Annotated in this window: 52 protein-coding genes and 2 pseudogenes (1 of these 54 running past the window's edge); 30 read left to right on the forward strand and 24 right to left on the reverse strand. The window is 41.3% G+C overall.

Going from position 1 to position 57,671, the window contains the following annotated elements:
* Window positions 1-162: 162 nt before the first annotated feature.
* From UYK_RS0109370 to UYK_RS27205, 5 genes are all read right to left on the reverse strand, one after another.
* Complete coding sequence (locus UYK_RS0109370; protein ID WP_009455968.1) at window positions 163-783, reverse strand: DUF4340 domain-containing protein; 621 nt, start codon at window positions 781-783, stop codon at window positions 163-165.
* A 60-nt stretch (window positions 784-843) separates the two neighbouring features.
* The gene (locus tag UYK_RS0109375) at window positions 844-2,409 is read right to left on the reverse strand and encodes a GldG family protein (protein WP_016871311.1); all 1,566 of its coding nucleotides are present in this window, start codon (window positions 2,407-2,409) and stop codon (window positions 844-846) included.
* A 123-nt stretch (window positions 2,410-2,532) separates the two neighbouring features.
* Window positions 2,533-3,345, reverse strand: a complete 813-nt coding sequence (locus UYK_RS0109380) for an ABC transporter permease (protein ID WP_009455965.1) — start codon at window positions 3,343-3,345, stop codon at window positions 2,533-2,535.
* The gene (locus UYK_RS0109385; protein WP_026086418.1) at window positions 3,346-4,353 is read right to left on the reverse strand and encodes an ABC transporter ATP-binding protein; all 1,008 of its coding nucleotides are present in this window, start codon (window positions 4,351-4,353) and stop codon (window positions 3,346-3,348) included.
* Between the two features lie 216 nt (window positions 4,354-4,569).
* Window positions 4,570-4,731, reverse strand: a complete 162-nt coding sequence (locus tag UYK_RS27205; RefSeq protein WP_235182316.1) for a hypothetical protein — start codon at window positions 4,729-4,731, stop codon at window positions 4,570-4,572.
* Window positions 4,732-5,047: 316 nt separating this feature from the next.
* Between UYK_RS27205 and UYK_RS0109395 the strand changes: the two genes are divergently transcribed.
* The 3 genes from UYK_RS0109395 to ftsH3 all read left to right on the forward strand — a co-directional run bounded on the left by UYK_RS0109395 (window position 5,048) and on the right by ftsH3 (window position 8,871).
* Window positions 5,048-5,836: a hypothetical protein gene (locus UYK_RS0109395; protein ID WP_016871313.1), complete on the forward strand. Its 789-nt coding sequence runs from the start codon at window positions 5,048-5,050 to the stop codon at window positions 5,834-5,836.
* A gap of 132 nt (window positions 5,837-5,968) precedes the next feature.
* Window positions 5,969-6,775, forward strand: coding sequence for an aminotransferase class IV (locus UYK_RS0109400; protein WP_016871314.1), 807 nt, complete (start codon window positions 5,969-5,971; stop codon window positions 6,773-6,775).
* Window positions 6,776-7,026: 251 nt separating this feature from the next.
* The gene (ftsH3, locus tag UYK_RS0109405; RefSeq protein WP_009455956.1) at window positions 7,027-8,871 is read left to right on the forward strand and encodes an ATP-dependent zinc metalloprotease FtsH3; all 1,845 of its coding nucleotides are present in this window, start codon (window positions 7,027-7,029) and stop codon (window positions 8,869-8,871) included.
* A gap of 344 nt (window positions 8,872-9,215) precedes the next feature.
* On the opposite strand, the gene UYK_RS0109410 is transcribed toward ftsH3, so the two are convergent.
* Window positions 9,216-10,712, reverse strand: coding sequence for a hypothetical protein (locus tag UYK_RS0109410; protein WP_009455955.1), 1,497 nt, complete (start codon window positions 10,710-10,712; stop codon window positions 9,216-9,218).
* Window positions 10,713-11,125: 413 nt separating this feature from the next.
* Here UYK_RS0109410 and UYK_RS0109415 point away from each other — a divergent pair, with 413 nt between their 5' ends.
* Window positions 11,126-11,482, forward strand: coding sequence for a Spx/MgsR family RNA polymerase-binding regulatory protein (locus UYK_RS0109415; RefSeq protein WP_009455954.1), 357 nt, complete (start codon window positions 11,126-11,128; stop codon window positions 11,480-11,482).
* Between the two features lie 175 nt (window positions 11,483-11,657).
* Here UYK_RS0109415 and UYK_RS0109420 read toward each other — a convergent pair whose 3' ends face one another.
* On the reverse strand, window positions 11,658-12,497 hold the full coding sequence (locus UYK_RS0109420) for a DUF2382 domain-containing protein (protein WP_009455953.1): 840 nt from the start codon (window positions 12,495-12,497) through the stop codon (window positions 11,658-11,660).
* Window positions 12,498-12,766: 269 nt separating this feature from the next.
* Between UYK_RS0109420 and UYK_RS0109425 the strand changes: the two genes are divergently transcribed.
* The 3 genes from UYK_RS0109425 (at window position 12,767) to UYK_RS0109435 (ending at window position 15,066) form a co-directional block, all read left to right on the forward strand.
* Window positions 12,767-13,420 (forward strand): bifunctional 4-hydroxy-2-oxoglutarate aldolase/2-dehydro-3-deoxy-phosphogluconate aldolase, encoded by a 654-nt coding sequence (locus UYK_RS0109425; protein ID WP_009455952.1) that lies wholly within the window; start codon window positions 12,767-12,769, stop codon window positions 13,418-13,420.
* Between the two features lie 345 nt (window positions 13,421-13,765).
* Entirely contained in the window at window positions 13,766-14,278 is a 513-nt protein-coding gene (locus tag UYK_RS0109430; RefSeq protein ID WP_009455951.1) for a L,D-transpeptidase, read from the forward strand.
* 254 nt (window positions 14,279-14,532) lie between these two features.
* Window positions 14,533-15,066 carry a L,D-transpeptidase gene (locus tag UYK_RS0109435; RefSeq protein WP_009455949.1) on the forward strand — a complete coding sequence of 178 codons (534 nt, stop codon included), beginning with the start codon at window positions 14,533-14,535 and terminating at the stop codon, window positions 15,064-15,066.
* Window positions 15,067-15,236: 170 nt separating this feature from the next.
* On the opposite strand, the gene UYK_RS0109440 is transcribed toward UYK_RS0109435, so the two are convergent.
* Window positions 15,237-15,989, reverse strand: coding sequence for a DUF1995 family protein (locus tag UYK_RS0109440; RefSeq protein WP_016871315.1), 753 nt, complete (start codon window positions 15,987-15,989; stop codon window positions 15,237-15,239).
* A 79-nt stretch (window positions 15,990-16,068) separates the two neighbouring features.
* A complete protein-coding gene (locus UYK_RS0109445; RefSeq protein ID WP_009455941.1) occupies window positions 16,069-17,235 on the reverse strand; it encodes a cysteine desulfurase family protein in 1,167 nt (388 codons plus the stop codon).
* Between the two features lie 172 nt (window positions 17,236-17,407).
* On the opposite strand from UYK_RS0109445, the gene UYK_RS0109450 reads away from it, so the two are divergent.
* The 4 genes from UYK_RS0109450 to UYK_RS0109470 all read left to right on the forward strand — a co-directional run bounded on the left by UYK_RS0109450 (window position 17,408) and on the right by UYK_RS0109470 (window position 22,251).
* Window positions 17,408-18,817 (forward strand): phospholipase D-like domain-containing protein, encoded by a 1,410-nt coding sequence (locus UYK_RS0109450; RefSeq protein WP_009455920.1) that lies wholly within the window; start codon window positions 17,408-17,410, stop codon window positions 18,815-18,817.
* 698 nt (window positions 18,818-19,515) lie between these two features.
* Entirely contained in the window at window positions 19,516-19,830 is a 315-nt protein-coding gene (locus UYK_RS0109460; RefSeq protein WP_009455916.1) for a ChaB family protein, read from the forward strand.
* 217 nt (window positions 19,831-20,047) lie between these two features.
* Complete coding sequence (locus UYK_RS0109465) at window positions 20,048-21,241, forward strand: NAD(P)/FAD-dependent oxidoreductase (RefSeq protein ID WP_016871316.1); 1,194 nt, start codon at window positions 20,048-20,050, stop codon at window positions 21,239-21,241.
* A gap of 362 nt (window positions 21,242-21,603) precedes the next feature.
* Entirely contained in the window at window positions 21,604-22,251 is a 648-nt protein-coding gene (locus tag UYK_RS0109470) for an HAD-IA family hydrolase (RefSeq protein WP_009455912.1), read from the forward strand.
* Window positions 22,252-22,330: 79 nt separating this feature from the next.
* On the opposite strand, the gene pirA is transcribed toward UYK_RS0109470, so the two are convergent.
* Window positions 22,331-22,729: an arginine synthesis PII-interacting regulator PirA gene (pirA, locus tag UYK_RS0109475; protein ID WP_009455910.1), complete on the reverse strand. Its 399-nt coding sequence runs from the start codon at window positions 22,727-22,729 to the stop codon at window positions 22,331-22,333.
* A gap of 498 nt (window positions 22,730-23,227) precedes the next feature.
* Between pirA and UYK_RS0109480 the strand changes: the two genes are divergently transcribed.
* A complete protein-coding gene (locus UYK_RS0109480; RefSeq protein WP_009455908.1) occupies window positions 23,228-24,301 on the forward strand; it encodes a tetratricopeptide repeat protein in 1,074 nt (357 codons plus the stop codon).
* Window positions 24,302-24,376: 75 nt separating this feature from the next.
* Here the strand turns inward: UYK_RS0109480 and UYK_RS0109485 are convergent, their stop codons facing one another.
* Window positions 24,377-25,072 (reverse strand): potassium channel family protein, encoded by a 696-nt coding sequence (locus UYK_RS0109485; protein ID WP_009455907.1) that lies wholly within the window; start codon window positions 25,070-25,072, stop codon window positions 24,377-24,379.
* A gap of 87 nt (window positions 25,073-25,159) precedes the next feature.
* A complete protein-coding gene (locus UYK_RS0109490) occupies window positions 25,160-26,494 on the reverse strand; it encodes a TrkH family potassium uptake protein (protein WP_009455905.1) in 1,335 nt (444 codons plus the stop codon).
* Window positions 26,495-26,759: 265 nt separating this feature from the next.
* Between UYK_RS0109490 and UYK_RS0109495 the strand changes: the two genes are divergently transcribed.
* From UYK_RS0109495 to UYK_RS0109515, 5 genes are all read left to right on the forward strand, one after another.
* A complete protein-coding gene (locus UYK_RS0109495) occupies window positions 26,760-27,623 on the forward strand; it encodes a methyltransferase domain-containing protein (RefSeq protein ID WP_016871317.1) in 864 nt (287 codons plus the stop codon).
* 147 nt (window positions 27,624-27,770) lie between these two features.
* Window positions 27,771-28,703, forward strand: coding sequence for a homogentisate phytyltransferase (locus UYK_RS0109500; RefSeq protein ID WP_009455902.1), 933 nt, complete (start codon window positions 27,771-27,773; stop codon window positions 28,701-28,703).
* 145 nt (window positions 28,704-28,848) lie between these two features.
* Entirely contained in the window at window positions 28,849-30,756 is a 1,908-nt protein-coding gene (locus UYK_RS0109505; protein ID WP_009455901.1) for an ATP-binding protein, read from the forward strand.
* A gap of 30 nt (window positions 30,757-30,786) precedes the next feature.
* Window positions 30,787-32,064, forward strand: coding sequence for a sensor histidine kinase (locus tag UYK_RS0109510; RefSeq protein WP_009455900.1), 1,278 nt, complete (start codon window positions 30,787-30,789; stop codon window positions 32,062-32,064).
* A 51-nt stretch (window positions 32,065-32,115) separates the two neighbouring features.
* A complete protein-coding gene (locus tag UYK_RS0109515) occupies window positions 32,116-32,586 on the forward strand; it encodes a tetratricopeptide repeat protein (RefSeq protein WP_009455899.1) in 471 nt (156 codons plus the stop codon).
* 314 nt (window positions 32,587-32,900) lie between these two features.
* Here the strand turns inward: UYK_RS0109515 and UYK_RS0109520 are convergent, their stop codons facing one another.
* Complete coding sequence (locus tag UYK_RS0109520; protein ID WP_009455898.1) at window positions 32,901-33,140, reverse strand: hypothetical protein; 240 nt, start codon at window positions 33,138-33,140, stop codon at window positions 32,901-32,903.
* Between the two features lie 37 nt (window positions 33,141-33,177).
* Window positions 33,178-33,390 carry a high light inducible protein gene (locus tag UYK_RS0109525; protein WP_085948455.1) on the reverse strand — a complete coding sequence of 71 codons (213 nt, stop codon included), beginning with the start codon at window positions 33,388-33,390 and terminating at the stop codon, window positions 33,178-33,180.
* A gap of 124 nt (window positions 33,391-33,514) precedes the next feature.
* Between UYK_RS0109525 and cobA the strand changes: the two are divergent.
* From cobA to UYK_RS0109560, 5 genes and pseudogenes are all read left to right on the forward strand, one after another.
* Window positions 33,515-35,133, forward strand: a pseudogene (gene cobA, locus UYK_RS27765) (uroporphyrinogen-III C-methyltransferase).
* A 32-nt stretch (window positions 35,134-35,165) separates the two neighbouring features.
* The gene (gene coaE / locus UYK_RS0109540; protein ID WP_009455888.1) at window positions 35,166-35,753 is read left to right on the forward strand and encodes a dephospho-CoA kinase; all 588 of its coding nucleotides are present in this window, start codon (window positions 35,166-35,168) and stop codon (window positions 35,751-35,753) included.
* Window positions 35,754-35,782: 29 nt separating this feature from the next.
* Window positions 35,783-36,688, forward strand: a complete 906-nt coding sequence (locus tag UYK_RS0109545) for a LysR family transcriptional regulator (RefSeq protein WP_009455886.1) — start codon at window positions 35,783-35,785, stop codon at window positions 36,686-36,688.
* A gap of 37 nt (window positions 36,689-36,725) precedes the next feature.
* The gene (speB, locus tag UYK_RS0109550; protein WP_009455878.1) at window positions 36,726-37,763 is read left to right on the forward strand and encodes an agmatinase SpeB; all 1,038 of its coding nucleotides are present in this window, start codon (window positions 36,726-36,728) and stop codon (window positions 37,761-37,763) included.
* A gap of 179 nt (window positions 37,764-37,942) precedes the next feature.
* Window positions 37,943-38,341 (forward strand): nuclear transport factor 2 family protein, encoded by a 399-nt coding sequence (locus UYK_RS0109560; RefSeq protein WP_009455877.1) that lies wholly within the window; start codon window positions 37,943-37,945, stop codon window positions 38,339-38,341.
* Window positions 38,342-38,390: 49 nt separating this feature from the next.
* Here the strand turns inward: UYK_RS0109560 and UYK_RS24930 are convergent, their stop codons facing one another.
* The 6 genes and pseudogenes from UYK_RS24930 to UYK_RS27770 all read right to left on the reverse strand — a co-directional run bounded on the left by UYK_RS24930 (window position 38,391) and on the right by UYK_RS27770 (window position 43,002).
* Window positions 38,391-38,534 (reverse strand): hypothetical protein, encoded by a 144-nt coding sequence (locus tag UYK_RS24930; protein WP_009455875.1) that lies wholly within the window; start codon window positions 38,532-38,534, stop codon window positions 38,391-38,393.
* A gap of 648 nt (window positions 38,535-39,182) precedes the next feature.
* Window positions 39,183-39,323 carry a hypothetical protein gene (locus UYK_RS26715; RefSeq protein ID WP_009455873.1) on the reverse strand — a complete coding sequence of 47 codons (141 nt, stop codon included), beginning with the start codon at window positions 39,321-39,323 and terminating at the stop codon, window positions 39,183-39,185.
* 173 nt (window positions 39,324-39,496) lie between these two features.
* Window positions 39,497-40,354 (reverse strand): SGNH/GDSL hydrolase family protein, encoded by an 858-nt coding sequence (locus UYK_RS0109575; protein ID WP_026086422.1) that lies wholly within the window; start codon window positions 40,352-40,354, stop codon window positions 39,497-39,499.
* A gap of 503 nt (window positions 40,355-40,857) precedes the next feature.
* Window positions 40,858-41,298 (reverse strand): annotated as a pseudogene (locus UYK_RS0109590) (SDR family oxidoreductase); the annotation flags it as partial.
* Window positions 41,299-41,321: 23 nt separating this feature from the next.
* The gene (locus UYK_RS0109595) at window positions 41,322-42,530 is read right to left on the reverse strand and encodes a bifunctional cobalt-precorrin-7 (C(5))-methyltransferase/cobalt-precorrin-6B (C(15))-methyltransferase (protein WP_009455866.1); all 1,209 of its coding nucleotides are present in this window, start codon (window positions 42,528-42,530) and stop codon (window positions 41,322-41,324) included.
* A 292-nt stretch (window positions 42,531-42,822) separates the two neighbouring features.
* On the reverse strand, window positions 42,823-43,002 hold the full coding sequence (locus UYK_RS27770; protein WP_162138637.1) for a hypothetical protein: 180 nt from the start codon (window positions 43,000-43,002) through the stop codon (window positions 42,823-42,825).
* Between UYK_RS27770 and cobG the strand changes: the two genes are divergently transcribed.
* From cobG to cobJ, 4 genes are all read left to right on the forward strand, one after another.
* Window positions 42,987-44,483: a precorrin-3B synthase gene (cobG, locus tag UYK_RS0109600; protein ID WP_009455864.1), complete on the forward strand. Its 1,497-nt coding sequence runs from the start codon at window positions 42,987-42,989 to the stop codon at window positions 44,481-44,483. The two genes, UYK_RS27770 and cobG, sit on opposite strands and share 16 nt — an antisense overlap.
* Before the next feature lie 157 nt (window positions 44,484-44,640).
* Window positions 44,641-45,270 carry a precorrin-8X methylmutase gene (locus UYK_RS0109605; RefSeq protein ID WP_009455863.1) on the forward strand — a complete coding sequence of 210 codons (630 nt, stop codon included), beginning with the start codon at window positions 44,641-44,643 and terminating at the stop codon, window positions 45,268-45,270.
* Window positions 45,270-45,968, forward strand: a complete 699-nt coding sequence (locus UYK_RS0109610) for a precorrin-2 C(20)-methyltransferase (protein WP_009455862.1) — start codon at window positions 45,270-45,272, stop codon at window positions 45,966-45,968. The genes UYK_RS0109605 and UYK_RS0109610 overlap by 1 nt, the downstream gene beginning before the upstream one ends.
* Before the next feature lie 292 nt (window positions 45,969-46,260).
* Window positions 46,261-48,021 (forward strand): precorrin-3B C(17)-methyltransferase, encoded by a 1,761-nt coding sequence (cobJ, locus tag UYK_RS0109615; protein ID WP_009455861.1) that lies wholly within the window; start codon window positions 46,261-46,263, stop codon window positions 48,019-48,021.
* Between the two features lie 44 nt (window positions 48,022-48,065).
* Here cobJ and UYK_RS0109620 read toward each other — a convergent pair whose 3' ends face one another.
* Window positions 48,066-48,539, reverse strand: coding sequence for a hydrogenase maturation protease (locus UYK_RS0109620; RefSeq protein ID WP_009455859.1), 474 nt, complete (start codon window positions 48,537-48,539; stop codon window positions 48,066-48,068).
* Between the two features lie 513 nt (window positions 48,540-49,052).
* On the opposite strand from UYK_RS0109620, the gene UYK_RS0109625 reads away from it, so the two are divergent.
* The 3 genes from UYK_RS0109625 to UYK_RS0109635 all read left to right on the forward strand — a co-directional run bounded on the left by UYK_RS0109625 (window position 49,053) and on the right by UYK_RS0109635 (window position 54,031).
* Entirely contained in the window at window positions 49,053-50,660 is a 1,608-nt protein-coding gene (locus UYK_RS0109625) for an adenylate/guanylate cyclase domain-containing protein (protein WP_009455858.1), read from the forward strand.
* 258 nt (window positions 50,661-50,918) lie between these two features.
* Window positions 50,919-52,286, forward strand: a complete 1,368-nt coding sequence (locus UYK_RS0109630) for an NAD-dependent succinate-semialdehyde dehydrogenase (protein ID WP_016871325.1) — start codon at window positions 50,919-50,921, stop codon at window positions 52,284-52,286.
* 101 nt (window positions 52,287-52,387) lie between these two features.
* Window positions 52,388-54,031, forward strand: a complete 1,644-nt coding sequence (locus UYK_RS0109635; RefSeq protein ID WP_009455855.1) for an acetolactate synthase large subunit — start codon at window positions 52,388-52,390, stop codon at window positions 54,029-54,031.
* Between the two features lie 82 nt (window positions 54,032-54,113).
* Here UYK_RS0109635 and UYK_RS0109640 read toward each other — a convergent pair whose 3' ends face one another.
* On the reverse strand, window positions 54,114-55,229 hold the full coding sequence (locus UYK_RS0109640; RefSeq protein ID WP_009455853.1) for an ATP-dependent 6-phosphofructokinase: 1,116 nt from the start codon (window positions 55,227-55,229) through the stop codon (window positions 54,114-54,116).
* A gap of 563 nt (window positions 55,230-55,792) precedes the next feature.
* On the opposite strand from UYK_RS0109640, the gene UYK_RS0109645 reads away from it, so the two are divergent.
* Window positions 55,793-56,701 carry a carbohydrate ABC transporter permease gene (locus UYK_RS0109645; protein WP_009455851.1) on the forward strand — a complete coding sequence of 303 codons (909 nt, stop codon included), beginning with the start codon at window positions 55,793-55,795 and terminating at the stop codon, window positions 56,699-56,701.
* Window positions 56,702-56,892: 191 nt separating this feature from the next.
* Here UYK_RS0109645 and UYK_RS0109650 read toward each other — a convergent pair whose 3' ends face one another.
* Window positions 56,893-57,414, reverse strand: a complete 522-nt coding sequence (locus tag UYK_RS0109650; protein ID WP_009455849.1) for a thermonuclease family protein — start codon at window positions 57,412-57,414, stop codon at window positions 56,893-56,895.
* 136 nt (window positions 57,415-57,550) lie between these two features.
* Window positions 57,551-57,671, reverse strand: partial view of a 2Fe-2S iron-sulfur cluster-binding protein gene (locus UYK_RS0109655; protein WP_009455847.1) — the end only. 248 nt of this gene lie beyond the right edge of the window; only the last 121 of its 369 coding nucleotides appear in the window; its start codon lies beyond the right edge, outside the window — the gene reads right to left on this strand; it ends in the stop codon at window positions 57,551-57,553.

Here is a 57,671-nt window from a genome sequence, read left to right on the forward strand (position 1 = left end):
TCTCTCAAATTGTTATTCCTCGGTTGACTTTAGTTTTGAAAAATCGAACACTGATGAACACAGATGAACACGGATAATCTATCGGTGTGTATCGGTGTGTATCTGTGTTCGTTTACCTCAAAATACGAGGTTTAGGTAGAGTATTTCTCAAATTTTAAATTTTCACTTCTTTGGCGGTGTGGGTAAATTTAAACTTGGCAACGGTGTACTTTCACTCTTATTTGGAATTTCTTTCCATTCTGATAATTCTCGATTCACTGCATTTTCAAAATCTGTAGATACCAGTAGCACAGTTACATTACCATTTGGTTGAGAATTTGGATCGGTTTGAGCATATAAAAAACGACGATTAAAATCAGATTGACCCAAAATTAACTGATGGTTTTGCTGATTTTTGAGTTTAATATCGATAGTTGCTTGTGGTGGAGTTAAGCCAAATTCTCCTAATTGGTTAACAGATGTTGATATAGTGCGATCGCTTTCACCTTTGACCAATAAATCCATTAAATAAGAAACTATAGCGTCATTTGCTGGCACTTGTTGGGGAGAGGTCATTCGCCATTTTGGACGTTCAGAATTGTTGTTGCGTTCCAAAATAATAGTGGCATTTTTAGTTTTGATGGATAAAGACTGTACATCATCCTCTTCAAAAGAGAAAATTTGTTGCTTTTTGCTTTTGACTTCTTCTTGCTGATTTTTCCAATAAAATTCATGAAAGGAAACAAAACTTGCTAAACCCAGCATTAGCAGAATCAAAATTAAAGTAGTCTTTTGTAATTTCATTTTTTAGTCATTTGTCATTTGTCATTATTGGTTACTAACTACTAACCACTAACTATTTATTTATCTACGTAACCACCACAAAATAACTGCGACTGCAAACCCAATTAGGGGTAAAATTAACAGAGAAGATAAAGCTAAAATGCCGGCTTGTGAAGCTGAGAGGTTGATGCGGCGGTTTTTTGGTTCTTTGGGTCGAATGGAAAGGGGTTGGCTGTCCTGCTGGCTAGCCCAGCTGACGGAGTTGAGAAATACGTCTCCATTTAACTGTTGTGTAAATGAACCATCTGTGGCAAAGTCTGAATCCCCTAGCACTACCATGCGTGATTCGCTAGCGGATGGTTTGCTAGGAGTTGGAGTGGCTTTGGTTGCAGCTGGTAGTTTCCGTTTTAAAGCCACGCCCAGGGTAAGGGGTCCTTTGAGGTCTTTTCCTTGGTTGAATTCCAAGTTCTCGCTGTTGAGATCGCTTTCTGCCCAAGTATTGGGGTAGGGTTTGGTGAGTAATAATTTTGTGGCTTCAATACCAGGGATGGGAGTGGTATCAACCGGTCGTGCTAAACGATAAAATGAAATACCGTTACCGAAGTCTTTAGTAATGGGATGTTCTCCGTAATCGGTGACAATGGGAACGGCAGGGCCAAGGGCGACGTTACCAGAGACATCAACTGCTAAACGATTATCTAGCTTGACACCCCATTCTTTTAGCAAACTATCAAGTTTTGGGTCTGTACCTTGATCGATCATCAGTACTAAATTGCCACCTTGATTCAGATAGGTTTGCAAGGCTTTGACTTCAGTAGTAAATAGTTCTCGCTTGGGCCCCGCTACTACCACGACATTCGCATCACTAGGAACAGTTGATTTCTCCACCAGATTGAGTTGTGCAGTAGTGTAGCTTTTGTTACCTAAAGCTTGGACAGCTTGGGATATCGCACCTTCACCTGGTGAAAGCGATCGCTCACCATGACCTTGGAGGAAGTAAACTTTAGCTGTGCTAGTACTAGTAATTTGTTGCAGGCTATTAGTTAATCTAATTTCTGAAAGGCGATCATTCACGTTGATGACTTGCACTAATTGTCGTTTTTTTCCAGATTCGAGATAGACTTCTCCGTAATCTTTAACGCCAAATTTTTCTGTCAATCCTGGTCTAGCTTGGGGGTCAACGTACTCAAATTTAAAGTTGGAATTTTGCTTTTGATAATTTTCCAGCAATTCTCGATCTTGGGAATTTTGAGCTACATCAAATACCCAAACTTTAACTGGCTGTTTTAAATTTTGTACCAGTTGTTTAGATTCGGGAGCAAGGGTAAATAACTGAGTTTCTGTTAAGTCTACTCGCACTTCGTAGCGATTGGCTAAGAAATTAATTAACCCCAAAATTACTAATACTGCTAAAGTTGCAGCTAGGGCATTAGTACCAGCTTGAGTCGAACGACGTCCCCACCATTTACTCTCTTGGCTTTGCCAGATTAACCATACGCCAATAACTATTGCTCCAGCAATAATAAATGCTAAGGGTACTGTTCCCCAAGAATCTGAAACTAGACCAATTGTTAAGCCAGCCGCAACCAGGAATAAACCTGGCCAAATCAAATATTTCCAAAGTTTTTTTCTCGGGATACTTTTCATGATTAGTTAGTTGTTAGTTGTTAGTTGTTAGTTGTTGGTTGTTGGTTGGTAGGGGTTTATTTTTCACACAACAACAAACCACGAACAAGTAATTCCAAACAACCATCAACAATCAACCAATATTTACTGTCGTTGAAAGCGGAGTGCATCAATAGATTGTGCTGTGAGAAAGATACCTAAAATAATGTAACTGCTAAACAAGATAATGCTACTAGTATCAAAAATCCCTTGAATGAGATTGTTGTAATGTTTTAGCAGTGACAAATAACCCAAAGCTTGCCCGATGGGGCCGCTGATATTTTTAGCAATTAAATCTACAAATAGCAGTAATAAAATGACAGCAAAAGTGAGGACAGCAGCTAAAATAGTGCTGTCTGTCAAGGAAGAAATAAACATTCCTAAAGATAAAATTGCTGCTGCCAATAAGATTAATGCCAAATGTCCCAGCAGCGGAATTGTGGGAGACATGGGTGGAGTTGACGCACTCAACGCGATCGCTTCCAATGCCAGCATTGGCAGTACCATTGTGATAAAAAATGTCAGCACGCCTAATAATTTACCAACAGCTACTGCCCAGTTAGTAACTGGCGATGTTGCTAAGAGTTCTAAAGTACCACGTTTGCGTTCCTCGGCATAAAGTCCCATCGAAAGAATCGGCAGCACAAACAATAACAGCCATCCCATCCGGTCTAAAAATGCCCGCACAAATTCGTAAGGCACATCTATCGGTGGTACTGGCACTCCGAATTGTTGTCCTTGTAAATCTAATGCCGTGACTGCTGCCAGAATGCCATCTGGGCCCATCAAAATCAAGATAAAAAATAACCCAGCTAAAAACCAAAAAACGCCAGCGATCGCATAAGCTAAAGGCGAAACAAAATAACCCTGTAATTCTCGGCGATAAATGGCAATAATATTACTCAGTACTACACCCATCTAGGCCGCTTCCTCCTCATTGGTGGTTGAGTCTGCCTCAGTTTGCATGTTCTTTTCTTCTGTGGTCAGCTGTAAGAATACATCTTCCAGGGTGGCACTGACACGACGCATTTCATACAAATCAAATCCTGAATGCAATAGGGCTGCGGCAATATGTTTGCCTGGTTCTACACCTGGTTGGGATATCACTCGCAGGTAAGCACGATTGTCTTTAGGGGAGTAACCATGCATCCCTGCTAAAGGAATTGATTCTACCTGACTCACACCCGGCAAATTGAGCAATACTTGTTTAGCTAAATTTGCTTCGCCCTCTATTTCTAATTCATAGCCAGAACCACCTGTCAACTGGGTTAGTAATTGTTCTGGTGTGTTAGTTGCTACAACTTTTCCGCGATTGATGATGGTGACGCGGCTACAGGTCATACTCACTTCTGGCAAAATGTGGGTAGAAAGAATAATAGTGTGAGTTCCAGCCAAGCTTTTAATTAAATTTCGCACCTCAATAATTTGTCGAGGGTCGAGTCCAACGGTAGGTTCGTCCAGAATTATAGCTGGTGGATCGTGAACAATTGCTTGGGCGATGCCAACACGCTGTCTGTATCCTTTAGAAAGTTTGCGAATAATGACGTGACGTTTGTCTTGCAAGTTGCAGCGTTCAATTGCGGCTTTCACTTTGGTAGTGCGATCGCCTGCTGGTACTCCCTTAATCCGCGCCACAAAATACAAAAATCCTTCCACCGTCATTTCTGGATATAACGGCGGTGTCTCTGGTAAATAACCAATCTTTTGCCGTACCTGCAAAGACTGTTCATGGACATCAAAGCCAGCAATTCTCGCCGTACCACTCGTTGCGGGTAAATAACCGGCTAAAATCCGCATCGTCGTAGTTTTGCCAGCACCATTTGGCCCCAAAAACCCGAGAATTTCTCCTGCTTCGACGCTAAAAGTCACATCAGTAATTGCTTGGGTTGAACCGTATATTTTACTTAAATGATCGACTTCAATCATTGGTTTAGGCAAATTATGCATAAATAAACCCGGTTTCTATATTACATTCGCCCTTTAGGCGTTTGCAGGAAACCGGGTCTTTACATTTTAAGTGATTTGTGCAAAAAAGCTGGTCTAATGTGAGTTTCGATGAGTCCTGTGTTGACCTCTTCCCCAACTCATTTCCTTGTAGGACAGGAGAGTAAAACCCTAATTTGTCACCGTTCTTTCCTTGGCTTAGGGTTCTCCGTTGCGGAAGCGTTTCCTAATATATGTAAGTACATCGACTATGGCGATCGCTTTTTGTTGATTACCCAATAACAGCAACACCAACACAATCCCAGCGTTGATTGGCAATACCAACAATAGCAGTGTAAGAGTAGCTAAATTTTTCAACAACGAGGAATTGATTGTGTCATGATATTTTGTTTTTGTTTTGTTTTTGTTTCCCAGTTTTAACACTAGTACCTTTTTTCTCTCTGCTAACTCTGTGCCTCTGTGGTTTAAAAGTAATTTATTTAACCACAAAAACGCAGAGAATACAGAGTTAAGATAGCTTGCAAGGGCTAGTGAATTTACAACCCCAATGTTTTTTTTACAGTGTTTGACTTAATTCAACAAGTACCGATTGCAAGACAATGAACACTGTTACTTTCTCAGAAAACAGGGGAATTATATATCTATGGTCTGATTTTTATTTGCTAATTAAGTAGTGATGTTAGTTTTCTCTCGTCAAACTATAGGTGCATTTTTTACAGCTTGTCTGTGTGTTTTTGGTGTTAGTTTGTTGCAATTTCCACATATGCAGCAACTAATATCAAATCATAAAACCACTTCATTAGAAACTTTAGAAAGACAAATAAAAAAAGAAAAACTTCGACTGAATTTGCTCAAACAAATGCCAAGTTTTGGCTACAATAACTTAGTAGCTAACTGGGTATATCTTGATTTTTTACAATACTTTGGTGATGATGAAGTTCGTGCGAAAACAGGTTACGGTCTTAGCCCAGAATATTTTGAAGTAATCTTGCGACGAGATCCACGATTTTTAGAAGCTTACTTGAGTCTTTCTACCAGCACTTCTATGTATGCTGCTATGCCAGAGCGTTCTATAGCATTAATGAAAAATGGCTTAAAATCTCTTTCCCCTTGGGTTCCCTATAAATCTTACTATGTGTGGCGTTATAAGGGCATTGATGAATTATTATTTTTGGGAGATTCTCATAATGCTAAACAATCTTTTCAAGAAGCCGCAAACTGGGCTAATAAACATACAGATGAAGAAAGTAAACAGGTAGCGGAAATTTCCCAAAAAACAGCTGAATTTTTAAGACGTAATCCTGATAGTAAATATGCTCAAATTGCGACTTGGATGATGGTATTAAATAATCAGGTTGACGAAAAAACTCGCCAAAGAGCAATTAATGCTATTAAAGCTTTAGGAGGAACAGTCATTAAAAATCCTGACGGTTCTACTAGGATTAAATTACCTCAGCAAGATTGAGTCAATTGTCATTTGTTGTTTGTTGGTTGTTAATGGTTGTAGAGACGTGTCATGGCACGTCTCTAGATTGGTTAGTGGTTAGTAGTTTACTACTCTCCCTTGTCTCCCGTGTCCCCAATCCCCACCTCCCCCATGTCCTTCTACTGGTACGACGGTCAATTAATTTATTCCCAAACTATAGAGTTACCGATTGATGATCCAGGCTTGATTTATGGAGCGACGGTTTTTACAACTTTGCGCGTCTATGATCACTCGTTAGATCAGAAATTAACCAACTGGCAAGCTCACTGCGATCGCTTGAAATTTAGCTTGCAGGTTTTTGATTGGTCTTTACCAGATTTTGGGCAATTGCGTCAAGGTGCAGAATTAATGATGGCCCATTTCCCCGTCCTGAGAATATCTGTATTTCCTGATGGGCGGGAATGGATTACTGGTAGGGAATTACCAAAAGATTTAGCAGAAAAACAAAATCATGGCGTTTCAGCTGTCTTAGCCCCACTGAAATACAATCGCAGTTTACCCAATCATAAAACCGGAAATTATCTCAGTGCTTGGTTAGCCAGAAATTATGCCCAGAAATTAAATGCTCAAGAAGCGATATTAGTAGATACTCTGGGCAATTGGCTTGAAACGACTACAGGTAATCTTTTCGGGTGGTGGGATGGTTGCTGGTGGACACCTCCCCTATTGGTAGGAATTTTACCGGGAATAATGCGATCGCAACTGATCAACTGGTTGCAACAACAGCAGCAGATAGTGCGTGAGGAACCCTGGACACCAGAACTAGTTAAAAAATTGGAAGCGATCGCCTATTGTAACAGTGTGGTTGAAATTGTTCCGATCCACACCGTCATTCAGCCTTCAGGATCGCTAAAATATAATCCCTACCATCCTTGTTTTCAACAAATACAGAAATTCTTAAAGATACACGATGGCTGAGAAAAACATATTAAACTTTCTACCTCCCGACTTGAAAGTAACCTCACCCCGGCTACGTCACCCCTCTCCGCGAGTTCGGAGAGGGGTTGGGGGTGAGGTTTTTTATACTTGGTGGTGAAATCATCAGGACTGCCCCTGACCTCTGGCTTAATGTACTAGCATTGTAGGTGTGGAATTTGGTATACCTTAAGATAAGTTAACATAATTCTTAGAAATGCCCTCGCAGGAAAAATTTAGGAGGATTGACCTCAGTGAATAATAAACGGTGGAGAAATGCGGGGCTGTACGCACTGCTTTTTATTGTTGTCATTGCTCTTGGGACAGCATTTTTTGACAAGCAACCCCAAAGCAGAGAGACATGGCGATACAGTCAATTTATTCAAGAAGTCCGAGCTGGCAAGGTAGAAAAAGTCAGTATTAGTGCGGATCGGTCTACAGCTGTAGTCACTCCCAAATTCGATTCCAAGAAGAAATTGGTGACTTTGGTTAATGACCCTAACCTCATTAACGAACTTAACGAACAAAACGTTGATATTATTGTTTTACCTCAAACCGACGAAGGATTCTGGTTTAAGGCTCTCAGCAGTTTATTCTTCCCTGTATTACTTCTGGTTGGCTTGTTCTTCTTGTTGCGTCGTGCCCAAAATGGCCCTGGTAGCCAAGCTATGAACTTTGGTAAATCCAAAGCCAGAGTGCAAATGGAGCCACAAACCCAAGTTACCTTTGGGGATGTTGCTGGTATTGACCAAGCCAAGCTGGAATTAAACGAAGTCGTAGACTTTTTGAAAAACGCTGATCGCTTTACTGCTGTTGGAGCCAAAATTCCTAAAGGTGTGTTGCTAGTAGGCCCTCCAGGAACTGGTAAAACCTTGTTGGCTCGTGCTGTTGCAGGTGAAGCAGGTGTCCCTTTCTTCTCCATCTCTGGTTCTGAGTTTGTAGAAATGTTTGTGGGTGTGGGTGCGTCCCGCGTCCGTGACTTATTCGAGCAAGCTAAAGCCAATGCACCTTGCATCGTCTTCATCGATGAAATTGATGCTGTTGGTCGTCAGCGTGGTGCAGGTTTAGGCGGCGGTAACGATGAACGGGAACAAACCCTCAACCAGTTACTTACAGAAATGGATGGTTTTGAAGGTAACACCGGCATCATTATTATTGCCGCTACTAACCGTCCTGACGTTTTGGATGCAGCCTTATTGCGTCCTGGTCGCTTCGACCGTCAAGTAGTTGTAGACCGCCCAGACTATTCTGGACGTGTGGAAATTCTCAAAGTTCACGCCCGTGGCAAGACTCTAGCAAAAGATGTGGACTTAGATAAAATCGCCCGTCGGACTCCTGGGTTTACAGGTGCGGATCTATCTAACCTGCTTAACGAAGCCGCGATTCTAGCAGCACGTCGCAACCTGACCGAAATTTCGATGGATGAAATTAACGATGCGATCGATCGCGTTTTGGCAGGACCAGAAAAGAAAGACCGGGTAATGAGCGAAAAGCGTAAAGAACTGGTAGCATACCACGAAGCTGGTCACGCTTTAGTTGGGGCGCTGATGCCAGACTATGACCCTGTGCAAAAAATTAGCATCATTCCCCGTGGTCGTGCAGGCGGTTTAACTTGGTTTACCCCCAGCGAAGACCGTATGGATAGCGGTTTGTATAGCCGTTCCTATCTAGAAAATCAGATGGCGGTAGCATTAGGTGGTCGTATCGCTGAAGAATTAATTTTTGGTGAAGAAGAAGTTACAACCGGTGCTTCTAACGATCTACAACAAGTAGCACGCGTTGCTCGCCAAATGGTAACTCGCTTCGGTATGAGCGATAAACTCGGCCCAGTTGCCCTTGGTCGCCAGCAAGGCAATATGTTCTTAGGTCGCGATATCATGTCAGAACGTGATTTCTCTGAAGAAACTGCTGCTGCTATTGATGAAGAAGTTCGTCAATTAGTGGATTCAGCTTATGCGCGTGCTAAGCAAGTATTGACAGATAACCGCCACGTTCTCGATCAACTTGCACAAATGTTAGTTGAGAAGGAAACTGTAGATGCCGAAGAGTTACAAGAACTTTTGGCAAACAACGATGTGAAAACAGCAGCTTTTGCGTAATTTTTGGGGAGTCAAGAGAAAAATAATTAACTCTTAATTGTTAACCCATAACTCTTATATATCAGGGCAATTCTTGGATTTCCTAAGATTGCCCTGATTTTTTAAGTTAGGTGGTAATTGAGGAAAATCCTATCTGATGTGTGAGAATCCCAAAGCTTAGATCCCCCAAAACGCGATCGCGAATTCGAGGCTTAAGTCAATTTTTAACTGAACCGTATTGTACTATCAGCCAATAGTTAATTCAGGGAGTGCGATCGCTTAGACTCATTGAAGCACCTACTAGCTTGTGTTACCTAATTGATGCGATCGCCCAATCCACAAATATCAAATTTTTGTTTAAAAATTCACTTCAACATTGCTTCGCCCCGACGATAAATCTCACGTGCATAATCAGTCCAAGTTCCTTGTCCCCAGTAACGGAAACAACTGGTTTGCAACAACAAATTATATAATAAAGCTTCTTGATAATCTGGACGCTGTGTTACTAAAGGATCTTGCTGCACCAACGAGTCATATTTTTCATGAAACATGACACTGAGTTTTTTCATCGGGTCTAAGACATTCTCATAGCCTTCCACCCAACTTAAATTATTAGTCCAAGATGCGCCATCCATGTGAAATTGATGGTCAGTTGCTTTTAATTCTGCTATTACCTTTTCTACGGCTTCCGGTGTAGCATTGTCTGGATCGACTCGTTGCCAGATTTTATGCTGATGGACAGCTTGACAAGTTGGATAATCTTCACAATTAACACCTGCTGCTGCAATTAGTTCCAGATATTCTGTACCATTGAGAGCAACCACACCTGCATAATTATTGCCTGCATCGCGGATTTCATGATAAACCCTAAAAAAATCGCGGGGATATTCATTCATCATGACACCGCCATTTTCTCCATCGGCAATTTGGGTAACTAAAGAGGGGACTGTCACATTGCCAATTTGCTGCTTATTCTTACCTTTGGCTTCAAAATAAGGTTGCATTTGGGCAACTAATTTCGTATCCGAACCTTGTGTTTTAATTAACGCTGTAATACTAATAGTTTCGCCATGAGAATTACGGGCAAGCAAACGATTGGGAATATATTTATCCTCGTGCTTTAACCCAGAACCATCAAGACGTTCTAGAGAATGTTCTTGCACCATTAACCAGCGATACCCGCATTCTTTTAAAGCTTTGATGTATTCAAACAGAGTATCTGGATGATTGGGCAAATGCATTTCTGGAGGAGAGAAACCTTTGACTCCCTTGAGGGCATCGTAACCGAAAATAGCTGCAAAGTGATGTTGCCAAGCTTGGATATGCAGTTTGATATCGGGAATAGGTGTGGAAGGAACTACAGCATGACTCCACATCGTTCCCAACCATTCTACATAAGGCTGATATTGGGGGTCAGAGGTGATACGCTTGAGATTATTAAAGATATCGTCGCGTCCCATTTGCCGCAAACCCCACAGTAAGTTGCCTGAATAATCAAGCATGATACGAGGGTTGCAGCCTTGGGAAATTAGCTGCGGGATAAATTCGCCCATACGGCTGTAACACCAAGCAAAAGCCCCAGCATTATGGTTATCTCCATCATAAGGATGTTCAAACATATACTGGATATTACTGATGATTTCGCCGTTAATACCTGCGGGTATGCTTGGCTGATGCATGTGTAGAGCGCAAGCAAACCCAGCCGTGATATTTTCCAACTTGAGATTAGTAGTATTTAAATATACTGGTTCTTCTTGTTTAACTATTGACTGAATTGCCGCTTCCCAACCGCAGATATTGGGCAAACCTGATCTTAATTCTGTCAGTGCGGGTAGATTGAAGGATTGTGCTGTAGCAGTCATAATATTTCATGTTGAGTCTCTGATCATTGTTGCTTAATCAACAATCTTCGAGATAAATGAAGTAACAATTTATAGTTAAACGTGTTAGTTTGAAACAATAAAATTTAGGTATTGTCATCACATTCCAGTGTCTTGTAAAAAAGAACACAAACAAACACACATAATTTATCGGTGTTCATCTGTGTGCATCTGTGTTCGATGATTAAATCAGGTTTATTGCGAGATAAAACCAGCTACCAAAAGAGGCAATAGCAGCAAGATAGATACTATCAACAACAAAGTTCCCGGATCAATTTTTGTCTCTGGGTCACGCATTGCTTTACTTGGGAAAAATAAGTATATCTATTCAGCTTAGAATATATGGTCTAATTTCTCAAAATTATTTGCTGAAAGGGGAGTGAATATTTAGTTTTATGTCTATTCAAGTCTACGGAATTCCCAATTGTGGAACTTGCAAAAAGGCTTTGAAGTGGCTGCAAGAAAATGGTGTGGATTATGAGTTTATTAATACAAAAGACCATCCACCTAGCCGTGAGATGATCCAAGCATGGGTAAAATCTTTAGGTTCACAACCTATGCGAAATACCTCTGGTCAATCTTACCGTTCGCTTGGTGATGAGAAGAAAACTTGGACGGATCAGGAATGGATAGAAGCATTCACGAAGGATGCTATGCTACTCAAGCGTCCCCTTTTTGTTAAAGATAAAACGGCAGTGTTAGTTGGTTTTAAAGAGCAAGATGAAGTGATTCGACAAAAATTGGGGCTTTAGAATAGCGCTTTCTGGAAGCACTATTCTATTTTCCCCTTATCCTCAAAATGCAACACTATTTTGAAGATAGACTCTCACGGGCAATAGTCCACAAATAGGGCATGAAATTTTAACTCTTCCTACACCCCTACACCCAATTTTCTACCTTACCCTTTACCATATTTTCAACATAGATCTAAAGACGATCCATTGGCGGTGTATTCGTTTCATCTAAAGGTAAATTACCTTCAGTTTGAATATCTAATTCTTCACGACGAATTGTTTCTTGGGCTTCAACAACGTCTTTGTCTATGATTTTCTTAACCCGGACTTCCTCGCGTACAAAAGCTTCTTTACGAATTTCGGGTGTTTCTTCGTAGATTTCAATGCGTGCTACTTCACCTGATTGAAATTGTGCTTCGTCGGGGCTAACTGCAACACCTTCTGTTGTGGATGGAACTCGCTCAATTACAACTCTTTCTTTCTCGATTGGTACTGAAACTGTTGCGGTTTCTGTTTCAATATGCTTACCAACGGTTACTTCCCCGGTTTTGATGCGATTTTTGTTAGCAATTAACCGTTCCTCATACAATTTGAAGTTTTGATGGTTCTGCTCATTCAAATTATATAAAGGTGCATCATTTTCGTAGGTGTAGCTATTGCGATCGTAACTTAGATTTTGTTGGGGGCGATAATTCCTGCGTACCTGTTCTTCATAATCATAATCAACAGTCATGTCATCTTTGTAAACAGGCAAATTTTGTACTTGTTCTCTGCTTAACCCATCAACATATACACGCTGTTGATTATAATCTATGCGAGAAAGACCTATGGGGAGCAAGATTCTTTTATTATCAAAATCTGACTCAGTTTCTATAACTAAATAGCGAAAATGCCCTTCTGGGTCTACTAGTGCATCTGCAACTGTACCGATTTTATTTCCTCCTTGAGTATAGAGAGGCAAACCTTTAATATCATCACCACCGAATGTATCTCGGTAAGTGGGATCAAAATCTTCAAGCTTGTAAAGAGGCATAATAAAATTACCTATGAAAGCATCTATACTCTTAACATAAGAAGAAAGTTATTTTTTTTCCTCTTGCTTGCGACTGAATTCTTTTAATTATTAATTTTTCAAAAAGGGTTAGTTAAGAGCCAAAGAATAATCATGGTTGAGTTTTAGCTGGTTTATTATTAATAATCATATCTATCTTTGGTTAGATTGAAGAAAAGTCCAAAGTCAGTGTTACTCCTACTTATCTTAGACAATATTATTTTTAAGCTAATTGTTAATTTACTGTCCCCATGTCTGATCACCCTTGGTTAACACTGGTAAAAAAACACAGAGCGATCGCAGTTATTCGCGCTTCTCAATTAGAACTTGGACGCCAGATGGCTTTGGCTATGGCATCTGGAGGTATAGAATTAATTGAAATTACCTGGAATAGCGCTAACGCTTCAGAATTAATTACTAAACTCCGTTCAGAATTACCCGAGTGTACCATTGGCACAGGCACTTTGTTAAATTTAGAACAACTTGACAACGCAATTTCCGCAGGGGCACAATTTCTATTTACACCCCATGTTGACCCAACTATGATCCAAGTAGCAGTTGCGGAAAATATACCTATTATCCCTGGTGCGCTTTCTCCCACAGAAATTGTTACGGCTTGGAATTATGGTGCTACTTGTGTGAAAGTATTTCCCGTGCAGGCGGTAGGTGGAGCAAGCTATATCAAAAGTTTACAAGGTCCACTCGGTCACATTCCTTTGATTCCTACAGGCGGAGTTACTTTAAAAAATGCCCAAGAATTTTTGCAAGCAGGAGCGATCGCAGTAGGTTTAAGTAGCGAGTTGTTTCCGAAACAGTTTGTAGAAACTGGAAATTGGCAAGCAATATCTCAGCAAGCAAAAACCTTAGTCAATAGTTGTTTAGTCAAGGAACCGTTCAGTGAATAACTTCTGGTGAAATTTGATGAAGTGTAAAGACGTGCCATGGCGCATCTCCATATTGCTTAAGGTTTACTTTAGTCAATACTTGTTTAATTAAGGATTTATTAATAACAATTAAGATGACTGCATGAGCCAATAATGTTAATTATTGGCGGATTTTCTCCTGTGAATAAAGTTACATAAATTAGATTTTTCAACAATTCCTCATCTGTTTGTCCTTTGATAGTTACGAATGAGAACATTTGCTATAGGATGAAATCAGGAAAACCTACGCCTGTTGCAGCAAAAAGCTAAAAGTCATCAGAGAAAAAGAAAATTTCCCTTAAATAATGGCATTATGGTGTAATAATCATGGAAAAGCCATCTTCTTCCAGTTGGGTGCGTTCTCTAAAGGTACTCTTTGTTAGTGTAGCAATCGCTTTGAGCGTTTTTAGTACCCCTTCACAAGGAATTTTAAAACACCCAAAAAGAAATACAATAAGGCAAGCAGTCAGTAACCTCAAACAATCTCAACGACGCTGGATACAAATTGATCTTTCCGAACAACAACTGATTGCTTGGGAAGGTAGAAAACCTGTGTACAAAGTGGTTGTCTCTACAGGAAAAAAATCTACTCCCACTCGTACTGGTGTTTTTCAGATTCAAACCAAGCTGAGAAAAACTCGGATGCGTGGTAGAGGCTACAACGTTCCTAATGTCCCATATACGATGTATTACAAAGGAGGCTATGCTATTCATGGAGCCTACTGGCATCGAAGATTTGGGACACCAGTTAGCCACGGTTGCGTGAATTTACCACCTAAACATGCTAGATGGCTATACAGATGGGCGTCGATAGGTACGCCGGTAGTTGTTCAAAGATAGTTTCATAACATGTTCGGTTGCATACTTATACTATCGCGTAGGCTGGTAATGGGTAATTAGGTATAAAGATACTGATGATTTTCCCATGCCCAATGCCAAACAACGAAGCATAATATCGTCAGTAATTAGCCGAACTGGGTATCACTAGTCAGTTGTTAGTTGTTAATGGTTGGTAGTTTTGCCAAACAACCATCAACAAAAAACCATCAACAAACACATTTTGGGCATTCTCTGCGAATTAACAAGTTAAGATAATGGGAAACTGGATTGGCAGTAGTTGGATCGCTTGGTTAACTACTTTCTTAGCATCTGTGGGAATTTTGCTGGGGGCTGCTTTTAGTTCTTCCAATTCAAAGACACCTATTTCACATTTTTCTTATCATATATTTGATCGCAACTCTATCAACGAAGCTGATATCTGGAAAGAATTACGCCCTCCTCGCAAAATCGAAATTGATTTGTCACAACAACGTCTATACGCTTGGGAAGGTAGCCAACTTGTGTATTCGATAAGAGTTTCCACAGGAAAGCCTTCGACGCCTACAAAAAAGGGTAAGTTTTTGATTGGCTCTAAGCTTCGCTCTACTAGAATGCGAGGACCTGGTTATGATATTTCTGGTGTCCCATATACTATGTATTTTTACGAGGGATATGCAATTCATGGCGCTTTTTGGCACGATAGATTTGGTACACCCGTCAGTCATGGTTGCGTAAATTTACCAGTGAAAGAAGCTCGTAAACTTTTTAATTGGGCTGAAGTAGGGACGTTGGTAGTGGTGCGTCAGTAAGTAGTTGAGGAAGGGAGTAGGGGACAAGGAGGATAAGGGAGAATATTTTTGATAAGTTCTGCGCTTCATCGTGTCTTTTCCCAATCCCTTATCCCTATTCCCGGTTCCCTTTTCAAAACACAAATCCCCGACTTGTTAACAAATCAGGGATCTAGAAAATTTGGGAAGTTCTAATTTCTCAGTGCTTTGATGAACCTCTGCAAACCCCTAAATACACTTGGCTTTTTCCCTGGTACTGCTGCGGTAGTTTCTCCTTCTGCTATTGCAGTTGCAGCTTGTCCCTTAGCAAGAATTATGTCTAAGTCGTCACCGGAGGGTTTTTGTGGTAATTCAGCGATTTTTTGATACTCTCCGTTATTTTCTACCAAAATTTCCCATAATCCGGGATAACAACGAAATAAGGCTACATCTGGGTATACAGAACGCAAGTAGTAACAAGATTCTATCGTGCTGAGAAAACGGATGCGGGTTTGCCTAGCAGCGTAACCGATACCTATTTTGCCAGCATCTTCCAGGAAAGGATTTAGCATTACTAAGGGGCGATCGCCTATTACCGCACAAATTTTTTCTAATTGCGGGACTTCTGGTGAACCGGGGGCGATAAACAAGAAAATTTCATCTTCTGGTTGAACTTTGGACTCAATAGAGGCAGCTCTACCAGTACCGATATCGGTGATTTTAAATCGTACATCTGTCCAGTCGCGACGGGCAAGACCAGCACCACCCGCATCTGCAAAGAAAACTTTGAGTTTGTCGTTGTATTGTTCAAACATGGGCAGAAATTGCTGGGCTACCTCCATCAATTTCAATTCTGGAAACAACAACTCAACCTGTAACCGAGTATAGCCATCAGCGATCGCGGCTTGGGTAGCTGTACGTGCTTGGGCGATCGCATCTTCTAAAGAGTTTGGTAGTTCAGCCATATTAAAAGATTTTGGAATGAAATTGTTAGTAGTTAGTAGATAGTGGTTAGTAGTTTATCTAACCACCAACCACCAACCACTAACTAATCACAACCAATTCTACAGGTGATAGTCGCTGCAAAACCTGCTTGAACACCATCGCCACCCAATCTACATCTTCTACAGTAGTATCTCGCCCTAGTGTCATCCGCACACTGGCGAAAGCTGCTTTTTCTGAATAACCCATTGCTAACAAAATCGGGCTGGGGCTGAGTTTACCACTATTACAAGCAGCCCCAGCACTAACTCCAATCCCAGCACGGTTTAATTCTCGCACTAAAGTTCTGCCACTGACTTTTTCACCATCGGCGTGTTCTAAACAAAAGCTGACATGGTGAGGTAAACGATGAACTAAATCACCTGTAGGAATTAACCCGGGGATATCTATTAACTGCGAAAACAGGCGATCGCGCAACTGCATTAACCTGGGTGTTTTGATTGGCATTTCTTGAGCTGCTAATTCGGCGGCGACACCAAACCCGGCGATCACAGGTACTGCTTGTGTTCCGGAACGTAATCGCTTTTCCTGTCCACCACCACCCAGCAAGGGAACCAATTCTAAGCCCGGACGCACATACAGCGCCCCTGCACCTTGGGGCCCGTAAATTTTGTGACTAGAAATACTCAATAAATCCACTGATAAACTTCCCACGTCAATAGGTAAGCGTCCTGCAACTTGGACTGCATCTGTGTGAAACAAGACACCAGCACTGTGGGTGATCTGTGCCAATTCGGCGATTGGCTGGACTGTACCTACTTCACTTTGCCCGTAAATTACTGACACTAATATAGTGTTGTCTTGCAATGCTGCTTTTAAATCTAAGGGGTTAACTCTACCTTGGCTATCAACAGGGAGGCGAGTCACTTCCCAACCCCACTGTTCTAATAACCGCGCAGGTTCAGAAATCGCAGAATGTTCAACACTAGAAATAATCAGATGTTGGGGTTTGCTATACAAACGGGCAACACCCATAATTGCTAAATTATCTGCTTCTGTACCACCAGACGTAAAAATAATTGATTCCGCAGGTGCATTGATGAGTCCGGCTACCTGCATTCTAGCTTGTTCTAATACAGTTGCTGCCCGTTGTCCCCACTCATGCAAGCTAGAGGGATTACCCCACTGTTGAGTGAGGACTGTTTGCATTGCTGCGATCGCTTCTGGGCGAGTAGGAGTAGTAGCACTGTAATCTAAATAAATTTGCATAGATTCTCTAGTCAATACACTAGGCAACGGGCTGTTTCTATTTTCAGCTAATACAGTAAATTTTTCTATTTTTGACAGTCAGGGGAATTATATTTGCTGTCCTGTACGTTTGATAACCTCACACCATGGGAATGATAAATGTGTCCAATCAAGTAACTTTTATCAAACACCTGTGTCTTTTTTCTCTACCCAACGGCGTTTTTATTCTATATTTTTAGTAATACTAACTTTAAGCGCTTGTCAACGAGCCAAGTATGACAATAAGCGTTTAGAACCACTGCCGCAAGATCCATTTGTACAAGTTTACTTCAACCATTCTCAGTCTTCTGAATACGTAGAACCATATCGTCACCAAGCTCATCAGGGAGATGATTTAGAAAAATTAATTGTTGAGACAATTTTGCAAGCAAAATCAACAATTGATGTGGCAGTGCAAGAATTACGTTTACCTAAGATAGCACAGGCACTTGCATACAAGCAAAAAGCAGGCATAAAAGTCAGAGTAATTTTAGAAAATAACTATAGTCGTCCTTGGAGTAGTTTTACGGCTAACGAGGTTAATCAATTAGATAAAAGAGAACAAGAACATTATCAAGAATATAGTTTATTTGCAGATAGTAATAAAGATGGAAAGCTAACTCAACAAGAAATTAATCAGACAGACGCTTTAGTCATTTTAAAGCAAGCCAAAATACCTTTAATTGATGACACTAGTGATGGTTCTCAGGGTAGTAGTTTGATGCATCATAAATTTGTAATTGTAGACAATCGTTTTGTGATCGTCACCTCCGCCAACTTTACCATGAGTGAAATCCACGGAGATTTTACTAATACTAACAGCTTGGGTAACGCGAATAATTTGTTAAAAATCGACAGTCCCGAAATCGCAGATTTATTTACCAAAGAATTTAACCTGATGTGGGGTGACGGAGTAGGGGGTAAATTAGACAGTAAATTTGGTTTGCAAAAACCTTTACAAAAATCTCAGAAATTTGTATTAGGCGATAATAAAATCACAGTTAAATTTTCACCTAACTCTCCTACACAACCTTGGAGTAATAGCAGTAATGGCTTAATAGGTAACACCTTAAATTCAGCTAATAAATCTATAGATATAGCTTTATTTGTATTTTCCGACCAGCGTTTAGCAAACATACTCGAAATGCGCCACAAAAACAACGTGAAAATCCGCGCCTTAATCGAGGGAAGTTTTGCCTATCGTCCCTACAGTGAAGCATTAGATATGATGGGGGTAACTCTCAGTACAAAATGTAAAAATCAAGTCAACAATCGTGCTTGGGAAAACCCTATTACTACCGTAGGCGTACCGATTTTAGCCAAAGGTGACTTATTGCATCACAAATTTGCCGTTATAGATCATAAAACAGTAATTGCTGGTTCCCACAACTGGACAAAAGCAGGCAATAACAGCAATGACGAGACACTTTTAGTAATAGAAAATCCCATAATTGCCGCTCATTACCTGCGAGAATTCGATAGACTTTACGCCAATTCCAGATTAGGTATTCCACAAAAAATTCAGCAAAAAATCAAAGCACAAACCAAACAATGTCATCAATAACTCATCATTAATAATTCCTAACTACTAGTAATAACCATAACTCTCAATCACACATTTTTATGACGTGAATACAGACGAAAAAACATCTGTGTTCATCAGTGTGCATCGGTGTTCGTCTTCTAAAACATAATCTTAGTCATAGCTTTAACTTTCATCAAATCTAGGAAAAAACTTTAACTTCTACCAAAAATAAGATATATCCATACATCTGTGAAAAAAATATCTTTATAAATAAACCCTTCTCCAGAAACAACAAAAACACTCATTTCATTTACATTAATATCATCAGGATATTGTAAAATTTTTTGGATATAAAAAATCATGAAACCAAACCTCTACTTTGGATAACATCGGCATTTGTAATTGTAGAGGCGATCGCATTAATTATCCAACCTTATATCGATACTCATTGAATTGAATGTAATTAAACTTTGATATTATGCAAAAAACTAACTCACACCAGAAAATCTCTCTTGAGTCCAAACCCCACACCATCGACGGCTGGCAGTGGATTATTCGTGTGAACTTAGTCATAATATTCATATCGCTTTTCTAAAAACAATAATTAATTCACATTAGACATAAATTACCACTCTAGATCAAGCCATATCTATACTTCCAGAAAGAGGAGAACCAGTCTTGCAATTTTTACGATAATACAAGACTGAATTTGAAATAAACTTATTGGGAGCGTAATCATGAATGATATCAACTTAAAGCAAACAGAAGATCAAGATATTGGCATCACAGAAGAATCGCCAGAATCAATCAAAAATAACAATGCTGGGGTTTTAACCGAAGAAATCAAAGGAGAATTGCCTCAAGAAGCTCAACAAATTTTTGTTGCTGCTTTCAAAGCTGCCCAAAGTGATGGTATGAGTGAAGAGGGTGCTCGTCAAGTTGCTTGGAACAGCGTGAAAAATCAATATGAGAAAGGTTCCGACAGAAAATGGCACGCTAAAGGCGAAGTTACTGCCCAACATCATAAAGCCGTCACCTCCGGCGGTAACTAACTGCCATAACGCACCCTAAAAATCAGACTTAGCGTCTTAGTGCCTTGGTGGTTTAATAAAATTTATTTTTCACCACCAAAACACGAAAAAATAGAAGGCGGTTTGTGATAACTACAAACCGCCGATTGAATTTCATACTCTTTGTTAAGAAAAATCCTGAAATAAATTATTAAACTGATAGAAGTTGCCCTACTGGGATACACAGCCCATTAGACACATGAGCGAACATAAAACAAGAATCTGTATACTGGGTGGAGGCTTTGGTGGTCTCTACACAGCCTTGAGGCTGAGTCAGTTACCTTGGGAGTCTTTACCCAAGCCGGAAATAGTTTTGGTAGATCAAAGCGATCGCTTTGTTTTCTCTCCCCTGCTTTACGAGTTGCTAACTGGTGAGCTACAAACCTGGGAAATTGCCCCTCCTTTTGAAGAACTATTAACAGACACGGGGGTACGTTTTTATCAAGCTGCTGTGTCGGGAATTGATACACAACAGCGACGAGTATATTTACAAGATGGACCGGAAATTGGCTATGATCGCCTAGTTTTGGCGCTGGGTGGCGAAACGCCTTTGGATATAGTGCCTGGTGCTACTTGCTATGCTTATCCTTTCCGTACAGTTACTGACGTCTACCACTTGGAAGAGCGCTTGCGAGTGTTGGAAGAGTCTGACACTGATAAAATTCGCGTGGCAATTGTTGGTGGTGGTTACAGTGGTGTAGAGTTAGCGTGTAAACTAGCAGACAGACTGGGGTCAAGAGGACGCTTTCGGTTAATAGAACTTACTGATCAAATTTTGCGAACTTCGCCAGAATTTAATCGAGAAGCAGCCAGAAAAGCTTTAGAAGAACGTGGTATATTTATTGACCTAGAAACTAGGGTAGAAGCGATCGCTCAAGATACGATTTCCCTGGAATATAAGGGTCAGGTAGATAATATTCCTGTGGATTTAGTAATTTGGACAGTGGGAATACGAGTCTCGCCTGTAGTCCGTAATCTTCCTCTCAAGCAAAATCAACGCGGTCAAATTACGACTACACCAACTCTCCAAGTCCTAGATCATCCAGAAATTTTTGCATTGGGAGATTTAGCAGAATGTCGTGATGCGGAAGGACAACTAGTCCCCGCTACAGCCCAAGCAGCTTTTCAACAAGCCGATTACGCAGCTTGGAATATTTGGGCAAATCTGACTCATCGTCCTCAAATTCCATTCCGCTACCAACACTTAGGTGAGATGATGGCATTAGGGACAGACAACGCGACTCTGACTGGTTTAGGTATCAAACTAGAGGGTTCTTTGGCTTATGTAGCTCGTCGTTTAGCTTACCTGTATCGAATGCCAACTTTAGATCATAAACTCAAAGTTGGTTTTAACTGGCTAGCTCGTCCTATTATAGAGACATTGTCACAATAGTAGATGGTGTATTCAGCGTCTGTTTTCAAACAGCCTAACACCCTTTATACCAAGTTTGGATTTTGGATTTTGGATTGAAAGTCTTTGCTAAAAGGCTATTCCAGCAATCTTAAGTAATAATGCTTATCTCTCTTTGGTATTAAAGGTGAACAGTAGTCATGACAACGGGTGAAATTCCCAACATCGTGCTACTTCGGCTAGACAAACTAAAAATCATGATTTGGGCTTTGCATGTGTAACTCAGGTTTGGATCTGTGAGATGATTAGCTTGAAAACACGCTTATCGTCATGTCTAACGACAAGACGCTTTACACCGAATATATTATTTCTTCAAATCTAAACTCCAAAATAGTCATAGGTTGATGGAACGACCGAAAGTTATTTTTTTAGATGCAGTTGGCACTCTCTTCGGCGTCAAAGGCAGTGTGGGCGAGGTTTATAGTCAAATCGCACAGGAGTTTGGTGTCGAAGTTTCTGCCGAAACTTTGAATAAAACATTCATCCAAAGCTTTAAAGCTGCACCACCACCTGTGTTTGCAAATGCCCAAGAACAAGATATCCCTCAGTGGGAGTTCGAGTGGTGGCTTCGCATTGCCTCCGATACTTTTCAAAAAGCAGGTGTTCTAGAGAAATTTTCTGATTTTTCGGCTTTTTTTAGCGAAGTTTACATCCATTTTGGCACAGCCGAGCCGTGGTTTGTCTATAGTGATGTTTTACCATCTTTGACAAACTGGCAAAAGATGGGGATTGAACTGGGGATAATATCAAACTTTGATTCCCGCATCTATTCTGTACTACAGGCTTTGGAATTAAGAGACTTTTTTAATTCCATTACCATTTCTACTCAAGCAGGCGTAGCCAAACCCGATCCCAAAATTTTTACTATTGCTTTAGAAAAGCATAACTGTCCACCAACAGCCGCATGGCACATTGGGGACAGTATTGCAGAAGATTATCAAGCGGCAAAAGCAGCCGGATTAAGAGGTATTTGGATAAATCGTGAAAAGTAGAGGTGCACCTCTACTTTTGTTGGTTAGTGGTTAATGGTTAGTGGTTAAATATTTATCATTCACTACTAACTACTAACTACTAACTACCAACTATTATTTGCCTTGCCTCATCTTCTAATAAACGAATGAGAGTTTGATCTCCTTTTTCTCTCGCCACTTGCAGGCGATGTTCTAAATTACGGCGGATATGATCAAGGTGAGTATTTGTTAACTCTTGGCCAGCTTTTTGTCCTGTTTTTTCAGTAGCGATCGCTTCAGGCTGTTTGCGTAGCTTCATTGCTTCTACATCTAGGGAATCGCCAACGCAATAAGGTACTCCACGATACTTTAACTCTGCTACTGGTTGAGGTATAGGGATGTGTCTGGGATAATGACGTCTCCATTGCTGACCACGATACTTACCACCCATTTCCCCTGGAGTCATTTCTACAGCCAGAGGATTTGATTCATAATCTACACCGCGATAGGTTAGTTTCATTTGCTTCGCCTCGCTTTTAATTTTTTTTGCAGGTTGGAATTGAGTAGAGGCGCGTTCCTTCAGGATTTCTCCCTACTTCCGTCTCTTAAGCTGATTTCCTTCCTCGCTGTCATCAAAAGCGTTATTTTGTCATTGGTTTGTAGTAGTGCTTAGGTGTTACTACAAATCCAATGTGGTCTCACAGTCTTCAAGAGATGAACGATTTTATTTCTGTATTTATTGTAACATTTTTGATCCAAAGTCAAGAAATTTGCATAATAATTTAATTATTTAAATCTTGCCTTGAAATAAATTTGGGGTTAATAGCCGATAACGAGGAATGAAAAATCGACCACCGATGCACACTGATGCACACGGATGGATCATGGGTTTGCTGTGAAGTTAATCCCCGATCCCTTTTGACTGGATCAAATTAAATTTGTAACAACTTAATTTTTATCTATATGCTGGGTATTCTGACTTTATGAGCATTTAGCAATCAGTACAGGTCTGCCGATCATGTCTCAAAAATATCAACTTCGCCTGTGGTTTATCGGTCTATCTTCTGCTTTTTTAGTGTTAGTAGCACCAACAATGACTGAGTTGTCAGGAAGCAAGCTGCTAGCACAGAATGTTGTTTCTCAGAATTTGGAAGCAGCTAGTTATTTTCAGCAGGGGGTGATGCGCTATCATCATCAAGATTTTTCTGGTGCAGAATCTGCGTTTCGTCAAGCTTTGCAGATAGACTCTAATATTGCTGCTGCACATAATTACTTAGGTAACATTATGTTACAGCAAAGTCGTTTCGATGCAGCTGTACAAGAATATGCAGAGGCGATTAAACTAAATCCCAACTTGGGCGAAGCCTATTATAATTTGGGCTTGGCATTGCATAAACGAGGACAAGCTGACGCTGCTATTACTGCTTACCGTCAAGCCTTAATTATTAATCCGACGATGGCAAATGCTCAGTATAATTTAGGTTTAGCTTTGTATGAAAAAGGACAGGCTAATGAAGCGATCGCAGCCTACCAACAAGCAATTAATTTAAATAGTAACAATGCTAATGCTTACTTTAACTTAGCGATCGCACTGCAAGAACAAGGAAAATTAGAAGAAGCGATCGCAGCTTATCGCCAAACCCTCAAGCTCAATCCTGATAATGCTGTCGCTTACAATAATATGGGTAGTCTTTTGACTATCCAAGGTCAAACATCTGAAGCTGTTGCTACTTATCAAACAGCTATTAAACGCATTCCTAATAATGCTGAGGCTTACTACAACTTAGGAGTAGCTTTATATAATCAAGGTGAGTTTAAAAAAGCCAGCAGCGCTTTTAAGCGTGCGCGTAACCAATACCGGAAACAGGGTAATATAGAGCAAGCTAACAAGGTTGAACAATTAATGCAGCAAGTTGCACAGATGCAAGAACCAAAGCAACCGCAAGTTAGCCAAGCTTGGACTGATGACTTACCAAATTTAGACACTTCTGTGGATACAGAAGCTAACCCAAGTGAAACTCCCACTCCAGAGGAAATCAATCCCGAAGAAGTACCCTTTTCCTTAAAACCATCACCCGCGTTTAAGCAGTAATTTTGTTGTTAGTTGATAGTTGTTTGTTGGTTGGTAATTTCCAACAACAACTAACTACCAACCACCAACAAACACCTATATCGGTAAACGATCAATATCTTTGTTGCAACCAATGACTACTATTGCTGAACCACGTTCCAGACGCTGGTTTGGATAAGGATTAATTTGAAATTTGCCATCATGACTTACCGCTAACAAATTCAGTCCATAACGGTTACGCAACTGTAATTCAGAGATAGTTTTGCCATGAAATTCATCAGGAACAATTAACTCTACAATACTGTGATCTGGGTCGAGGTCAAATCGTTCTAATATCGATGGTTTAGTCAGCGATCGCGCCAGTGAACATCCGGCTTCGTACTCAGGAAATACCACATGATCAGCCCCCACTCGTAAAAGTAGTTTCCTGTGAACTTCACTAGAAGCTTTTGCTACTACATGAGGTACACCCCCTTCCTTCATATTAAGGGTAGTGATGATACTTTCTTGAATGTAATTTCCAATTGCGACGATCACCGTATCAAATTCAAAAACGCCTGCTTCTTTCAGCGCCGCTGGTTCTGTTGAATCTAGCTGTAAAGCATGACCTACTATTTGGTCAGTTAAAGCATCAAATACTCGCTTTTCATCAATATCTGTTCCTAACACTTGATATCCTAATTTATGCAGAGTTGAACAGACAGCACGTCCGAATCTACCTAAACCAATTACAGCAAATTGATGATTATCTTTACGCAGACTACGAAAAAAACCTAATGATGACAGATTCACAGTTGTTTCCTTTATCAATGGTAATTGGTAATTGGTAATTATTGGCTTCTAAACAACAAACAACAAACAACAAACAACAACCAACTATCAACCTACAAGTAAACTCTCTTCTGGATAGTGAACTCTACTAGGACGCGGATCTCCTAGTATCGCTGACATTAGTAGTAAAACACCGACTCTACCCACATACATTGTGACAATTAGTATCAGCTTAGCTGCTGTGGAAACAGTACCCGTAATCCCAGTCGAGAGTCCCACAGTGGCAAAGGCAGATACTACTTCAAATAAGATTTGAATAAAATCAAGCTTTGGATCTGTTAGGGTTATTAAGATTGTTGAGATAATAACTGTACCAACAGAACCAATTAACACGCCAACAGCTTTTAAAACTAAAGATAATACTATCTTTCTTTCATAGAGTATAACTTCTTCTTTGCCTTGTAGAATTGCTTGTGTGCAACTAGTGAGAACTCTTAAAGTAGTGGTTTTAATCCCGCCTCCTGTGCCTCCTGGGCTTGCACCAATAAACATGAATGCAATTGTAATAAATAAGCCTGCTGTTGTCATTTTGCTTATGTCAATTGTATTGAATCCAGCAGTTCTTGGAGTAACAGATTGAAACCAAGCAACTAAAAGTTTGTCAAAAAAATTGAGATTTGCAAATGTTTGTGGATTTCTCAACTCTACAAAGAAAAAAGCAATTGTTCCCATGATTAAAAGCACAATTGTTGTACTAACTGCAACTTTGAAATCCAGGGAAAATACTAGTTTTACTTGTTGATTGCGGATGCGATCGCGTATCCACAGGTAAGTCTCTAAAATGACTTGATAACCGATTCCACCAAAGATAATTAAGCCTGTAACTGTCAACACTAATAAAACAGAAGATTGATAACCAATCAAGTTATCTTTAAACAAACTAAAACCCGCATTATTCCAAGAATTAACACTATGAAAAATTGCTAACCATAGTCCTTGTTGCCATCCATAATCAGGCACAAAAGCTGGCAAGAGTAAAAATATCCCTGTGATTTCAAAAATCAATGTCATAGCAATAATTGAGCGAATAATTTGGGTGCTACCGCTCATTCCCGGACGATCTAAAGCTTGTTGAATGGCAATTTTTTGGCGGAGGTCAAATTTACGTCCAATCAGCAGAATCAGAAAGGTGGTAGTTGTCATGTAACCCAACCCACCAATCTGAACCAATAGTACGATAAATAGCTGACCCCAAAAGGAAAAATAAGTACCAGTATCAACTACTCCTAATCCAGTGACACAAACTGCCGAAGTTGAGGTAAATAGGGCTACTACCGGGTCATTCCATTCACCACTACTGGTAGAAAAAGGCATCATCAGCAGGATAGTTCCTACTGCGATTACTGCCAGAAATCCCAAACAAATTGTCCGAGAAACAGTCATATTTAGGTAAAAAAACAAACAAGAATAGGGTTGCTTGCAGGATGGTAACTGCCTAAAAACAAAAACACCCTTATTTAATTAAAAACACACATGGTAGCCTACGAGTATGTGTATTTAAATTCGGTGACCAGTGATCACGGACGTGGTGGAGGTCAGAATCTGCGCTACCAAAGTATTTTAGTCTAATTATTGGGGAACTTATACCCAGTAATAAAACTGATAACTGATCACTGATCACTGATAACTCTTAAACTCTGCTTTATACATGAGCGCAACTCTTTACAAGCAAATTCAGGAATTTTACGATGCTTCTTCCGGTTTATGGGAAGAAATCTGGGGCGAACATATGCACCACGGTTACTATGGTGCAGATGGTACAGAGAAAAAAAACCGTCGCCAGGCACAAATTGATTTAATTGAAGAGATCCTCAATTGGGCAGATGTCCAGGAAACTGAGAACATTTTGGATGTGGGTTGTGGAATTGGTGGTAGTTCCCTATACTTAGCAGCAAAGTTCCATGCTAAGGCAACTGGGATTACTTTGAGCCCTGTGCAAGCTGCTAGAGCCAAGGAAAGGGCTAGTGAATTTAATTTGAGTACCCAAACTAATTTTCTAGTGGCTAACGCTCTAGAAATGCCCTTTGCTGACAATTCTTTTGACTTGGTATGGTCGCTAGAAAGTGGCGAACACATGCCTGATAAAACCAAGTTTATGCAAGAGTGCTATCGGGTGTTGAAACCAGGTGGAAAGTTGATTATGGTGACTTGGTGTCATCGACCAACAGATGAGTCACCACTGACAACAGATGAACAGCAGCATTTAGCAAAAATTTATCAGGTATATTGCTTGCCCTATGTGATTTCTTTACCAGAGTATGAAGCGATCGCTTCACACTTAGGTTTACAAAATATCCGCACTGCCGATTGGTCAGAAGCAGTAGCACCTTTTTGGAATGTGGTGATTGATTCGGCACTTACTCCTAGAGCGATCTTTGGCTTACTGCGATCAGGTTGGAGTACCATTGTTGGCGCATTATCTTTGGGTTTAATGCAGCGCGGTTATGATCGCGGGTTAATTCGATTTGGGTTGTTGTGTGGGGAGAAGGGAGGTGGGGTGATGGGGGGCTAGGGGTCCCCACTTTGTGGGGTTGGGGGGCAATGGGGAGTGTAGGGAGTGTGAGGAGTGTGAGGAGAATAAATAGTGACCAATGACCAATGACAAATGACCAATGACCACTAACAACCAACAACCAACCATCAACCACCAACAAATCTTATGAATCAAGTTTCACAATCGAATTCTCCGAGTAATTGGCTTTATGCTTTTTGGAAATTCTCTCGTCCACACACAATTATTGGCACCAGTTTAAGTGTTTTGGGGTTATATTTAATTGCTTTTGCTATTAGTAATGGCAGTTTTTCGCTATCGCCAATTTTATTAGCGTGGCTTGCTTGTTTATGCGGCAATGTTTACATTGTGGGGTTGAATCAACTAGAAGATGTAGCAATTGATAAAATCAATAAACCACATTTACCCATTGCTTCGGGAGAGTTTTCTCGACAAACAGGCAAAGTAATTGTGGCAATTACTGGTGTTTTGGCGCTGTTAATTGCTTGGTTAGGTGGGCCATTTTTATTGGGGATGGTAGCAATCAGTTTAGCAATTGGTACAGCTTATTCCTTGCCACCAATTCGTTTAAAAAGATTTCCTTTTTGGGCGGCATTGTGCATTTTTTCTGTGCGGGGGGCGATTGTTAATTTAGGTTTGTTTTTACATTTTAGTTGGGTGTTGAGACAAAATAACTTGATTCCAGTTATTCCAGCAGTAGTATGGGTATTAACAATTTTCATTTTGGTATTTACCTTTGCGATCGCTATTTTGAAAGATATCCCAGATATGGAAGGCGACCTACAGTACAATATTACTACTTTGACAATTCAACTTGGTAAGCAAGCAGTATTTAATCTTGCTCTTTGGGTATTGAGTATATGTTATGTGGGCATAATTTTAGTTGCCTTATTACGTCTGGCTGAAGTTAGTTCTCTGTTTCTGGTAATTACTCATTTACTAGCGCTGGGTGCAATGTGGTGGCGTAGCCGGGGAGTAGATTTGCAGGAAAAAAGTGCTATTGCCCGTTTCTACCAATTTATTTGGAAATTGTTTTTTATTGAGTATCTAATTTTCCCTCTTGCTTGTGTTTTGGCTTAGGTTAGTTTTGTTTGATCGCAGAAAATATATGATCCTTTTCTAGGCAACCTCATACAAAGAAAGAATGCGATCGCGTTCCCTATTTGATGATCTGGAAATACTAGGGTTGTAGGCATGTTTTTTAAATCCAGCAACCTTTAATATTATGTTGAAATTTTTCGATCATCCTTTCCAAGCCAATGGTTTTATCCCTCATGGACATTGCTATCTCTGGAAAACTGGACTAGTTTGGCTGCACATTATTTCTGATGGAACCATCGCCCTCGCCTATTATTCTATTCCCTTTTTACTTATCTACTTTATTCACAAGCGCAAAGACGTTCCTTTCCACGGAGTTTTTTTCCTGTTTGGTGCTTTTATTATTGCTTGTGGTACTGGACATTTAATGGATATCTGGACGCTTTGGCATCCTAATTACTGGGTTGCAGGTGTTCTGAAAGCTGTAACTGCCATTATTTCCATATATACGGCATTTGTATTAGTTGATCTCATGCCTCAAGCCCTAACGTTACCTAGCCCCGCCCAGTTAGAAGCCATTAACCGAGTACTCAGCAGTGAAATTGTGCAGCGTAAGCGGATTGAGCAAGAACTACGCCAAGCAGAAGAAGCTGCGAAAAATTCCAGCCAAGCCAAGAGCGAATTTCTTGCCAATATGAGTCATGAGTTACGTACACCCCTCAACGGTATTTTGGGCTATACGCAAATCCTCCAACGCACGGAACCATTAACCGAGAAAGGACGCAAAGGAGTTGGCATTATTTACCAATGTGGTTTTCATCTATTAACTCTCATTAATGATGTTCTGGATCTTTCCAAAATTGAAGCCCGAAAACTAGAATTGAATCCTATTGATTTTTACTTTCCTGCGTTTCTAGACAATGTGATTGAAATTTGCCGGATTCGTTCAGAACAAAAAGTCATTGGGTTTGATGTTCAACTTGATCCTAATTTGCCCACAGGAATTCGTGCTGATGAAAAACGCTTGCGTCAGGTATTGCTCAATTTGCTCGGTAATGCGATTAAATTTACTGAGCAAGGTAGCGTCAATTTCACAGTAGAGGTAATAGGTAATGGGGAATGGGTAATAGGAGAGGAAAAACGACCAAACCAATTACCAATTACAAAAATTCGTTTTGAAGTCACAGATACAGGTATGGGTATCGCCTCTGAGCAAATCGAGAAAATCTTTTTGCCCTTTGAACAAGTGGGAAATCAGAAACGACAAACTGAAGGTACTGGCTTGGGATTAGCAATCAGCCAAAAAATAGTAAATTTGATGGGTAGTCAAATTCAGGTAAAAAGTGAATTTGGCAAAGGTAGCACTTTCTGGTTTGAGGTGGAATTTCCAGAAGCACAAGACTGGGCGAAGGTTTCTCGAGTTGTAGAACAGAGAACAATTATTGGTTATGAAGGGCAAAGGCGTACGATTTTAATTGTGGATGACAAATGGGAAAACCGATCAGTTATTGTAAATTTACTAGAACCAGTTGGGTTTACTGTTGTAGAAGCTAGTGACGGAAACCAAGGATGGGAAAAAGCAATTGTTCATAAACCAGACTTAATCATCACCGATTTAATCATGCCAGTGACGGATGGATTTGAGTTGATCAAACGTTTGCGTCAGTCTTCCCTCTACAAAGATATTGCTGTGATTGCTTCTTCAGCCAGTGTGTTTGCAACTGATCAGTATAAAAGTATTGAAGCAGGTGCAGATGCGTTTCTACCAAAGCCTGTAGAAGTTGGAGTATTGTTGGAACTGCTGCGACAATTTTTGCAACTGAAATGGATTTATGGCAATAAAGTAGACGAAATAAAAAAAACCTATATACCTACTCTGGATGATCCAACTGAGATGATTCTTCCTGCCAAGGAGGTTTTACAAAAGTTACTGGAATTATCACAAGATGGCGATATTCAAAGAATTTTAGAGATAGCTCAGCAACTTTGTGCATCTGATGAGAAATTGACAAGTTTTGCTCAGCAACTTATGCAACTGGCTAGCAATTTCCAACTCAAACGTTTAGAAACTTTTATTAAACAATATATTAATTAACTCGAGGTACATTTCACTTTTAAATCCATCATGACAAACACCTCAAATACCGGATTTATTTTAATTGTGGATGATAATCCGACTAATTTATCTGTTTTATGCGAAGCCCTCAATAGTGAGGGGTTTCGTTTTCGTGTTGCTGTTGATGGAGAAAGTGCGATCGCCCAAGTCGAACGAAATCAACCAGAGTTAATTTTACTAGATGTACAAATGCCGGGAATTGACGGATTTGAAACCTGTCGTCGCCTCAAAGCCAATCCTGTTAGCCAAAATATTCCCATTATTTTTACGACTGCCTTAAATGATATCGCAAGCAAAACTAAGGGATTTGCCCTTGGGGCGGTAGACTACATTCCTAAACCCTTTGCTCAAGAAGAAGTGATTGCTAGGGTACGTGTGCATTTACGATTAAAACAACTAACTGAATCTTTAGAACAACAAGTCAGCGATCGCACTGCTACCTTAAAAAAAGCTCAAGTACAATTGGTACAACAAGAAAAACTATCAACTTTGGGAGAGTTAATTGCTGGTGTTGCCCACGAAATCAATAATCCCATCAGTTTTATCGCTAGCAATCTCCCGCCTTTAGAAGAATACATTGCCGGAGTTAGCGAAATTCTCCAACTATATCAACAAGAATATCCAAACCCGACAAGCAGAATCACCACTGCTATTGAAAAATTGGATTTGGATTTTGTTCTCCAAGATATGTTCAAAATCTTAGAATCACTCAAGATAGGATCTGAACGCATTGAGAAAATTTCTACATCACTACGCAATTTCAGCCGTTTGGATTCTGATCTCAAAATGCCTGCGGATTTACACGAAGGACTTGATAGTACGTTGATGATTTTGCAACACCGCCTCAAGGGTAATAGCGATCGCCCGTCCATCGAAGTCATCAGAAATTATGGCGAATTGCCAGAGGTAGACTGCTATATCGGGCAGATGAATCAAGTATTTATGAACATTCTGGCAAACGCAATTGACGCCCTTGATGAAGCGATCGCCCAAGACAAAATCAGCGATTCTATTCCTCAGATTCAAATTACAACAGAGGTAGATACTGAGCAATGGGCAGTGATTAGCATTGCTGACAATGGCATGGGTATTCCCGAATCTATCCAACAACGGTTATTTGAACCTTTGTTTACCACAAAACCTGTTGGCAAAGGTACAGGACTTGGCTTATCAATTGCTCATCAAATAGTTGTAGAAAAACACAATGGTGAACTGTTAGTTAATTCTCAACTAGGTCAAGGAACAGAGTTTATCATCAAAATTCCAATCATGAGCGCCACAGGATAAACTAGTTTGCGAGGAATATATACCCAAACTAGGATTGGTGGAGAAATCAAAATGGAATTATCTCAAACCAGTAACTTCATAGCTGCTTTTATAGTGTTAATTAGTTTATCGATTCTGATTTATTTGGCTAGAAGAACTATCATCACCGACAAATATTTCCAAACAGGAATTAACCTCTACCAACAAAAAGATTTTCCGGGAGCAGAAGCAGCTTTTCGTCAGGTAATCGCGATTAACTCTACTAATGATGTTGTGCATTTACTGTTAGGTGATGCCCTTATCCAACAAGGTAAAGTTGATGCAGCAATTGTTGAATTTCAAGATGTAATTAAACGCGCGCCCAAAAAAGTTGATGCCTATTTACGCCTAGCACAAGCTTTGATGCAACAACAAAAACCACAAGAAGCAGTTACGGTTTTGCAAAAAGCCCAAGATTTATTACAAAAGCAGCGCAGAGTTGAGCAAGCTGAAAAAATTCAGCAGTTACTACAACAAATTTCTTCAGCGTCACGTGATGCTTGACTCTTGAAATCAAAACTAATTGGAAGCAATTTAATAACTTTTATAAAGTTGGCAAAATTCTCTGCTTTTATCGGTGTGTATCGGTGTGTATCTGTGTTCGATTTTTTTAACATTGTCGCAAAGTCGCAGAGAACAATAATTAAGAACACCAACTTTATATTCTTAAGTGCGATACTCCGAAGAAGCTTTCTTTGACTATCGCAATTATTTAGGTAATACGCCAATTACTAATACTAGCAGAAAATCTAAAAACAAGTCTTGGTTTTGAAGACCAAAACTTCTAAATTTCCCTGAAATTTGACACATTATTTCATTTACATGATCTGATTGAAGTAGATCGCCCAAAGACTACCAGTGAATCCGATCGCAATCAACAAGTTAGTGAAAAATCTACCTAGTTCAATTTCTTGACCTAAAAGTTTATCCTCTTGACCTGCGGTGAAAAATAATGACCAAGCTTGATTGAGATTTACTTTCTCAAAGTTGTTGAAATCCGGTCTAAATACAACAGGACCAAGTAAGTCTTTGTTGGGGTAGTTAAAGTCAGTTTTCATAGTTCCTCCAATTATATTTGCGAATTCCAAAAAATGATTACAGGTTTGTCAACCATCCAATAATTCCGTGTCCTGTGAAAACCTCTAGGGCGATCAATGAGACGAAACCAATCATTGCTAACCGCCCATTCAGCTTTTCGGCGTATTCGGTAAAACCTGTGCGGGGAGTTTCCTCAACATATACCTTTGGTTCAAGGGCGTAGTTGTTGAGTTGACCGCGTTCGTTGATTGTAAAGCCTTTCACCATGATGTTTCCCTCTCGATTGCTTTGTTGTAAACAAGTATAACTTAATGTTAACATTTTTTGCAACATCTTGACATAAAAATAAAAGTATCATAAACCGTACACAGCAGGTTGGGAATGCCGTATAACAATGACAAATCAAAAGGGTAAAGTTTACCTGGTAGGTGCAGGATTGGGAAATGTGGCATACCTAACGCTAAAGGCTTACAACCTGTTAGCGAGCGCTCAAGTTTTAATTTACGATGCCCTTGTTGATGGGGAGTTATTGCAGTTAGTACCAGCCGATTGCCTAAAACTAGATGTAGGTAAGCGCGGCGGTCAACCCAGCACACCGCAAGCCGAAATTAATCATTTACTAGTCAAATACTGCCAGCAAGGTAAACAAGTTGTCCGGCTCAAAAGCGGTGATCCGTTTATTTTTGGTCGCTGTAATTCGGAAATGGCAGCTTTGACAGCGAATGGTTGTGAATTTGAAGTTGTACCGGGAATATCTTCTGCTTTAGCAGCACCTCTGTTGGCAGGTATTCCCCTAACAGATCCGCTTTTGAGCCGTTGCTTTGCGGTGTTTACTGCCCATGATCCCGATGCTTTAGATTGGGAAGCACTGTCTCGGTTAGAGACATTGGTAATTTTGATGGGGGGACAGAACTTGGGTGAGGTTATTAAGCGGTTGCAACAACAGGGGCGATCGCCATCGACACCGATTGCTATTATTCTCTGGGCAGGAACTCAAGAACAACAAATTTGGACAGGAACACTTGAAACCATTGTGGAGCAAACATCGGGCGTTTTACTCTCGCCAGTGGTAATTGTAATTGGGGAAGTAGTGGGGTTACGCAGAAACTAACAACCTGAGAATATAGTTTTAGACGATTCCCAAAAGCTATGGCAAGCAACCTCTCCTCCTCTCACTCTATTGCTGTTCCTACCGCTTCCCACTTACCCCTCAACGGTAAAACTATTCTGGTGACACGTTCGGTTGGACAGTCGAGTCAATTTGCAGAACTCTTAGTAGCAGCAGGCGCCCATGTTGTGGAAATGCCTGCCTTAGAAATTGGCCCGCCTTCTAGTTGGGAAGCTTTGGATGGTGCGATCGCGCTATTATCTGAGTTTGACTGGCTAATTCTGACCTCAACCAACGGTGTAAGCTACTTCTGTGAACGACTGATGGCACAGGGTAAAGACATTCGCGCCTTGGCGCAAGTCAAAATTGCCGCAGTCGGTGAAAAAACTGCCCAAACCCTCAGACACCATTGTTTACAACCAGATTTCATTCCCCCAGACTTTGTTGCTGACTCCCTAGTCAAACACTTTCCTGAGGAACTCACAGGTAAGAAGATTTTATTTCCCAGAGTCGAAAGCGGCGGACGGGAAATTTTGGTGAGGGAACTAACCGCCAAAGGTGCAGAAGTTATAGAAGTACCAGCATATCAATCTTGCTGTCCGGATAGTGTTCCTCCTTCAGCAGCACTCGCTTTACAGAGTGGTACAGTTGATGTGATCACCTTTGCCAGTTCCAAAACAGTCCAATTTTTCTGTCAACTGGCAGAAAAAATCTTTTCTGGTAACTCATCAGAAAATCAATTATCCGTAGTGGCAAGTTCTTTAGAAGGAGTTTGTATTGCTTCTATTGGCCCACAAACTTCTCACACTTGTCGTTCTCTGTTAGGACGCGTAGATGTGGAAGCCCAAGAATACACGTTGGAGGGTTTAACCGCAGCACTAATAAAATGGGCGACAGGTTCGTAGTCAATTGTTCAGAGTCAATTGTCCATTGACCAATGACCAAAAAAATCATCGGCTTAACAGGTGGTATCGCCACAGGCAAGACAACTGTTGCCAATTACTTGGCAGATGCCTATAACTTGCCAATTTTGGACGCAGATATTTATGCCCGAGAAGCAGTCTGTGTCGGTTCACCTCTTCTTGACGCGATCGCTACTCGTTACGGTAAACAAATTTTACTACCAAACGGGAACCTCGATCGCCAAAAATTAGGCGAGATCATCTTCAAAAATCCCGAAGACCGTACTTGGATAGAGAATTTGATTCATCCTTACGTACGCGATCGCTTTCAGGCTGAAATTAAAGCATCTACCGTAGAAACACTAATATTAGTTGTACCATTATTATTTGAAGCAGGAATGACTGATTTAGTCACAGAAATTTGGGTGGTGTGGTGTTCACAGCGTCAGCAATTAGCAAGATTAATGCAGCGAAATCATCTCACTTTCGAGCAAGCACAAGCTAGGATTCACAGCCAAATGCCCATAGCAGAAAAAGCAGCTCGTGCTGATGTAATCTTAGATAACTCCTCCACCTTAGAAGTACTCTTAAAACAAGTTGATGCAGCCTTAACCAAACTCTAATTCCCCCCAGTCCCCCCACCTCCCCCCCAATGGAACTGCGACACCTACGATACTTCGTGACATTAGCTGAGGAATTACATTTCGGACGGGCGGCGGAACGCTTACACATTGCCCAACCTCCTCTGAGTCAACAAATTCGTCAACTAGAAGTAGAGTTGGGCTTTCAATTGTTTCACCGCACGAAAAGGAATGTGGAGTTAACAGCAGCTGGTCAAGTATTTTTAGGTGAAGTTCAAAAAATTCTGAAGCACCTAGAACAAGCAGTGCAACTAGGAAGACAAACTAGTCGCGGTTTAGGGGGACAGGTTGTAGTTGGCTTTGTCAGTTCTGCGGCGTATAATATATTGCCAACAATCTTGCGGAGATTTCGTAATTGCATACCAGACGTAAATTTGGAATTGCACGAACTAACTACAGACCAGCAATTACAATGGTTACGCGATAACCGAATTGATGTTGGATTTCTGCGTCCACCAGTGGAAGAAGACACATTTTGCTGGGAGATTATTTTTTATGAATCATTAGTGGTGGCGTTACCTGAAACCCATGCATTGGCTGATCAATCGAGTGTATCGTTGTTTTCACTCCAAGCAGAACCCTTCATTTTGTTTCCTCGTCCTTTAGCCCCTGGAGTGTACGACTCGATCATCAGTTTTTGCCAACAAGCCAATTTTAGTCCTACCGTTGCCCAAGAAGCAATTCAGATGCAAACTATTGTGAGTTTAGTCGCAGCAGAAATGGGTGTGGCGATCGTACCGGAGTCTCTACAAAATTTACAGAGAACAGGGGTAGTTTATAAACCTATGCAGGAACCGACGCCTAAGGTGGCGCTAGCGATGATTTGGCGACGTGACAATACATGCGCAACTGTGCAAAGGTTTTTAGAGGTAGTGAGGCAAGTTGCTATTACCTGGGAAAAAGCTGCGCTACCATAATGCAGCTGTCTACTCACACACATCTTGCAAATAATCAATGAATAATCTCCACAACTATAATCCTAGCGGCATAGGACAAATTAATGGCAATCTCTTCGGTTTGCCCTTTGATTATGAGTCTGCAAATTTAATTGTCTTTGGTGTACCGTGGGAAGTAACTGTTTCCTATGGTGCGGGTACTGCCAATGGCCCACAAAGAATTTTGGATGCTTCACCGCAATTAGATTTATTCGATTTTGATCATCCCGATGGATGGAAACAGGGAATTTTTATGGTAGAAATTCCCCAGGATATTTTAGATAAAAACAAATATTATCGTGCTTTAGCCGCACAAATTATTGAACGCTTAGAGCAAGGTCAACAGTTAACAGACACACCAGATTTAACTCCTGTTTTGGCAGAAATTAATCAGGCTTGTCAACAAGTCAATCAATGGTTATTTGAAAACTGCCAGGAAGCAATTAATCATGGGAAAAAAGTTGCTGTGATTGGTGGAGATCACAGTTCACCTTTAGGTTATCTGCAAGCATTAGCAACTAAATATTCTGAGTTTGGTATCTTGCATATTGATGCACACGCAGATTTACGGGATGCCTATGAAGGATTTAAATTTTCTCATGCTTCCATCATGTTTAATGCTATGAAACTACCACAAATTTCCAAGTTAGTGCAGGTAGGTTTGCGTGATATTTGTCATGATGAAGTAGAAATAATTAACCAATCCAATGGTCGAGTTATTGCTTATTACGACCCAGTAATTAAACAAATGCTGTACTCTGGCAAGACTTGGATTGAGTTATGCCGACAAATTATCAATCATTTACCGGAATACGTTTATATTAGCTTTGATGTCGATGGTCTTGATCCAAAACTTTGTCCAAGTACAGGTACTCCTGTTCCTGGTGGAATGGAATTAGAAGAAACTTTTTGTTTGTTCCGTGAACTAGTAAAAAGTGGTAGAAAAATAATTGGTTTTGATGTATGCGAAGTTGGTGATGCTGAATGGGATGGTAATGTTGGGGCGCGAATTGTTTATAAGTTGGCAAATTTGATGGATTTATCTCAGCAAAAGTAGTACCGTGATATCTTATTGGGAGTCGCTAGACGCTATTCGGAAGTTTGCAGGTAATGATCTTGAAAAGACTAGGCATCTTCCCAGAGATAAAGAGTATCTTTTGGAACTAGAGCCTAATGTAAAACACTTTCAGGTTTTGCTTGATGCTCGCAAATAATTAAATTTGATTGATAATCATTATGACTCAAAAGTCAGAAAATACTTTAACAGTTGGTCGTGAAGCATTTGCATACTTTCAACATGGTTTAGAAACTGGTGATTGGAAAAAGTTTTTGGATATGCTCACAGAAGACTTTACTTTTTGGTTTCCGATGGGGAAATTCCAGGGATTGAATGTGGGTAAACAACGAGCCCAAGAGTTTTTTCAATACGTTACACAGGCTTTTAGTCCTGGACTAAAACTGAATTCACTAGACCGCGTTACCAGCAATGAAACAACGGTTGTGTTTGAATTCCGAGATGAAGGAATGTTATTTGGAGAACCATATAAAAATCGGGTAGCGGTTTCTTTTGATGTGCGTGGTAACAAAATTTGCAGCTACCGGGAGTATTTTGGCAGTGATGGCAAGTCGAATTGACCAGAAGGCAGTCCCAATCAAAAAAATCACCGCCATGAATGAAAATATGCTAGCTTCCAAGATAAGGCTGATACAAACTCGGCACTGGTGGATCAGGCAAATGAGGAATGATCCCAGTCTGGTAGAGGGTAACGGGTTGTCCCATAGAATCTCCGAGCATAGACAAGCCGATTATTACTCGCCGACGGGCCATATTAGGATCTTTTCCCTGAGGCAGTTAGTTACCTGACTCAGTTGTTTTGACTCCATAAAGCGCAATCCCCGCTGAACTTATGTATTAATGGTTTTTGGTTAGAAGCAATTTGATTTATCAATACAAATATTCTTTCAATACAGGATATCTAAGCGTGTCATTGTCATATTGAAACATAGTAAATAAACGCAGTAAATAGACAGAATATTACACTACAAACCTGTGTAATATCGTACTAGGAAAAGTAAGGCTTTAGTGGGGTAAATAATTTCTATATTGCTCTACTTTGCAATTGAAGAAATGATAGATAAAGAGTATCTGCAAATTTGTCAAGTTATATGCATCAAAACCTACAGTTTTGTATTTATTATAACAACATAAATTTATACTAACCTATTGATATACTGATCTTTAGATAGATAAAAAGTTTTCGTAATCAAATTAATATTTTTCCTGGAAGAAGAGAAACATTTAAGTCATACCTCACTTTACCCCTTGAGGGAAAAATCGCTCCTCTAGGGGTATTTTTATCAGTTATTAGGAAATAATGCCTCAAATTTAACCTTCCTTGCGGGAAGTCCCCAGGTGGAGTCTTCGGAACCTGGGGATGAAAGCAAGGAAGCTTAAATCTAACAAACACCATATCTATTAATATTTATTTCCAGCTTCTACCATAAGAATTAACCAAGTCATTTCACTTATACCAAAAGAAATACTTTTTATATTAATATTTTCACGAAGGGTATCAAAGTCAAACCATCCCTTATCTCCAGAGGAAGCTAAAAACATCGATACCAGAATGGTTTAACTGAAATTCTGTCTTGAAAATAAGGCAGAAGAGGAGCGGGTTCGCCATCTGTGGGCGAACAAGGAGCGCCTTGGCAGATGGCAGAAAGAGTAAAAGAAACTCTCATTTCTTTATGGTGAATATATCATTGCAAAAGCTCTGGAAGAGGTAGAAATTAAAATGTTATTTTTAACTCTTTTAGAGCTGCTTTTGCCAAAATTCTATGAGCAACAGTGGTTGGATGAATGCCATCCCAGAATAAAAACTTGTCTGGATTGTCACAGCTAGCAAGATTATTTAGACAAGCTGTATTTACATCTGTGAAGCCAAACTTAGTTGGGTTAGCGATCGCTTCCTTATATAGTGAATGAACATCAAACATAATCATCTGGGTATCATGTCCTAGGTTCTGCTTGAGAAGATCAAGGGAGTTAGCTAAGCCCAAATTATGCGCGATTGTTGCAGAACTAAGAATACTAGAATAAGGGCTATTGCATGTGGCTGGAATATTCCCTAAATCTGGTAAGTTAGCAACCAAGATTTTTTTCGCTCCAGCTTTTGCAAGAGATTGGATTGCCTGGGATATATTATTGATTGATAGTGAAGGATTGCTCATGCCGTGAAGATAATCATTAGCACCAGCCCATAGAATATAGAGTGCATTTTTATCAACCTGCTGATAAACTTTGATAAAGCTATCAACTTGTGTCAATAAATCTGGAATTCCGTTCAGATTGCCACTACCTGTAGTTGCGCCGCCATAGGCAAAGTTAGTATTTTGTTTGGGGGTTAATGCTAGCCCAGAAGCAAGATATTCCACCCAAACTAAACCATTAGAAAAACGCCCTTGAAAGTAGGGAGGACTAGAAGGATGGAATCCTTCAGTCGCATTAAATACATTACCAATATCGGAAAGACTATCACCAAAAACATAAAGTTCATTGATGCTAGTATGGGAATTTGTGATTGAAGTTGTCAGTGCAACCATAATGAAGGATAAGAAAGCAGGCACTACTAAAATCTGTTTTTTCACGCTTCTATTGGCTTTAAATGAGAACCAGACTTCTTTTTAAGCAAAAATCCTCTTTTGTTTTGATCAAGAAGGCTAATACTGGTTCATAAAAGTTAGAAATTATGAATCATTGCTTGACAAGTATTTGATACTTGTTTGGGCTTTCAAGCTATTTGATTGTCAGGTTCTGAGGATTAAAGTTTTTCTAGGGAATGCTTTTCTAATGTAACAATATATTTCTGGTAGGGAAGCAGGGTTATCCGTACTTTGAATGGCGATCGCACCACTTTATTTTCAGAATATAAATACACTTTTCCAAAAATTCTGCCAAAAGATAGAAGCAATAAATTTAATAGATGAATTGGTAATTGGTAATTGGTAATTACTGATTTTCCCTATTACCCATTACCAGCTGAATTAAAACCCTATTACCCATTACCAGCTGAATTAAAAGACGTAGCATTGCTACGTCTCTACAAAATGTAGACAAACACAATTCATGACCAAATTCAGCAACGCCAAAATTAAATATCATTTCCTGGATGCCATCCACCTAGAAACGCTACCACACCTAAGACAGCTAATGCTACTGCTCCCCACTTCAGTGGTGGATTCATATCAAACCAATCTAGGAAAGAGGGTATTGCTAGTTTATTAAAGTCTCCCTCCACGCGATCGTAGCCTGCAACTGGTGCAAAAATATTGTTTGGCGCATCCTCTGACTTTGGTTCATTCGTACCCTGTGCAAACCCTATCAGCAGTAGTAGCGAATCTACTAAGGAAGGTGAGATTTTTTGTAGTAAATCTAACACTTTGCCCACATCTCCAACAATAAAATCACGCATGGAATGTTCAGCAGCATAGAGAATAGCGTCAGCAACAAGGTCAGGCTGGTAGCAAGGCGGGATACCAGTAGGTTTAACTCCCAGCTTAGTACCAACCTTGTTGTAATAAGGCGTGTTGATACTAACTCAAATTGCGGGGTAGTTCACCACTTCACCACCACCCACTGGGTCACAGGTGCCATCGGCTTCCATCCCAAAAAACCACCAATGGGAGCAACCCTCTGTACAGCAACACGCATCAATTCTCCACCTACTTGATTGTGCCATTGCAGTAATTTTTGTTCACTTTCAATAGTCACAGCATTAGCAACCAAACGCCCACCCGGACGCAAAGCTTGCCAACATACTTCAAACAAACCTGCTGCTGTCGCACCACCACCGATAAAAATAGCATCGGGTTGGGGTAAATCTTTCAGTGCAGTCGGCGCTTTGCCATGAATGATTTGTAAATGAGGCGTACCGAGGGCATTAGCATTGTCAGCGATGTATTGTAGTCGAGTAGGGTTTTGTTCAATGGCGATCGCTCGACATCGAGAATGACTCCGCATCCATTCAATACCAATCGAACCACAGCCTGCACCGACATCCCACAATAATTGTCCTGGTATAGGAGCCAAAGCAGCAAGGGTAATCGCCCGTACTTCCCGCTTAGTGAGTTGTCCGTCATGATGATAGGCGCCGTCTGGTAATCCTGCTAAACGAGATAACCCCACCACTCCAGGATCAGCAATACACTCTACAGCCACAGTATTTAAATCAGCTACTTCTGTAGTTGTCCAGGAGGCGGCTATCCCATCAATCATCCGTTCTTGAGAACCACCCATGCGTTCTAGGACAGTAATTCTACTACCACTAAATCCCCGTTTTGTCAAGATATCAGCTACAATCGCCGGGGTTTCCTTCCCTTCACTCAAAATCAACAATCGCGCCCCAGGATAAATAGCAGTATGAAGCAAAGCCAGGGGACGAGCATTAAGGCTTAACGTCTCCACTTCCGTCAACGGCCATCCCAGTCTGGCACAGGCGAGACTAAAAGACGAAGGTGCGGGAATAATGGTCATCTCTGCAATCGGTATGCTGCGTCTGAGAGTAACACCGATACCAAAGCACATGGGATCACCACTCGCCAAAACACACACAGGCTGACCCCGACGGCGGAGAATTTCCTCTACAGATGCGTTGATCGGTGAAGACCAAGTGATTTTTTCGCGCTGATCATCAGGTGGTAACATGGCGAGGTGGCGGCTTCCCCCAACTATCACCTGTGCATGTTGCAGTATAGAACGAGCGATCGCACTCAGTCCTGATAGCCCATCCTCACCAATACCGATCACAGATAACCATTTTTGCATCGTAGTCAAGAGTTAGCAGGAGCCGATTTACGATTTTAACTGAAAAAGCCTAGAAGCATAGCAAAATCTCTGGGGAACCACCCCGTCTTCCTCAGCGTCCCTTTGCGTTTCAAACATTAAATGACTCAATGTGACAAAGCAATGAGTTTTTTGGACAAAGATTAATCCAAGCTTTGATTTTATCTTTTGAGACACAAACTCATGCTAAACTACTCAAACCTAGAGTTGGGAAAGTCCGGTGAGATCCCGGTACTGTGCCGCAGCTGTAATCCGATGAGAAATTGGTCAGTGGTTAGTAGTTAATGGTTTGGTTAATAGTTGGTGGAAAAACCAACAACCAACAACCAACAACCAACAACCAACCAATTCGGTGAGTCAGAATGCCAACTTCTAGGGGTGTTGCCAAGACACATAGTTTCTCTGCTCCCTGCGCTGCACAGGGAAGGAGCTTTAGAGGTGTATTTGTCGTCAAGTTCTGTCCCTTGTCCTGGTCTTTTTTACAGTACATCCGCGCGAGACGGAAGACTATTTCGTATCCGGATTCCTGGAGGAATCGTCACTACTAGGCAGTTTCGGATTGTAGCTGATTTAGCTGAGAAATTCGGTGCAGGCTACGTTAACATTACTAATCGTGCCAATTTACAAATTCGTGAAGTTCATACACAAATAACTTCTGAAGTTCTGCACCTACTCCAAGACATTGGTTTAGCCTCACCAAATCCGGGTGTTGATCATCTGCGTAACATCATGGGTAGTCCGACAGCAGGTATTGATTCCGAAGAATTGATTGATACGCGATCGCTCATTCGCAAACTGGATAACTATATCAGCAGCCATGTTGAACTTGCGCCCCTGTCACCTAAATTCAGCATTGCAGTTGATGGTGGAGGCGCGCTAAAGGTGTGCGATCGCCCTAACGATATCATTTTGACTGCTGTGGAACTCAGTACACAGATATACTTTCACCTCAAGCTGAATTTAGGCGAATCATCTACAAATACAGGCATATTATTGCAACCCCAAGAATGTGTAGACGTAGTGAGTGCGATCGCCAAAGTTTATTTACAGTATTCTGCACTCGAGAAAGAGAATCTCACGCCTTATCGCAAATCACCCAAAGTTCGTTTATTTGAAGTTCTGCATACCTTGAGTATAGAACGATTTCTCCAAGAAGTAGAAAGTCATCTTTCTTACCCTTTGCGGCGACTTTCCCATCTCCCCACCATCTTACCTCCTCATCCACACCTAAATCGCTATCTCCACCTTGGTGTTCACCCCCAAAGACAACAGGAACTTTTCTACATTGGTGTTGTGCTACCACTAGGTAAATTGGAAACATGGCAAATGCAGGGATTAGCAGATATTGCCCAGGGCTATGGTATTGGTAAACTGAGGCTTACACCCTGGCAGAATCTACTATTAACAGATATTCCAAAGCAGTATATTCACGAAGTTCAAAGTAAAATTGAGAACTTAAAATTGCATTGGTCTGCAACCAATCTATATAGCGCCTTAGTTGCTTGTGCTGGTAGTACAGGATGTGCATCCTCAGCTACGGATACAAAAAATCACGCCCTCATGTTAGCTGAGTATCTGGATCAACGCGTTACTCTCAATCAACCTGTGAATATTCACTTTACAGGGTGTCCAAAATCCTGCGCCCAATACAACAATAGTGATATTACTCTCTTGGGCATCAGTGAAGACAACTATCAGATCTACGTTGGAGACAGTGATGATGAAAGCAAATTTGGGCGAGTACTTTACCAGGCTGTACCTTTTGCAGAATTGCCTCCATTGATAGAAAAAATTCTCCAACTTTATATTGCAAGACGCCAAACTCGCCACGAATCACTAGGAGAATTTGCCAACCGACATGGTATTGCACAGTTGCAACAGATTGTTGAGGGAGATGGGGAGGTGGGAGGTGTGGGGAGTGTGAGGAGTGTGTAGACGCGCAAGCGGCTTCCCGTAGGGTGGAGTGTGAGGAGTGTGTAGACGCGCAAGCGGCTTCCCGTAGGGTGGAGTGTGAGGAGTGTGGGAATAAACACTAAATACTAACCAACAACCACCAACCACCAACCAACAACCAACAACCAACTCTTAGATAATGACCATTGACTACATTCGAGATGGAAATGAAATATATCGTCAATCCTTTGCCATTATTCGGGCTGAGGCAAATTTATCTGTCCTTGCTCCGGATGTGGCGAAAGTGGCAGTGCGTTTGATTCATGCCTGTGGTATGACTGATATTGTTGATGATTTAGTCGCTTCACCTACTGCTATTGTATCTGGACGTGCTGCGATCGCAGTAGGCGCACCAATTTTGTGTGATTGTCGCATGGTGGCAGAAGGAATTACCCGTAAGCGCCTACCAGCAGACAATGCGGTGATTTGTACTCTTAATCGCCCTGAAGTGCCAGAACTCGCTCAAAAACTGCAAAATACTCGTTCGGCTGCGGCTTTAGAATTGTGGAGACCCCACCTAGAAGGATCTGTCGTAGCCATTGGTAACGCACCTACTGCTCTATTTCGACTCTTGGAAATGCTGGATGAAGGCGCACCTAAACCTGCATTGATTCTTGGTTTTCCGGTTGGGTTTGTAGGAGCCGCAGAGTCAAAAGCAGCACTAGCAGCAGATAGTCGTGGTGTGCCATTTATGACATTAAAGGGACGGCGAGGAGGAAGTGCGATCGCAGCTGCCGCAGTTAACGCCCTAGCAACGGAGAAGGAATAATGAAAGGTCGTCTTTATGGTGTTGGTGTTGGACCTGGAGATCCAGAGCTATTGACTCTCAAGGCATTACGCTTGTTAAGGACTTGTCCGGTAGTTGCCTATCAATCAGCAGAAGACAAAGAAAGTGTCGCCAGGGGTATCGTAGCTGAATATCTCCCTGGTAACCAAATCGAAGTCAAGTATCATCTTCCTCGTGCCCTCGATCCTTACGCAGCACAACCAATTTACGACCAAGTTGTTACACCTATTGCTGAACATCTCGCAGCCGGACGGGACGTAGTAGTCTTGTGTGAAGGCGATCCGTTATTTTACGGTTCCTTTATGTATGTGTTTACACGATTATCCGACCAGTTTGAAACAGAAGTCGTACCAGGAGTTTCCTCACCGATGGGCTGCGCTTCTGCATTGTCAGTTCCCCTGACTTATCGTGATGATGTTTTTAGCGTTTTACCAGCCACCCTACCAGCCGAAACTCTGAAAGCACAATTATTAAACGCTGATGCAGCAGCAATTATTAAACTGCGGCGACATTTTGCGAAAGTCCGGGATGTGTTGCATCACTTAGGATTAGCATCAAGGGCACGTTACATTGAACGAGGAACAATGATCAATCAAAAGATAATTTCTTTGGATGAAGTATATCCTGATCAAGTACCTTATTTTTCAATGATTTTGGTTCCCAGTCAAAGTCGGTTATGAGACAGCATGCTTCTCGCAACAAATCTTGTGTTACACTCTCAACAATGTCTGTATAGCATGACTAAATCATTAGTGAGAGACAAGATCCTCGACTTCTCAGCAAAAGTCGGGGAGCAGGGCTTTGCGATTCTCACCAATCATATAGGCTTGCTATAGTATTTCTGGGCTTCTGAATCAGAATTCAACCAATATAAATGTTTTGGTCTTCGTGTCTTTGTGTCTTGGTGGTTCAAGATTTTTTAACCCACCAAAACACAAAGACACCAATTTCTTTCAATTTCAGCTAATTCATATGACTAAAATTGCACCTGCCATTATTGTGCTGGGTAACAAAAGCATCCCCGTCGCCCGTAAAATCATCAGTATCTTACCAGAAGCACAGTTATATGGACTAGCCGGACGCACTTCCGAGGTAGATGTGATTTTTACAGAGTTTGGAGTCACACTGCGGGAGTTGTTTGCAAACGGTACACCCATTATTGGCTTTTGTGCTACAGGTATTTTGATCAGAACCTTAGCACCACTGCTTGCCAACAAGCGACAGGAACCTCCAGTTTTAGCAGTTGCAGAGGATGGTAGTGCAGTAGTACCCCTCTTGGGAGGACTCAATGGTGTTAATAATTTGGCGCGACAAATCGCCAGTGTATTAGGTGTTAAACCTGCCATCACAACGACTGGTGATATTCGCTTTGGCGTCACATTGGAAGACCCGCCAGTAGGTTATCGTTTGTCTAACCCAGAATATGCGAAGGTCTTTATGTCTGACCTCTTGGCAGGACATGCGGTGCAGTTAAAAGGTAAAGCAGCTTGGCTGAGGAACAGTTCTTTACCTATTGCTCAGAATGCAGAAAGAGTTATAGAAGTTACTGAAAAGGCAGTATTTTCCACAGCAACCCACCTGGTCTATCATCCTGCAACAGTGGCAATTGGAATTACTCCCCTCAATCCCCCGTTACAAAGAGGGGAAGGTTCAGAGTTAGTCGCCTTAGTACAGCAAATGCTAGCAGATGCAGAGTTAGCTCCAGCCTCTGTTGCGGGAGTTTTTGCCAGTATCTCAGATGCTGCTGAATCTGGTTTGGAAGCGATCGCTAATTCTCTTAATGTGCCAATTCGTTTTTTTACTGCCGATGCGATCGCTCAAGTTATGTCTCAAAATACTACCGCAGATGTAGCTGTAGCAGCAGCTTTAGCAGCTTCTGGTGGTGAATTGATTGGACAGCAGCAAACAGCAAATTTTTCCTGTGCCATTGCGATCGCACCTTTACCCATCGACATCAACACCACAGGTACACCACGGGGACGGCTGGTAATTGTTGGTACAGGTCCAGGCAGAAGTGATTGGATGTCACCAGAAGTCAAAGAAATTTTACGTAATGCCACTGATTTTGTTGGTTATTCTACTTACCTGGATTTAATTAATGCCTTCACCAAAGGCAAACGCCTGCATGAATCAGACAATCGGGAAGAAATTGCCCGGGCAAAGGCAGCCCTGGATTTAGCAGCAGAGGGACGGTTTGTCGCAGTGGTATCCTCTGGAGATCCTGGAATCTATGCAATGGCAGCAGCAGTATTTGAAGTACTAGATAAACAAGCAAAGCCAGAATGGCAAGGTATCGAAATTCAAGTAGCACCAGGTATTTCCGCCATGCAGGCAGCTGCAGCGAAGATAGGTGCGCCTCTTGGTCATGATTTCTGTGCAATTTCCCTCTCAGATATTTTAAAGCCTTGGTCAATTATCGAACAACGCATTACTGCTGCCGCCCAAGCAGATTTTGTCATTGCTTTTTATAACCCAGTGTCCAAGCAACGCACCTGGCAATTAGCAGAGGCACAAAAGATACTGCGGCGTCACCGTTCCCCGGAAACCCCAGTGGTACTAGCACGCAACCTCGGTAGAGAGGCTGAATCTGCTGTGGTGTGTACTCTGGAAAATTTAGTACCAGAACATGCTGATATGCGGACAGTTATTCTTGTTGGTTCGAGCAAAACCCGGATGATCCAAAAGCGAGATGGTGGTATTTGGGTTTATACTCCCCGTCGCTATGATGATTAACGGAAGTTCGCAATCAGTAATCACTGTGTAATGGGAAAAACCAATTACCTGCTATCTACAGTTTTGAGCAAATGATTGATTTGTTGCAGTGCTACTTCTATTTTCTGTTCCGCAACAGGTGATAGAGTTTCGCCCAATTCAAAGTTTACTCCTGGCACTGTTACCCACCATGCTTGCGGTGAGCGACCATAAAGAGCTTGTGTAAGTGCGAGTAGATAACTAGGGTTGCTGCTGTGTCCCATCGTTACAGTGGTATCGACAAGTTCTATAGGAGACACTTGCACATCCTGTTCCACTGTGGCAGGATACGCATCCACAAAGATAGCAACATCAAAATTGACCAGAATTTCAGCCAGTTCCGGAGTGAGTTGATGAACACACAATGTATACAAATTCGCAAGTTTCCAACTTGCTATCAAATTACTTACCCGTTGTCCTATACCATCATCACTACGCAGTTCGTTGCCGTAGCCAATCAATAGGATGGCTGGGTAAGCGTTAATGATAACATTGTCCATCGTTTTTGATGAAAATCCAAAGGCTGGTAGCACAACTCCTCTAAAGATAACTCAATCAAGACTTACGCAAGATCTGACCGAAAATCTTGTTCTTTGCGTAGTGGTAATTCATGAATTACCGCTACGCATTGTTACGTTTTGCGTAATTCCTATCAACCAAAGAATAGACTTGTTGCAAAAGTCCAATTAACCCCCCTCTGCGAAACCGCCGAGAGCGTGCCGTAGACGGGGTGAGGTGAATATCTAAAATAAATTACACCTTATTTAATCCACAATCCTTAGTTGTCGGAATGGCTTAGAGAGTGCCATAAAGAATAAGGGTTTAACTCTGGCATATCTCCTGCGCATGTTTTCAAGTTGGTAGTCTACAATTACTGGGGGTCTGAATCCCTTTGTAATTGGTTCCTTCTGCCGAACGGGCAAATGTTCGCCGGAACTTGCATGGCGACCGCTTTCGGGAACCTCCAAGGGCGCAGTGGCTCCTCTGTCTGCCTTTCTTCTTCAATCACAACTATGACTGAACTCAAACTGCGTTTACAACAGGGAAATACAGAAAGAACAGTAACAGTCAATCAAGATGTGTTCACTATTGGGCGATTACCGGAGTGTGATTTGTACTTGCCCTTTGGGGGGGTTTCCCGTTGGCACGCTCGTTTGCTCAAAACAGCTGCTGGCGTGTGGACAATTGAGGACATGGGCAGCAAAAATGGCACACAATTGAACGATCGCCTTGTCAGTTCTCCCCAACAGGTGCGTCACGGTGACATTATTTGGCTAGGAGATGTGAGTATGCTGGTACTGTTGGCGCAACCTGTGGAAACAGTTATACCTAAGCAGGTTGACACAGCCGAACACAGAACTATTTTTCACAACGTTAAACAATTGCAAGAGCAATGGATACAAGCTGATAGTGACAATGGTGATATCAGTAATAAAGATAAAAGTATTGCTCGCCTGAAAGATTTAGTTGATATAGCCAAAAATCTTTCGGCTGCGGCTTCTATGGAAGAAATTTTCTCTCAAGTTCAAGAAGTTGTTTTTCGTTACTTAGGTAGTATTGATCGTTTGGCATTATTAATTGATGTCAGTGGTGGTGGCAAATTAGAAATATTAAGTTCTGCGACTAGAAGCACCTGTCAACACGAAAATCTACCTAACGATGGCAGTTGGATCAGTCGTAGTATCTGTCAAAAAGTCTTTGAACAAAAAGTTGCGATTCAAACTGCTGATGCTCAACTTGACGAACGTTTTGCAGGCGAACACAGTATTTTGGTTAAAGACATTCGCAGCGCTATGGCTGTGCCTTTGTGGGATGAAAATAAGGTGGTGGGTGTGCTTTATGCCGATGCTCATCTTTCTTCCTACCATTGGGCAAAAGAAGGTGAAGAAGAACTCAGCTTTTTTTCCGCTTTGGCGAACCTTGTTGCTTCCAGTGTCCAACGTTGGTTATTAGCAGATAAACTCAAAAGTGAAGAAGTCATTCGTCATAGACTTGAACGCTATCACTCCCCGGCAGTTGTACAGCAGTTGATCGCAGTGGGAGCATTACCAGATGGACGCTTAGCCCCCCGAGAAAGTGAAATTAGTATTTTGTTTGCGGACATTGTAGGTTTTACTGCCATCTCCGAACGGTTCACTGCTAGAGAAATTGCAGAATTGCTCAATAAATTATTTGAGGAGATGTTAAAAGAAGTCTTTGCCTACGGCGGCACTTTAGATAAATATATTGGCGATTGCATCATGGCATTTTTTGGCGCTCCTGAACCACAATCAGATCACGCCGATCGCGCCGTGTCCGCAGCCTTGAAAATGCTCACGCGTCTGGAACATCTCAACACTAGTAACTTTTGGCAAGAACCACTGCAATTACGCATTGCCATTAACAGTGGTAAGGCTGTGGTTGGGGATGTGGGCAGTTCTCAAAGAGTAGATTACACAGCTCTAGGTGCGACGATAAATTTGGCTGCGCGTATGGAAGCCGTTTGTCCCCCTAGTGAGTGCGTCGTCAGTGAAGCCACTTACAAAATGCTTTCCCAACCTGCATACTTCCATGAAATGGGAGATTATCGGTTTAAAGGCATTAATCGCTTAGTTAAGGTGTATCAGACGAAATTGCATTAATTTGGTTGATGGTTGATTGTTGTTTGCTCCAATCAACAAACAACTACCAACAATCATTAATACATATAATTACTTAAGTGCTTGTATTTTTTTATGCATTTAGATTGCGAAAGATTAACATTTGCCAACCAAGTCTTGCCGAAAAGTCTAAAATCTTTATGGAAGCTAACAGTATGAACACGGGTAAGCATTTAGAATAGACCCTTTGCAAAAGTGACTTTTGCACTTTCTTAAATTATTTTTTACGGGAGGTTGGCTATGCCTATCGCCACCATTAACCCTGCCACAGGGGAATTACTCAAAAACTTTGAACCCCATAGTGATGCTGAAATCGCCGCCAAACTGGATTTGGCTCAACAAGCTTTTGAGCATTACCGTCAGACAAGTTTTTCCGAACGATCGCGTTGGCTTGACAAAGTTGCTGACATCCTTGAGCAAGAAAAAGCAGACTTGGCGAAGTTGATGACCCTAGAAATGGGCAAAACCTACAAAAGTGCGATCGCTGAAGTCGAAAAATGTGCTTGGGTTTGTCGTTACTACGCCGAACACGCCGCCCAATTTCTCGCTGATACCTACGTGGAAACCGATGCTACGAAAAGTTTTGTCAAATACCAGCCATTAGGTATTATCCTGGCAGTCATGCCGTGGAATTTTCCCTTTTGGCAAGTATTCCGGTTTGCAGCACCTGCACTGATGGCAGGAAATGTTGGCTTACTCAAACATGCTTCCAATGTACCACAATGTGCTTTAGCAATTGAGGAAATTATTCAGAAAGCTGGCTTTCCCACAGGTGTATTTCAAACTTTGTTAATCCCTGGTGCAAAAGTAGGCGATTTAATGAGTGATGACCGCATCAAAGCTGCTACCTTAACAGGCAGTGAACCAGCTGGCATATCACTTGCTGTTGCATCTGCTAAACAAATTAAAAAAACAGTTCTAGAATTGGGTGGCAGCGATCCATTTATTGTGTTAGAAAGTGCTGATTTGCAAGCAGCAGTTGCAGTTGCGACTACAGCAAGAATGCTCAATAACGGGCAATCTTGTATTGCTGCGAAACGCTTTATTCTCCAAGAAGCGATCGCAGATCAATTTGAAAAGCTACTGCTAGAAAAATACCAAGGGCTGAAAGTAGGCGATCCTATGCAACCAGACACTGATATCGGGCCACTAGCCACACCTGATATTCTCCGAGACCTGGAACAACAAGTGCAAACTTGTGTCAAAGCAGGGGCAAAAGTTCTGATTGGGGGACAGCCTTTGGCTGATCGTCCTGGTAACTTCTTTCCACCAACGATGATCACCGATCTTTCACCGGATAGTGCGATCGCCAAAGAAGAATTTTTTGGGCCAGTAGCTTTATTATTCCGCGTACCCGATATTGATGAAGCAATTAAACTAGCAAACGCTACACCCTTTGGATTGGGTGCAAGTGCTTGGACAACCAACTCCCAAGAACAACAGCGTTTTATTGATGAAATCGAAGCAGGCGCGGTATTTATCAATGGCATGGTGAAATCTGATCCCCGTATACCATTTGGCGGTATTAAACGTTCTGGGTATGGTAGGGAATTAGGTATCCAAGGTATACATGAGTTCGTCAACATTAAAACTGTGTGGGTTAAATAGTTGTTGGTTAGTTGTTGATGATTGTTTGTTGCTGGTTTTTCCTAACAACAAACGACAAAAAACAAACAACAACTAAATATTTTCGCTAGTGAGGAAGTTCAATGAATACAGCAGAGTTATTGGTAAGGTGCTTAGAAAATGAAGGGGTGCAATATGTTTTCGGACTCCCTGGCGAAGAAAACCTGCACGTTTTGGAAGCGATCAAACACTCCTCCATTCAATTTATTACCACTCGTCATGAACAAGGTGCAGCTTTCATGGCGGATGTCTACGGACGTCTGACAGGAAAAGCAGGAGTGTGTCTTTCAACTTTAGGACCAGGGGCAACAAACTTAATGACAGGGGTTGCGGATGCCAACCTCGATGGTGCGCCACTAGTGGCAATTACCGGACAAGTCGGAACAGATAGAATGCACATCGAATCCCATCAATATTTAGATTTGGTGGCTATGTTTGCTCCAGTAACTAAATGGAATAAACAGATTGTGCGACCTAGTATTACACCAGAAGTAGTGCGCAAAGCATTCAAAGTAGCGCAAAGTGAAAAACCAGGTGCAGTTCATATTGATCTACCAGAAAATATTGCTGCTATGCCAGTAGAAGGCAAACCCTTACATAAGGATAATATAGAAAAAACTTTTGCTTCTTTTGCTAGTATTCGGTCAGCCGCAGCCATAATTTCTCAGGCAGTGAATCCCATCATCTTAGTTGGAAACGGTGCAATTCGTGACCAAGCCAGCGACGCTGTTACTCAATTTGCCACCCAATTAAATATCCCTGTTGCCAACACATTTATGGGTAAAGGAGTAATTCCCTACACTCATCCTTTGGCTTTGTGGGCTGTAGGATTGCAACAACGGGATTTTATTACCTGTGGCTTTGATAACACAGATTTAGTCATAGCAATTGGCTATGATTTAATCGAATTCTCCCCGAAAAAATGGAATCCCGACGGTCAAATTCCCATAGTTCATATTGCTGCAACTCCAGCAGAAATAGATAGTAGTTATATTCCCAGCGTGGAAGTTGTTGGTGATATTTCCGATTCTCTCTATGAAATTTTAAAAGTAGCAGACCGCCAGGGTAAACCCAATCCTTACGCCATCAGTTTACGATCCAACATTCGTGCTGATTATGAACTATATGCCAAGGATGACGGGTTTCCAATTAAGCCCCAAAAAATCATTTATGACTTGCGTCAGGTTATGGGGCCAGAAGATATTGTCATTTCTGATGTCGGCGCACATAAAATGTGGATTGCTCGTCATTACCATTGTTATAGTCCCAATACTTGCATTATTTCTAATGGATTTGCAGCAATGGGGATTGCCATCCCCGGTGCAGTTGCAGCTAAACTTGTTCATCCTAATCGTAAAGTTGTGGCTGCAACAGGCGATGGTGGTTTTATGATGAATTGCCAAGAATTAGAAACTGCTTTGCGTGTTGGTACAGCATTTGTCACCTTAATTTTTAATGATGGTGGCTACGGCTTAATTGAGTGGAAACAAGAAAATCAATTTGGTAAAGGTAGATCATCCTTTGTGCATTTTGGCAACCCCGATTTTGTCAAATTAGCAGAAAGTATGGGATTAAAAGGCTATCGCGTAGAAGACGCTACCGAATTAGTTCCCATTCTTAAAGAAGCCCTCGCTCAAGATGTCCCAGCAGTGATAGATTGCCCTGTAGACTATCGGGAAAACATTCGCTTTACTCAAAAAGCCGGCGAATTAAATTGTGTGCTGTAAATCACAATACGGTTCAGTTCAGGATTTTTAGTACAAAAATTAACCTGTAGAGACGCTTCAAACAGCGCTTCTCTACAAGGGATTATGGTCTTATCTGAACCGTATTGGGGTAAATACAATTGCGATCGCCAATTTCCTCCCCCACGTAAATACCTAATGCACGCGCTGTTTGTACTAAGTAATGATTGGGAGCTACACATAAAGGACTTTGAGCAACAACTACTTCCAACGCTACTGCTTCGACTTGTCCGTTTCGCCATGTAACCATCTTTGCTGTTTCTCCGGCTGCTAGCAAATCTACTGCTGCTTTACCGAATGCAGTTGCAACCAATCGGTCTAAGGCTGTAGGAATTCCACCGCGTTGGATGTGTCCCAACACAGAAACTCGAATATCAAGTTGATCGTGACTGCAACTGCGAATTTCATTGGCTATGTATTGTCCCATTCCACATGAGGGTGTTGGAGATGATGTGTCGCAGCAAGAATCGTTGGCGACTTGTGCGCCTTCAGCAACCACGACAATAGCAAACTGACGTCCCCACACATCTCGTAATTCTTTTAGGTGCGAGCAAATACCTTGTATTGAATAGGGAATTTCCGGAATTAAAATCACATCTGCTCCCCCTGCAATTCCCGCTTGCAATGCCAAATGTCCGGCTGTGCGTCCCATCACCTCCACAATCATCACGCGATCGTGACTAGCTGCTGTGAAAGTTAGTCGATTTAAGGCATCCACAATTGTATTCACAGCAGTATCAAATCCAACAACACGTTCTGTTTGCGCGACATCATTATCAATTGTCTTAGGAATACCGATAAATTGCCAGTTGCCTCTTGCTTGCAATTGATTGAGAATTGAGAGACTGCCATCTCCACCAATACCAATTAGAGCGTCTAACTCCAACGCATGATAGCTTGCCACAATTTCATCAATATGGGCTAAAGTATCCCCTTTGTTAATACTACCAAGAATCGTTCCACCCATATTCAGTAATGGATCAATACCGCGCAAGTCTAAACTATGCAACGATAGAGGAACCGTTTTTCTCTCTAGTAGTCCCTTCGTTGCATAGGGAATGCCTAATACTTGCCAGTTGTAAGTAAGTCTTGCGTGACTAACAACTGCTCGAATGACAGCGTTCAATCCAGGACAGTCGCCACCACTGGTAAGAATGCCAAGTCTTTTTTGCGTTTTCATTGTGACTTAACCCCAAGCAATCTCCTACAACCAGTCATATCATGTCCGTTTAAAGACTTATCATATCTGTGAAGGCCGGTAATTGGTAATTGGTAATGGGTAATGGGTAATGGGAAAAATCAATACCTAATGCCCAACTGCATCAGAATAATATCGTAAGTAATTAGCCGGACTTGATATAACTCCAACAGCTTCGCCACTCTCCGTTTCATCGAAGCACAATCATTCCTTCTCAATCATTCTAGTTTGATGTGACCGATGGCTAACAAAAATATGAATGAGAGCGATCGCTATGAAACATCTAAGATGTGTAATTAATTTTGTCTAACGCACTTTGTACAATTTGAGACGATTTGTTGGACATAATATGGCACTTAGGGATATCTAAAAAATAAAATATCGGTTCCCGATCAAAAATATTTTGGCTGAACCCAACAACTGATACTAACTCCCTTTAATGTCAAACATATTTGTGTTGTACCAGAAGTGCCATGGCATGTCTGGTACAACATTTAAATGTATCGTGATTAACGTGAAATAGTACAAGTCAAGCGTAAAAACCTATGACTTCACAAAAGTCCACTCTAAAGTTGACATCGAAAAATTGGATTTTTATCAATCAGCAACTGACACCTTACCTATTCTTGCTACCTGCTTTAGTAATTCTGGTACTCACCGTCTTTTGGCCCGCACTACAAGCGTTTTACCTCAGCTTTACCCGTTACGAATACGATTTAACCCAAACACCCACATGGATTGGTTTTGCTAATTTCCGTCGCCTATGGGTTGATCCTGTTTTTTGGCAAACCCTAGTCAACACTATGCTGTATCTAGTAGTTGTTGTACCGATTTTAGTAATCGCCCCCTTAGCACTGGCAATTTTAGTCAATCAAAAACTGCAAGGAATGCATTGGTTTCGAACTGCTTACTATACCCCCGTGGTAATTTCGATGATAGTGGCAGGAATTGCTTGGCGATGGTTGTATGCGGAAAACGGCTTACTCAACCAATTACTCAAAGGCATTTTCCCAGAGGGAATTCCTTGGCTAACCAGTCCCCGCTTTGCCCTTTTGAGTGTTATGGCTGTGACTGTCTGGAAAGGATTAGGCTACTACATGGTGATTTATCTAGCTGGGTTACAATCGATACCGAATGATGTATACGAAGCAGCAGCAATTGATGGCTCTGATGGCATCTACAAACACTGGGATATCACTTTACCCTTGATGAAACCTTACCTAGCTTTAGTCGGGGTAATTTCAGCAATATCCGCTACCAAAGTATTTGAAGAAGTATACATTATGACTCAAGGCGGGCCACGTAATAGCTCCAAAACAATAGTCTATTACCTCTATGAACAAGCATTTAATAATTTAGAAATTAGCTATGCCTGTACAATTGGGCTGGTACTGTTTTTGATCATTCTAGGATTGTCAATTTTGCGACTATCAATTAGTGGTACTAGTGCTTGAACCTCGTCAAAAGAATTCGGTCTCACCCCATGCATAAATGTATACGCTACCCCTGTTAAAGTATTAGTCTTAAAATGAATTTTTCTTGGTGTCTTGGTGTCTTAGTGGTTCAAAGATTATCTTTTTCACCACTAAGACACTAAGACACAAAGAATTTCATAGTGTTTTGTGTGCTATTGTAGGATTCCTACTCATCGATTCTGACGGCGAAATTCAGCAGGTGTGAAACGCATGGGTTTTTCTGGGTTCCAAATGCCCAGTCCCATGATTCTCGCCCACTGTTGGGCGCGTTCTAAACGTTGATCATATTTGTGGTTAGGCGATCGCCCCACAAACAAAGCCTGACCTTCTTTCACCAATTGTTCATTCAACAAAACTTTATCTTTCCACACATAAGCCAAAGTCCGTCCAAATTTATCTTGTCTTTCCACATCAAACTCCAGTGTCACGGAATCTCCTTGAATTAGTGCTTGCAAGTGTTCTTTTGCTGCATTTCCCCAAGGACGTTGTTGCAAATCCGGTGCGTCAATACCCAGCAGACGCACTTGGGAAATTAAGTTGGGTTGATCGCCCATCCCAAACACTTCTATGGTTTGCCCACTAACAACCTGTGCAACCTTGACCTGTACCTGTGCATTTTCGGAAGATTTGCTTCGGGGTTGACAAGCAGCTACTAAGAGTAATATGCAAAATAAAATTACAATTTTTTTCATTTGTTTGATTTAGTGGTTGGTGGGTAGAGATACGATGTTCCTTGTTTCTGTACATTAGTAGTTAGTGGTAATTCCTCTAACCCTCACACTCCCTATTACCCCTAATTCCCTAATCCCCACCAGGCAACCCCAATCCCTACTCCTCATCTAACGGCAAACCTGCCTGTACCCTCCCCTTACCAAAATAGCGCCCGAATTGGAGTTCATAGACTTCATCTTCGTCTTGTGTCTCTACTTCCAAGTCGGAACGGGCATAA

This window comes from Fischerella thermalis PCC 7521 (assembly GCF_000317225.1).
GTDB classification, from domain to species: domain Bacteria; phylum Cyanobacteriota; class Cyanobacteriia; order Cyanobacteriales; family Nostocaceae; genus Fischerella; species Fischerella thermalis.

Bases quoted from the DNA above. Each gene is read 5' to 3' on its own strand.
- UYK_RS0109480 (WP_009455908.1), top strand. From the start codon at position 23,228: ATGTCTCAAAAATATCAACTTCGCCTGTGGTTTATCGGTCTATCTTCT.
- UYK_RS0109410 (WP_009455955.1), bottom strand. From the start codon at position 10,712: ATGACTGCTACAGCACAATCCTTCAATCTACCCGCACTGACAGAATTA.
- cobJ (WP_009455861.1), top strand. From the start codon at position 46,261: ATGACTAAAATTGCACCTGCCATTATTGTGCTGGGTAACAAAAGCATC.
- pirA (WP_009455910.1), bottom strand. From the start codon at position 22,729: ATGAAACTAACCTATCGCGGTGTAGATTATGAATCAAATCCTCTGGCT.
- UYK_RS0109510 (WP_009455900.1), top strand. From the start codon at position 30,787: ATGACAAACACCTCAAATACCGGATTTATTTTAATTGTGGATGATAAT.
- UYK_RS0109495 (WP_016871317.1), top strand. From the start codon at position 26,760: ATGAGCGCAACTCTTTACAAGCAAATTCAGGAATTTTACGATGCTTCT.
- UYK_RS0109430 (WP_009455951.1), top strand. From the start codon at position 13,766: ATGGAAAAGCCATCTTCTTCCAGTTGGGTGCGTTCTCTAAAGGTACTC.
- UYK_RS0109380 (WP_009455965.1), bottom strand. From the start codon at position 3,345: ATGGGTGTAGTACTGAGTAATATTATTGCCATTTATCGCCGAGAATTA.
- UYK_RS0109630 (WP_016871325.1), top strand. From the start codon at position 50,919: ATGCCTATCGCCACCATTAACCCTGCCACAGGGGAATTACTCAAAAAC.
- UYK_RS0109520 (WP_009455898.1), bottom strand. From the start codon at position 33,140: ATGAAAACTGACTTTAACTACCCCAACAAAGACTTACTTGGTCCTGTT.
- UYK_RS0109470 (WP_009455912.1), top strand. From the start codon at position 21,604: ATGGAACGACCGAAAGTTATTTTTTTAGATGCAGTTGGCACTCTCTTC.
- UYK_RS0109375 (WP_016871311.1), bottom strand. From the start codon at position 2,409: ATGAAAAGTATCCCGAGAAAAAAACTTTGGAAATATTTGATTTGGCCA.
- UYK_RS0109395 (WP_016871313.1), top strand. From the start codon at position 5,048: ATGTTAGTTTTCTCTCGTCAAACTATAGGTGCATTTTTTACAGCTTGT.
- UYK_RS0109385 (WP_026086418.1), bottom strand. From the start codon at position 4,353: ATGATTGAAGTCGATCATTTAAGTAAAATATACGGTTCAACCCAAGCA.
- UYK_RS0109420 (WP_009455953.1), bottom strand. From the start codon at position 12,497: ATGCCTCTTTACAAGCTTGAAGATTTTGATCCCACTTACCGAGATACA.
- UYK_RS0109505 (WP_009455901.1), top strand. From the start codon at position 28,849: ATGTTGAAATTTTTCGATCATCCTTTCCAAGCCAATGGTTTTATCCCT.
- UYK_RS0109435 (WP_009455949.1), top strand. From the start codon at position 14,533: ATGGGAAACTGGATTGGCAGTAGTTGGATCGCTTGGTTAACTACTTTC.
- UYK_RS0109445 (WP_009455941.1), bottom strand. From the start codon at position 17,235: ATGCAAATTTATTTAGATTACAGTGCTACTACTCCTACTCGCCCAGAA.
- UYK_RS0109625 (WP_009455858.1), top strand. From the start codon at position 49,053: ATGACTGAACTCAAACTGCGTTTACAACAGGGAAATACAGAAAGAACA.
- UYK_RS0109620 (WP_009455859.1), bottom strand. From the start codon at position 48,539: ATGGACAATGTTATCATTAACGCTTACCCAGCCATCCTATTGATTGGC.
- UYK_RS0109605 (WP_009455863.1), top strand. From the start codon at position 44,641: ATGACCATTGACTACATTCGAGATGGAAATGAAATATATCGTCAATCC.
- UYK_RS0109425 (WP_009455952.1), top strand. From the start codon at position 12,767: ATGTCTGATCACCCTTGGTTAACACTGGTAAAAAAACACAGAGCGATC.
- UYK_RS0109515 (WP_009455899.1), top strand. From the start codon at position 32,116: ATGGAATTATCTCAAACCAGTAACTTCATAGCTGCTTTTATAGTGTTA.
- UYK_RS0109415 (WP_009455954.1), top strand. From the start codon at position 11,126: ATGTCTATTCAAGTCTACGGAATTCCCAATTGTGGAACTTGCAAAAAG.
- UYK_RS0109370 (WP_009455968.1), bottom strand. From the start codon at position 783: ATGAAATTACAAAAGACTACTTTAATTTTGATTCTGCTAATGCTGGGT.
- UYK_RS0109635 (WP_009455855.1), top strand. From the start codon at position 52,388: ATGAATACAGCAGAGTTATTGGTAAGGTGCTTAGAAAATGAAGGGGTG.
- UYK_RS24930 (WP_009455875.1), bottom strand. From the start codon at position 38,534: ATGGCCCGTCGGCGAGTAATAATCGGCTTGTCTATGCTCGGAGATTCT.
- UYK_RS0109500 (WP_009455902.1), top strand. From the start codon at position 27,771: ATGAATCAAGTTTCACAATCGAATTCTCCGAGTAATTGGCTTTATGCT.
- UYK_RS26715 (WP_009455873.1), bottom strand. From the start codon at position 39,323: ATGTTTTTAGCTTCCTCTGGAGATAAGGGATGGTTTGACTTTGATACC.
- UYK_RS0109465 (WP_016871316.1), top strand. From the start codon at position 20,048: ATGAGCGAACATAAAACAAGAATCTGTATACTGGGTGGAGGCTTTGGT.
- speB (WP_009455878.1), top strand. From the start codon at position 36,726: ATGAATAATCTCCACAACTATAATCCTAGCGGCATAGGACAAATTAAT.
- UYK_RS0109610 (WP_009455862.1), top strand. From the start codon at position 45,270: ATGAAAGGTCGTCTTTATGGTGTTGGTGTTGGACCTGGAGATCCAGAG.
- UYK_RS0109545 (WP_009455886.1), top strand. From the start codon at position 35,783: ATGGAACTGCGACACCTACGATACTTCGTGACATTAGCTGAGGAATTA.
- UYK_RS0109640 (WP_009455853.1), bottom strand. From the start codon at position 55,229: ATGAAAACGCAAAAAAGACTTGGCATTCTTACCAGTGGTGGCGACTGT.
- UYK_RS0109490 (WP_009455905.1), bottom strand. From the start codon at position 26,494: ATGACTGTTTCTCGGACAATTTGTTTGGGATTTCTGGCAGTAATCGCA.
- UYK_RS0109645 (WP_009455851.1), top strand. From the start codon at position 55,793: ATGACTTCACAAAAGTCCACTCTAAAGTTGACATCGAAAAATTGGATT.
- UYK_RS0109560 (WP_009455877.1), top strand. From the start codon at position 37,943: ATGACTCAAAAGTCAGAAAATACTTTAACAGTTGGTCGTGAAGCATTT.
- UYK_RS0109400 (WP_016871314.1), top strand. From the start codon at position 5,969: ATGTCCTTCTACTGGTACGACGGTCAATTAATTTATTCCCAAACTATA.
- UYK_RS0109595 (WP_009455866.1), bottom strand. From the start codon at position 42,530: ATGCAAAAATGGTTATCTGTGATCGGTATTGGTGAGGATGGGCTATCA.
- UYK_RS0109460 (WP_009455916.1), top strand. From the start codon at position 19,516: ATGAATGATATCAACTTAAAGCAAACAGAAGATCAAGATATTGGCATC.
- UYK_RS0109650 (WP_009455849.1), bottom strand. From the start codon at position 57,414: ATGAAAAAAATTGTAATTTTATTTTGCATATTACTCTTAGTAGCTGCT.
- UYK_RS0109440 (WP_016871315.1), bottom strand. From the start codon at position 15,989: ATGGCTGAACTACCAAACTCTTTAGAAGATGCGATCGCCCAAGCACGT.
- coaE (WP_009455888.1), top strand. From the start codon at position 35,166: ATGACCAAAAAAATCATCGGCTTAACAGGTGGTATCGCCACAGGCAAG.